Consider the following 57671-nt stretch of genomic DNA (forward strand, 5'->3'; position numbering starts at 1 on the left):
TAAGGAAAATGCCATGAATTTAGGTCTTGACCTAAAAGGAGGTGTTAGTGTTATTCTTCAAGTATCTGTAAAGGACATCTTAAAAGGTCTTGCTAACTATAGTAAGGATCCAGTTTTTAATAAAGCACTAGACGATGCTTCAGAACTTCAGAAGAACAGCCAGAATGATTTTGTGGAAGACTTTTTCATAGCGTTTGATGCTATTAAAGGTGACACGAAATTAGCATCTCCAAATATTTTCTACACTCGTGCTTTAAACGGTGAAATAGAAGGCTCTATGACTGATGATGATGTGAAGCCTATTATCAGACGTAAAATTGATGAATCAATCGTTTCAGCTTTCGAAGTATTGCGTAAGCGTATTGATGAGTTTGGTGTTACATCACCAAGTATCCAACGTTTAGGTAGTTCAGGACGTATTTTGGTTGAATTGCCAGGTGTTAAAGACAAAGAACGTGCTATTAAGTTATTACAAAGCACCGCTCAATTGGAGTTTTGGGATGTTTACAAACGTGATTTGTTTGGTCCGTTTTTAGTTGAAGCCAACAACTTGCTAAAAGATATGGAAGCTCCAAAGGTTGATTTAGAAACCGAGGCTACAGATCAAGAAGCTGAAGAGGCTACTGAAGATGATGCTATTGCTGACTTATTAGGGTCAGATCCAGATTCAACAGCAGTTGAAGTAAATCCGTTAAGAGATTTGTTATTTCAGTCACCTAACCCTGCAGTTTTAGCGGTTGTTAATATTAAGGACAAAGACAAAGTCACGGAGTATTTGAACATGCCGCAAGTAAGAGCTTTGCTGCCTGCTGAACAACGTAATGTAAAATTTGTGTTTGGGAAACCAGCAAAGGATAGTGAAGTAGTTGATTTATATGCTTTAATTGGAAACCGAGACAATGTGCCACCTTTAAGTGGTGCAGTGGTAACTGATGCACGTCAAGATTATGATGCAGTTGGAAAACCAACGGTTTCTATGCAAATGAATGCTAAAGGTGCGAAGATTTGGGAGGAAATGACAGGTCGTGCCTATAATCAGGGAACTCAAATTGCCATTGCTTTAGATAATGTGGTGTATTCAGCACCTGGTGTAACCACCGGACCTATTTCAGGCGGAAACTCATCTATTTCTGGAAATTTCACTTTAAATGAAGCAACCGATTTAGCCAACGTATTACGTGCCGGTAAATTACCAGCTTCTGCTGATATTATTCAAGGTGAAGTAGTTGGCCCATCATTGGGACAGGAAGCTATTGATAGTGGTAAAATGTCGTTTTTAATTGCATTAGGCTTGGTATTGGTTTGGATGTTCCTTTACTACGGTAAGGCTGGTTTATTTGCAGATATTGCCATGTTGTTTAATATCTTATTGATTTTTGGCGTGTTGTCAGGCCTTGGAGCAGTATTGACATTGCCAGGTATTGCGGGTATTGTTCTAACCATTGGTATGTCGGTGGATGCTAACGTACTAATCTTTGAGCGTATTCGAGAGGAATTAGCAAAAGGAAAAGGTATGAAGGAATCTATTGCCGATGGTTTCAGTAATGCACTTTCTTCAATTTTAGATGCCAATATCACGACAGGTTTAACGGCATTGATATTATTTATCTTCGGTACAGGACCAATCAAAGGTTTTGCTACAACGTTATTAATAGGTATTGGTACATCTTTATTTACGGCAATTTTCATTACGCGTTTATTGGTTGATTGGTATACCGAAAGAGGTGGAAGCCTTGACTTCAGTACAGCAATAACTAAAAACCTATTTAGAAATATTAACATTAATTTCTTGAAGAAGCGCAAAGCGGCTTATATTATTTCTGGTGCTTTAATTTTAGTTAGTTTAGGGTCATTATTTACTAATGGTTTAGATCAGGGTGTCGACTTTGTTGGAGGTCGTACGTATCAAGTGCGTTTTGATCAAGACGTAAGTGCCAATGAAATATCATCTGTATTAACTGATGCATTTGGAAGTGCTGAAGCCAAAACATTTGGTAATGCTAATCAATTGAAGATTACAACCAAATACAAAGTGAATGAAACGGATAATGCTGTAGATGAAGAAATTAGAAATGCATTATATAACGGTTTGCAACCATACTTAAATGGTATTTCGTATGACGACTTTATAAAAGATGACGCTCATAAAACAGTTGGTCTGATGAAGTATTATAAGGTGAGTCCTACGATTGCTGATGATATCAAACAGGCATCATTCTGGGCTATTTTAGGGTCATTGATTGTTGTGTTCTTATATATCTTATTCAGATTTAAAAGATGGCAATTCTCACTGGGTGCGGTTGCCGCTGTTTTCCATGATGTTTTGATTGTTTTAGGTGTATTCTCATTGACTTACAAGTACATGCCTTTTAGTATGGAAATTGATCAAGCATTTATTGCAGCTATATTAACGGTCATTGGTTACTCGTTAAACGATACGGTTGTTGTATTTGATAGAATTCGTGAATTCTTCAATGAGCATTCAAGTTGGCCGTTTAACAAAGTTATTAATGTGTCTTTGAGTAGTACGTTAAGTAGAACATTGAATACGTCTTTAACTACGTTAGTGGTATTGTTGGCAATCTTCATTTTTGGAGGTGATTCCATAAGAGGGTTCATGTTTGCATTGATTGTTGGTGTGGTAGTAGGTACCTACTCATCATTATTCATAGCAACACCTTTAATGTATGATTCAGTTAAAAAAGGAGATGCAAAAGAAGCTCTTAAAAATAAAGTAAAAGAAGAGGATTTGGATGAGGCTAAAGCGTAACTCCTAATTCTGATAAAACAAAAAAAGCCTTTTTGAATCTTCAAAAAGGCTTTTTTGTTAAATTCAGTTTTAGATTATTGTTTGGTATAAGTTATTTTATCGCCAACTTGTAGATTCCATTGTTTTACCAATCCAGCATTGACTTCCAACACGTATTTCGCTGGGGCATTTGAAGGCAGGGAATTTTCGTTTAGGGGTTGGGCATTTTCCTGAAAACTAACCATGGTTTTTTTATCATCTATATAGATAATATCCAACGGGAAACGTGTGTTTTTCATATAAAATGAACGTGACCTGGAATCTTCAAATATAAATAGCATCCCATGATTTTGGTTCATTGAATCCCGATACATTAAGCCTGTTTGTGTTTCAAACTCATTATCAGCAATCTCGATATCCAGAGTTTGAATTAAGGAATCATTAGAAGCTTTAAATATTTGTAACTCACCTTCTTTTTTAAAAGTAACTTTCTTTTGGGATACTGCTTTCGGTTCATCCTTGCATGAAGTAAAAGATGTTAAAAGGATAATACTTAAAGAGAGTATGGTTATTCTAAAATATTGCCTGATCATAACAATTATTGAGCAGATTTTGGTTTAAAAAGAAACATAAAATAAAGCCCAATTAAAATAAACGGAATACTTAACATCTGGCCTGTGTTTAAACCTAACATAGTAATATATTCGTCGCCTTGAGGTTCTTTGACAAACTCCACAAAAAACCGAATGGTCCAAAGCATTACTAAGAACAGACCAAACAAAAATCCAGCTTGTTCTGATTTTTTAGTTTTATCGTAAACGTACCATAAAATTAGAAAAACAAAAATGTAGCAAAATGATTCATATAATTGGGCAGGATGCCTGTAGGGTACGGCCTCTAAATAATTTTGAAATTGCGGGTTGTTTGCGATGGCATTATAAGCCTCTTGTGGACTTTGAATCCCTGTTAGCTGCATGGCCTCGTTCTTCGTGTATTCTTCTTGAATAAAACGCACTCCTAAAGATGAATCAGTAACCTTACCAATGATTTCAGAGTTAATAAAGTTTCCTATTCTTATAAAAACAGCACCTGAAGCCACCGAAATGACAACACGGTCTAGTATCCACATCAAGGATTTATACTTGTATTTACGTCTGTATAAGTACATACCGATTATGATGCCAATTGCAGCACCATGACTGGCAAGTCCTTGAAATCCAGTGAATTCAAAGCCGCCCTTAAATTTAAATGGGAGAAAAATACTGAAGAAGTCTTCTGATATCAATTCAGATTGATAAAATAACACGTGTCCCAAACGTGCCCCAAGCATGGTTGCTAAAACAGTATAGATGAAAAGCGGATCCAAATATTCTAAATTCACCTTTTCTTTAGTAAAAATGCGCTTCATGATATACCATCCTAGAAGAAAGGCAACAATCCACATCATGCTGTAGAAATGTAATTTAAAATTTCCAACAATATCTATACCTGTTATAGGATTCCAATCAAATTTCAGTAAATACATAGGTTTTTAATTGATGTAGTAAATATAAATAATTGAAAACGGATACGAAAGCAATGAAATGAAAGACATGATATTTTAAGGAACTGGGTCATATCCTGAACCACCCCAAGGATGACAACTAAAAATCCTTTTTATGGCTAATTTGCCACCTTTCCATAAACCATATTTCTCCAAGGCTTCCTTTGAATAGTGGGAACAAGTAGGCTGATATCTACAAGTAGCAGGTGTCAGAGGAGATATAAAAATTTGATAGACTTTTATTAGAAATAGTAGAGGTGCAATGAGTATTTTTTTCATGACTAATTAGTCGAAAAAGTGGTACCATCCCTACTGTCGTTTAATTGAATGCCAGCTTCAGCCAATTCGTCCCGGATTTTATCTGATAAAGCAAAATCTTTATTGGCGCGGGCTTCTTGCCTCATTTGAATTAGAATTTCAACAGCTCCGGAAAGCTTGTCCGAATCCGTATTGGATTTTGTAGCATTTTCCAAACCTAAAATATCAAACACAAATGCATGCATAGCATCTTTTAAAACAACCAGATCACTCTGTGATACGCTTGCCGATCCATCATTAATCTGATTTATATATTTTACCGCTTCAAACAAGTTTGCTATGACAATAGGCGTATTGAAATCATCATTCATGGCGTCATAACATTTTTGTTTCCATTCGGATATATTAAAACTAGATTTTTCGCTAGTCTTCAAAACGTCCAGTAAATTGATGGCATCCATTAGTCTGAAAAATCCTTTTTCACTAGCCAATAAACCATCATTGGTGAAATCTAATACACTTCTGTAGTGTGCTTGCAACATGAAAAAACGAGCCACACTAGGAGAATAAGCTTTGGTAATATGTGGGTTGTCTCCTGTGAAAATTTCATTAGGTAAAATGTAATTCCCGGTTGACTTCGCCATTTTTTTACCGTTCATAATCAGCATATTGGCATGCATCCAATAGTTGACAGGAGCGATATTATTGGTTGCTTCTGCTTGAGCAATTTCACACTCATGATGCGGAAATTTTAAATCCATACCACCACCGTGAATATCAAAATGCTCGCCTAAATATTTAGTGCTCATAGCGGTACATTCCAAGTGCCATCCCGGAAAACCATCGCTCCATGGAGACGGCCAACGCATGATATGTTGTGGTTCGGCTTTTTTCCATAGTGCAAAATCCTGGGGATTTTTTTTGTCACTTTGACCATCTAAAACCCTAGTATTATGGATGAGATCTTCAACATTACGCTTGCTTAAGATACCATAAGGTTTGGTTTCATTATATTTTAAAACGTCAAAATACACGGACCCATTTACAACGTATGCCAATCCATTATCAATAATTTCCCTGATAATTTCTATTTGTTCAATAATATGACCAGTAGCAGTTGGTTCTATACTAGGTGGTAAAAAATTGAATTTGTTTAAGATATTGTGAAAGTCCACAGTGTAACGCTGAACAACCTCCATGGGTTCGATTTCCTCCAAGCGCGCTTTTTTAGCAATACGATCTTCTCCAACATCGGCATCATTCTCCAAATGACCAGCATCTGTAATATTTCTGACATAGCGAACTTTATAACCCAGATGCTTAAAATAGCGAAATATCATATCAAAAGACATGAAGGTTCTAACGTTGCCCAAATGGACATTGCTATATACAGTAGGCCCACAGACATACATGCCAATGTGCCCATCATTAATGGGATTGAATATTTCTTTTTCGCCGCTTAAAGTATTGTAAACTTTTATTTGCTGTTGGTCAAATAATTGCATGGAATTTGGTTAGGTTTAATTAGAACGAAGTGTCAAGTTTTATATAGTCAAGAAATTCTCTGCGGGTGGCCTTTTCTTTGAATTTACCACCAAATTCAGATGTGACTGTACTGCTTTCAGTATCTCTAATACCCCTGGAATTCACGCACAAATGCTTGGCGTCAATAACACAGGCAACATCTTCTGTTCCCAGAACTTCTTGCAGTTCTTTAACTATTTGAATGGTCAATCGTTCCTGTACTTGAGGTCGCTTGGCATAATAATCAACAATACGATTCATTTTGGATAAACCAACAACGGTACCGTTGGAAATATAAGCTACATGTGCTTTTCCAACAATAGGTAATAAGTGGTGCTCGCAGGTTGAATAGACCGTGATATTTTTTTCCACCAACATTTCACCATACTTATATTTGTTTTCAAAGGTTGAAGCGCTTGGTTTTTTGGCTGGATCCAGTCCGCCAAAAAGCTCCTTCACAAACATCTTGGCTACTCTGTTTGGAGTCCCTTTTAGACTGTCATCTGTCAAATCAAGGCCTAAAGTTTCCATAATGCGCCTAACATCATCTTTGATAATTTCAATTTTCTCATCTTGATTCAGTTTAAAGGCATCTTTGCGTAATGGTGTGTTGGCAGATGTGCCTATATGGTCATTGCCCAAAGCATCAAAATCTTCTAAATCAGTATTAAATTTCATGTAATAGAAATATAAGGGTTTTAATCTGCAAAGATAAGCATTTCCATTTTTTCAAAATGGGTTATTAACAAACAATTAATTTCACCGAATTTTTAAGGGCTTTTTTCTATTTTTTTCTTATTTTTCCCCACTTATAGTTATATTGCTAAAATTATAGTTTTCGCACCCTGTCTATCTATTAAAAAAATTAAAATACCCTCTTTCAATGAAAAAGTTAATTACGTTAATTTTAATTGTTATTGCCCATTCTGTCTATGCTCAAGGGCCGGGCTGTCCAAATGTGCAAGCTGGACCAAATCAGGTCATAGACTGTGATGATGCTGCCTGTGTTGATTTAACAGCTACTTACCTGGAAACTGGTGAGACCACTAGCTATGCTGTTTCTTCAATTCCTTTCAACCCACCATCAAATTTTAATGGATTAGCAAATCCACTTTTTGTTAATATAGATGATATTTGGAGTGGTGTTGTTAATTTACCTTTCGAATTTTGCTTTTTCAATAATAATTACAACCAATTAATTGTTGGAGCTAATGGGGGCATAAGTTTTGATGTAAGCAATGCCAATACTTTTAATGGATGGGCTTTCAGTCAGACTATACCAAATAATACAAACGCGACATTGGCAGATGTGAATATCTTTGGTGCTGTTCACGATATAGATCCAGCTGCCAGTAATGGAACTCATGAAATTGGGTGGGAAGTAAAAGGTACAGCACCTTGTAGAACCTTTGTGGTCAGTTATTTTAATGTAGCGCATTTTTCATGTAATAATTTAAAAACATTTCAACAGATAGTGTTGTATGAAGGGACCAACACGATTGAAGTATATATTCTTGATAAGCCAACTTGTTTTTCATGGAATAATGGTAATGCGGTTATCGGTATTCAAAATCCAGCAGGAACGGTAGCCTATACGCCACCAGGACGAAATACAGGAAACTGGACTGCGAGTATTGAAGCTTGGCGCTTTACACCAAATGGCACACCGAATTATGAAGTATCATGGTATGATGGTAGTGGTAATTTTGTAGACAATACAGACACTATCACAGTATGCCCTGATGCTGATGAAACCTATACAGTTGAGGTAGAATATACAAACTGTGATGGTACTACTTTTACCGATTCAGATACGGTATCCGTAACGGTTAGCAGTGGAGGAGGCGATGCCAGTTTCACGATGACCCCAACTTGTGATGGAGCAACAGCGACCATTACTGGGGACTCTGGCGGAACCTTTACGTTGAATCCAGATCCGGGTGATGGCACAATGGTTGATGCTTCGGGAACGGTAACAGGAGGAACACCTGGGAATTCTTACACAGTTCAATATGAAATAGGAGGCTCTTGCCCTGCAGTTGAAACCCAAACTTTTGAGGTTCTTACTGCAGCGGACGCCAGTTTTACCATGACAGCGACCTGTGATGGTGGTACGGCAACCATAGACGGAGATGCAGGCGGAACCTTTACGTTGAATCCAGATCCGGGCGATGGCACAATGGTTGATGCTTCGGGAACGGTAACAGGAGGAACACCAGGTACTACCTATACAGTTCAATATGAAATAGGAGGTAGCTGTGGTGATTTGACCACGGAAACAGTAACGGTATTACCGGCAGACGATCCGAGTTTTACGATGACAGCGACCTGTGATGGCGGAACAGCTACGGTTACGGGAACAGCAGGTGGAACGTTTACATTGAACCCAGACCCAGGAGACGGCACAACCGTTAATGGTACGGGAACGGTAACAGGAGGAACACCAGGGGTAACTTATACAGTAGAATACACGACCAACGGTACCTGTCCAGACAGCAGTACACAAACAGTAACGGTATTGCCGGCAGATGACCCAAGTTTTACGATGACAGCGACCTGTGATGGCGGAACAGCTACGGTTACGGGAACAGCAGGTGGAACGTTTACATTGAACCCAGACCCAGGAGACGGCACAACCGTTAATGGTACGGGAACGGTAACAGGAGGAACATCAGGGGTAACCTATACAGTAGAATACACAACCAACGGTACCTGTCCAGACAGCAGTACACAAACAGTAACGGTATTACCGGCAGACGATCCGAGTTTTACGATGACAGCGACCTGTGATGGCGGAACAGCTACGGTTACGGGAACAGCAGGTGGAACGTTTACATTGAACCCAGACCCAGGAGACGGCACAACCGTTAATGGTACGGGAACGGTAACAGGAGGAACACCAGGGGTAACCTATACAGTAGAATACACGACCAACGGTACCTGTCCAGACAGCAGTACACAAACAGTAACGGTATTACCGGCAGACGATCCGAGTTTTACGATGACAGCGACCTGTGATGGCGGAACAGCTACGGTTACGGGAACAGCAGGTGGAACGTTTACATTGAACCCAGACCCAGGAGACGGCACAATGGTTGATGCTTCGGGAACGGTAACAGGAGGAACACCAGGGGTAACTTATACAGTAGAATACACGACCAACGGTACCTGCCCAGACAGCAGTACACAAACAGTAACGGTATTAACAGAAGGTAATGCCAGTTTCACGATGACCCCAACTTGTGATGGAGCAACAGCGACCATTACTGGGGACTCTGGCGGAACCTTTACGTTGAATCCAGATCCGGGTGATGGCACAATGGTTGATGCTTCGGGAACGGTAACAGGAGGAACACCTGGGAATTCTTACACAGTTCAATATGAAATAGGAGGCTCTTGCCCTGCAGTTGAAACCCAAACTTTTGAGGTTCTTACTGCAGCGGACGCCAGTTTTACCATGACAGCGACCTGTGATGGTGGTACGGCAACCATAGACGGAGATGCAGGCGGAACCTTTACGTTGAATCCAGATCCGGGCGATGGCACAATGGTTGATGCTTCGGGAACGGTAACAGGAGGAACACCAGGTACTACCTATACAGTTCAATATGAAATAGGAGGTAGCTGTGGTGATTTGACCACGGAAACAGTAACGGTATTGCCGGCAGACGATCCGAGTTTTACGATGACAGCGACCTGTGATGGCGGAACAGCTACGGTTACGGGAACAGCAGGTGGAACGTTTACATTGAACCCAGACCCAGGAGACGGCACAATGGTTGATGCTTCGGGAACGGTAACAGGAGGAACACCAGGGGTAACCTATACAGTAGAATACACGACCAACGGTACCTGTCCAGACAGCAGTACACAAACAGTAACGGTATTACCGGCAGACGATCCAAGCTTTACGATGACAGCGACCTGTGATGGCGGAACAGCTACGGTTACGGGAACAGCAGGTGGAACGTTTACATTGAACCCAGACCCAGGAGACGGCACAACCGTTAATGGTACGGGAACGGTAACAGGAGGAACACCAGGGGTAACCTATACAGTAGAATACACGACCAACGGTACCTGTCCAGACAGCAGTACACAAACAGTAACGGTATTACCGGCAGACGATCCGAGTTTTACGATGATAGCGACCTGTGATGGCGGAACAGCTACGGTTACGGGAACAGCAGGTGGAACGTTTACATTGAACCCAGACCCAGGAGACGGCACAATGGTTGATGCTTCGGGAACGGTAACAGGAGGAACACCAGGGGTAACCTATACAGTAGAATACACGACCAACGGTACCTGTCCAGACAGCAGTACACAAACAGTAACGGTATTACCGGCAGACGATCCGAGTTTTACGATGACAGCGACCTGTGATGGCGGAACAGCTACGGTTACGGGAACAGCAGGTGGAACGTTTACATTGAACCCAGACCCAGGAGACGGCACAATGGTTGATGCTTCGGGAACGGTAACAGGAGGAACACCAGGGGTAACCTATACAGTAGAATACACGACCAACGGTACCTGTCCAGACAGCAGTACACAAACAGTAACGGTATTACCGGCTGATGATCCAAGCTTTACAATGACAGCGACCTGTGATGGTGGTATCGCAACTATAACAGGGGATTTAGGTGGTACGTTTACGTTAAATCCTAATCCAGGCGATGGTACTACTATTACTTCAGATACTGGTATAGTAACTGGTGGTACGGGCGGAGTGACTTATACGGTACAGTATACAACTGCCGGTAGTTGCCCGGAGAGCACAACTCAAGATGTGACTGTTCTAACAGAAGCAAATACAAGTTTTACAATGACCGCGACCTGTGATGGTGGTATTGCAACTATAACAGGTGATTTAGGTGGAACATTTACATTGAACCCAGACCCAGGTGCACCAGTATCGATAAACCCGACCACAGGTGAACTAACTGGTGGTACACCAGGAGTGACTTACACAGTTCAATACGAAATTACTGGAGCTTGCAGTGGTAGTTCGACACAAGACGTTACAGTATTACCACTTCCTACAATTGTTGATCCGACACCTTTGGTGGTCTGTGACGATGATGTTACGGATGGGATGACCGAAATGGATTTAACCATTAAAAATGATGAAATAACGGCTAATAATGCAGACTATATTGTGACCTATCACAATAGTATGGTTGCGGCTCAAAATGGTTCTCCTGAAGTATCTCCTTCTGATGATGCCTACATTGGAACTGATGGGGAAATAGTATATATTAGAGTTGAAGATTCAAATACAGGATGTTTCACTACAACAACTATGGTTTTAAATGTAACCAATGGACCAGATGTAGATCCTTTGACTCCACTGACTTACTGTGATCCTGATAATGATAATTTAGGTGATTTTGATTTATCTATTGCGAGAGATGAAATTCTTGCTAACGATGCTACGTTAGATGTGTCTTTCCATTTAACGCTTCAAAATGCACAAGATGATGTGAATCCGCAGGGAGATACCCTGTCCAATGTGGCTGGACAAATAATTTATGTGCGGGTCGATTATGGAGATAATGACGATTGTCCAACAATAGTAGAATTACAATTGATCGTTGAGCCTACTCCGGAAATGCCTTCTTCTATAGATCCTTATGTGATATGTGATGATGACTTTGATGGAACAGCCTCTTTTGATTTGACAACTATGGATGATATTATTTATGGTTCTCAAAATCAGGCAGATTTCACACTAACGTATCACGAAACATTAGCTGATGCTGAAGCAACTCCAGGGTTGAATCCTATTATGGAGCCACAATTATCAGATTATGTATCTGGAAATACGACTATTTATGTCAGGCTAGAAGGATTAAATGGTTGTATAAAGGTTGGGCAATTTGATCTGATTGTGAATCCATTGCCAGTTATACCTGCTGAAGCAGAAGATGGCATTTTCGCCATATGTGATGATTCTAACGATAATGATGGCTATGCCATTTTTGATCTAACATCTCAAAATGATGCATATACTGGAGGGGATGTTACTTTGAATGTTGATTATTTTGAAACAATGGCTGATATTCCTAGTAATCCAATTTCTAATTATGAGTCTTATCAAAATACATCTATAGGTGGATTGCCTCATAACCCTCAAACAATTTTTGTAACTGTTACAGAAACAACAAGTGGTGGAAATTGTTCGTCTATGACTACCTTGACATTAGTTGTCAATACGTTACCAACTCCTAATGATGTTTTACCTGATATGATTACTTGTGATGACATTACCCCAGGTGATTTACAGGAAGAGTTTGATTTGACTGAAAATGAAGGATTGATGTTGAATGATTTTGATGAAACGGTTACTTACCACGAATCTATGGCAGATGCTGAATCGGGTGAGAACTCTATTACAAATGAAATGGCTTACACTAATATTGCAACACCTCAAACTATTTACGTGCGAGTTACGAATACAGGTGATCCCAATAATGCATCTGATAATGGCACGGGATGTTATACAATTATAACATTTGATTTGATTGTAAATCCAATTCCGATGTTTACGCCAGATGATTTATATACTATTTGTGTGAACACGAATGGTACTGAAGTTGTTGGTGCTCCTACAATTGACACAGGATTAAGTGCAACTGACTATACTTTTGAATGGGAAAATCCAAATGGGGTAATAGTTAGTTTAGATCCAAGTTATACTGCTGTCGAGGCAGGGACTCATATTGTAACCATTACTGATGTTGATACACAATGTTTTAATGTGATACCTGTTGTTGTGGAAGAAAGTTCGCCACCAGTTGTTGATGCAACAGTTATCTCGGAAGCTTTTGCAGATGATAATGCTATCCAAGTTGTTGCTTCAGGTAATGGGGCAGCTTCCTTTGAGTTCAGTATTGATAATGGACCATGGGTAAGCAATGATTCTAATAACAATACCTATATCTTTACGAATGTTTCTCCTGGAGAACATGTTATTCAAGTAAGGGATATTTACGGTTGTGGTATTGGAAGTGATATTGTTTTAGTGATGGATTATCCGCTTTTCTTCACACCTAATAATGATGGAGACAATGATACTTGGCAAATTTCAGGGATTAGTTCTCAAATGGATGCCAAGATTTATATCTTTGATAGATATGGTAAATTATTAAAACAATTAAGCCCGTCTAGTCCAGGTTGGGATGGTACTTTAAATGGTTATCCATTACCATCTACTGATTACTGGTTTACCGTCGATTATAGAGAACCAGCTGATGATGCGATGAAGCAATTCCAGGCACATTTTACTTTAAAAAGGTAAATGTGTTTTAAAATAGAAAAAGAGCGGAACAATATTGTTCCGCTCTTTTTTTTATATATAAAAACTATTAATTTTTTACATACTAAAACTTAATGTGAAAGTAAGATTAGAATTTTTAGCATCTATATTTGGAGCATCTGTTAATCCGACATTATATAAAGAAGGTTGATTTGACTGGCTGGTTTGATCGAATGTTACATCCAGCTTGATTACATTTCCAAAATTATAACCAAGACCTACAGAATAACCAGACAAATCTCCCACGGTCATTCCATTTTTATAAGGACTTTCTTCAAAACGATAACCGCCTCTTAAACTTAATCGGTTGATTTTAGCCTCACCTCCTAATCTATATGTTGAAGCAGTTGTCAAACTATTACTTATAATGTTATTTTGCTGATTAAAGTACCTGTCTGAAGTGGGTCTGAATTTACTATTGCTATAATCTTTTAAAGAGTAATCAAAACTGATCAATCCATATTTTCCGAATACATAAGCTAAACTGCCTGTTATTCTTCCAGGTGTTTGTAGCCTATAGGTAGGATATACATTTATAACTCTGGGATCAATGTTAACCGAAGTGTTTGTTCCGTTATCATCAACCAATGTTCTGAGGCTTTGTGAGGTTTCTTCAGAAATATTATACCAAGTTGGTGAATTAAAAGCAAATCCAGCTCTAAATTGTTCGGTTATTTTAATTATAGTGCCTAATTGAAATGAGAATCCAGAACCAACGGTGAATAAGTTATTTCCAAATCTTACTTGGCTGACAAGAGAATTTTCATTGTCATTACTTTCAAATAAATAAGTTGATCGTTCAAAATTGATAAAATGTGAATTAAGGTTCAACCCCAAATATACCCGCTCACCAAACTGTGTAGCAGCATTCACTGTAAATTTTCCATTATAACCAGTTGAAGCGTAGCTGTAATCTTGAAAATAGCTGCCTGGTGCAATATTTGAAGTATAAGTCGTATTGTCATCTGTGTTATTAACGGGTTCTAGGATATAGGATTCATAACCTAGAAAGGCTTGTTGATTTCCATAACCATAAAGACTACCTATTTCGGAATAGGCTTGAAAATAACTTTCATTCGGTAATGCAGAAATTTCATCCAATCTCAAACCGTTGGCATAATTTAAAAAATAACTATCAATAGAATTATTCGGATTGGTTCCAATAGCATACCAATTGTTGTCATAATCTTGAATTTTATCGTAAGCCACACTTATTGCAAATTTTTTCCATGGAGAATTTGCATTTCTGTTATTAAAAATAAATGCAGCCCCTGTTTGATTTAAGTCAATAGTTGAATTTTTTGAACTAGCTAAACCGTTATAGTATTGGGTTTCATTTTTAGTCTGTAAATTTGACAACGAAAGCGAAATATGACTAGAGTTGAAGACAGCCGATCCTGCAGGATTAATACTAACAGCACTCATATCGCCTCCCAAAGCACCAAATGCACCACTTAATCCCCTAAATCTGGCTGTGCCTTGAATGTTGTCTTCCGAATATCGTAACGCATCAGTAATATCTTGAGCGTTGGCAATAGTCGCAGTGAATGCGATTATAGCCAGCAAAAGTGTTTTTTTCATATAATTTTTTTTAAGATTTAGAAACCACCTCTTCTTCCGCCGCCGCCAGAACTTCTTCCACCACCCATTGATGAACTGCCTCTTGAAGGAGAGGAATAACTTCTACTAGGGCTCGAAGAATTATTATAGCTTCTAGTCGGTTGTTGATTTGTTCTTACTCTTGGCGTACTGTTAGAACGGCTTCTAGTTGGTTTTGTTGTTTGGGTTCTTGGTCTTCCTGTTGAATTAATAGTAGAATTCGAGTTTGGTCTTGTTGAAGTCCGGACTCTTGGTCTCCCAGATGAATTATAATCACTTCTTGGTCTCCCAGAACTGTAATCAGTGGAGCTGCGTCTACCAGTGTTATAGCGTCCTAAGTAATTATTGGAGTTCAAGCCATATCGACTGCTAGCTCTGCCCATGTAAACACTACCTCGTCTGCCACTAGTATATGATATACTGTTTCTGTAGTAATAAGGACTGTAATAACCGGCGCCATAATAAGGTGGGTAATAGGCCCATCCATAACCAGGATAGCCCCAACCAGCATTCCAGCCCCAGCCATAATAAGGGTATCCCCATCCCCATCCAGCATTCCAACCCCAGCCATAATACGGATATCCCCATCCCCAGCCAGTGTTCCAACCCCAGCCAGCATTCCATCCCCAGCCGTAATTAAAACCTCCTGAATAGACATTTATTGAAACATCAGTGTTTTCTTGCCCCCAGCCTGCATATTGATTGTATTCTACTTGGGTAGAATCTGACTCTTCTCTGTAGTCACTTGTATAGTCATCTACATCTGTAAACACCTCATCTTGCGTGTAAATATCATATTCGTCTGCTTTTTCTTTGAAATAATTCTTGTAGTAGGTATTGCTCGCATTTGGGTTGTCATAAACAACCACAGCGTCTTGATTATCAACAGGGATCTGGGTTGATCCATATATTCCATCATTGTCAGGTACATTCTGATAAGTACCACATGATGTTAATGCAAGTAGCGCACTTATTATCAGTATTGAAGTTTTCGAAAAAAAGTAATTTTTAATAGGCATAACTAGCAATTTTAATTGTTGGACATTTCAAAAATAGTTAGTTTTGCTGAACTATTTTTATATTTAACATAGTCACAATATTTATGCCAAAACCTTGTATATGAGCAAAAAACTTACTAGTAGAGCAGATGATTATTCAAAATGGTACAACGAGTTAGTTGTTAAGGCTGACATGGCGGAGAATTCTGCTGTTCGTGGCTGTATGGTCATCAAGCCTTATGGATTTGCGATTTGGGAGAAAATTCAAGCAGAATTAGATAGGATGTTTAAAGAAACTGGGCATCAAAATGCTTATTTTCCACTGTTTGTTCCTAAAAGTTTGTTTGAGGCTGAAGAGAAAAATGCTGAAGGTTTTGCTAAAGAATGTGCTATTGTAACGCATTATCGACTTCAAAATGACCCTGATAATAAAGGGAAATTGCGTGTTGATCCCGAAGCAAAATTAGAGGAGGAACTTGTGGTCAGGCCAACCAGTGAAGCTATAATTTGGAATACTTATAAAGGGTGGATTCAATCGTACCGAGACTTACCAATACTGGTGAATCAATGGGCAAATGTTGTGCGATGGGAAATGCGAACAAGGTTGTTTTTGAGAACGGCAGAATTTTTATGGCAAGAAGGGCATACGGCACATGCTACAGAAACTGAAGCGATTAAAGAGGCTGAATTGATGAATAATGTTTATGCTACTTTTGTAGAGAACTTTATGGCAATACCTGTTATTAAAGGAATTAAAACAGAAAGCGAACGTTTTGCAGGAGCTGTAGAAACCTATTGTATTGAAGCTTTAATGCAAGATGGAAAGGCCCTTCAGGCTGGTACCTCACATTTTTTAGGACAGAATTTTGCAAAAGCTTTTGATGTAAAGTTTGCCAATAAAGAAGGTAAGCAGGATTATGTTTGGGCAACTTCCTGGGGTGTGTCTACAAGATTAATGGGTGCTTTGATTATGACTCATAGTGATGATAACGGTTTGGTTTTACCTCCAAGTTTAGCACCTAACCAAGTTGTTATTGTGCCTATTTATAAATCTGAAGAGCAGTTAGAAGCCATTTCTAAATTGGTAAATATCATCGTGGATGAATTACGCTCTAATGGTATTTCTGTTAAGTATGATGATCGTGATACGTTACGTCCTGGTGCTAAATTTGCGCAACATGAATTGCAAGGGGTACCATTAAGGATAGCTATTGGTCCAAAAGATTTGGAAAATGGCACCGTTGAATTGGCCAGGAGAGATACATTGACCAAAGAGGTTATAGCTGTCGACAATTTACCATCAAAAGTAGTTGCGTTGATGGACGAAATTCAAAACTCCTTATACTCAAAAGCACTTCAATTTAGAGATAATCATATCACTGAAGTTGATGATTTTGATACTTTCAAGCAAGTCCTGGAGTCAAAAGGAGGTTTTATTTCAGCTCATTGGGATGGTTCAGAAGAGACAGAATTGAAGATAAAAGAGTTGACTAAAGCGACTATTCGATGTATTCCAATGGATTCAAAAGAAGAGAAGGGTGCTTGCGTTTATTCGGGTAACCCTTCAAAACAGCGTGTTTTATTTGCAAAAGCGTACTAAATTATTTTTTTTCAAAAAAAGATTATTAAGTTATTGCAACATTTAAAAATAGTTGTATTTTTGCATCCGCAATGGAAACATTGAGAGTTATTTGAAAAGTATTGCAAGTGTAAGTTTTTAAATTTATATTTGCGCACTTAAAACCAAATGGCCCGTTCGTCTATCGGCTAGGACGCCAGGTTTTCATCCTGGTAAGAGGGGTTCGATTCCCCTACGGGCTACAATTTTAATAATAAAAGAACAAATGGCAAATCATAAGTCAGCGTTAAAGAGAATTAGAAGTAACGAAGCGAAACGCTTAAGAAACAGATATAAGCACAAAACAACTCGTAATGCAATCAAAAAATTGCGTGACATGAGTGATAAGAAAGAGGCTGAAGAATTATTGGTTTCTGTATCTTCTATGATTGATAAATTAGCAAAAAAGAACATTATTCACAATAACAAAGCTGCTAACCTGAAGTCTGGTTTAGCCAAGCACGTGGCGTCTTTGTAAAAAGTGAAATTAGATAAAGTTTAAAGCTCTTCCATAACGAAGGGCTTTTTTTATGAAATAATTTTAAATAGTTTTTAATAAAAAATGCCTTGAAAATTTTCAAGGCATTTATATTTATATGATAAATGAAATTTATTTAACCATTCATGGAAATTAAGAACTCTTCGTTATTTCTTGTTTGTTTCACACGATCATTTATAAATTCCATGGCCTCCACAGGATTCATGTCGGCCAGATATTTTCTCATAACCCACATACGCTGAATCGTATTCTCATCAAGTAATAAATCATCACGACGCGTACTTGAAGATGTCAAATCGATAGCAGGGAAAATACGACGATTGGATATCTTTCTGTCCAATTGAAGTTCCATATTTCCAGTTCCTTTAAATTCTTCAAAAATAACTTCATCCATTTTTGAGCCAGTTTCAGTAAGTGCTGTAGCAATTATGGTTAAAGAACCACCATTTTCTATATTACGTGCAGCACCAAAGAAACGTTTTGGTTTGTGTAGGGCATTAGCGTCAACACCACCACTTAATATTTTTCCTGAAGCGGGTTGAACCGTGTTGTAGGCTCTGGCCAAACGTGTTATGGAATCCAAAAGAATAACCACATCATGACCGCACTCAACCAATCGTTTTGCTTTTTCTAAAACAATATCCGCAATTTTAACATGCTCATGTGCTTCTTTATCAAAGGTTGAAGAAATAACTTCCCCTCTTACGTTACGTTGCATGTCAGTAACTTCTTCAGGTCTTTCATCAATGAGTAAAATCATTAAATAGACTTCTGGATGATTGGCGGCAATAGCGTTAGCTACGTCCTTAAGTAACATGGTTTTACCAGTTTTTGGTTGCGACACAATCATACCACGTTGCCCTTTTCCAATAGGAGAAAACAAATCCATAATTCGAGTAGATATGGTACTTTGCTTTTCAGCGATATTAAATTTCTCTTTTGGGAATAGGGGTGTTAGGTGTTCAAAAGCCACACGGTCTCTAACGACTTCAGGCTTTTGGCCATTTATTTTGTTAACCTTAATAAGCGGGAAATACTTTTCACCTTCTTTAGGCGGTCTTACATTTCCTAAAACAGTATCACCCTTTTTCAGTCCGAACAAACGAATTTGCGATTGCGATACATAAATATCATCTGGTGATGATAAGTAATTGTAATCTGATGATCTTAAAAAACCATAGCCATCTTGCATGATATCCAAGACGCCTTCACTTTCTATTATGGCGTCAAACTCAAAATCGGGTTCGCGATAACGGTTTCTGTTATCCTTGTTGCCATTGTTATTATTGTTCGAATTCCCTTTATTATTATCTCTCTTTTGACGATTACTATCTTTTTTCTTATCGTCTTGAGGGTTATTTTTTTCTGATTCTTTTTTATGATTGGAGTCTGGCTTCTGATTGTTTGCATTATCAGAAGATTTCTCATTGGAATCCGTTTTTTTATTGGGATTATTTTGTTGGTTTTGAATGCGTTGTCTAGGGCGTTTTTGAGCAGGTTTTGTATTTGTTTTTTCATTAGTCTTATCAGAAGAATCATCAGTGCTAACAACCTCTTTCACGGCTTTTGGATTAGCAGCTTGATGGTCTAGAATTTGATAAACTAAATCTAATTTTTTTAATGAACGGTATTTAGATACCTTTAATTTTTGAGCTATTTCCTGTAGTTCAGGAAGTTTCATTTCTTTTAATTGAGCTATTTCAAACATTGATACAATAAAATGTTTTGTTAAATAATTTAAGTTGAATAATTCCGAAGAAAAATTGATCTTATGTTTTTTGAAGAATTAATAACTTACAACTGTGAGAGTTGCGAATTATTACTGCAATTATACAACTTTATTTTAATTTTTTAAGTTAATTTTAAAAAAGAAACCATTATTTTTGTGCCCGTTATTAACGAAAATTAATGATTCAAAGAATTCAAACACTTTATTTGTTATTGGCTACAGTTGTTTCAGCTGGACTGATTTTTGTTTTTGAATTATGGACGAATCAGGATGGTGTTAAAGTCTTTGCACAAGATGCTAGTTGTGTTTTTGCGGGATTCTTATTGTCAGCAGTATTATCGTTAATAACCATTTTTAGATTTAAAAACAGAAAGTCACAATTTATGTTGGGACGACTGAATATCATATTAAACTTTATTTTACTAGGATTTTTTGTGTATCAATCTCTAAATTTATCTGGAGAAACGGTTGTTTCTGAGAAAGGTATTGGGATTTTTCTTCCTATTGTTTCTATCGTGTTTTTGGCATTAGCCAATAAAGCCATTAAAAAGGACGAAGATCTCGTAAAATCTGTAGATAGATTACGATAAACCTATCATCTTAGTATATTAGTGCGTGAGCCCAGGGTGAAGATCTTGGGCTTTTTTTATCTCTTGAATTCAATAACTTCAAGGTTTTCAATTTTTCTACCATCAATGGTAAAGCGTAGCATTGTTCTGACTTTATGAAAACCGTGTTTGCCAATAGCTCCCGGATTCATATGTAGTAAATTTAGTTTTTTATCAGGCATGGCTTTTAGGATGTGTGAATGACCTGTTATGAACAATTGTGGCGGATTCTCTTTAATTTGCTCTCTAATTCTAGGATTATACCTGCTTGGATATCCGCCAATATGAGTAATCCAAACATCAACTTCCTCACAAAAAAACCGATTATCTAATGGAAATTCCAATCGTGCTTCTTTATCATCAATGTTGCCGTAAACAGCACGTAAGGGTTTTAAAGCTTTAATTGAATCAGTTACTTCTAAGTCACCAATGTCTCCAGCATGCCATACTTCATCAGCTTGCTTAACATATTTTAAAACAGCTTCATCAATATAACTATGCGTGTCTGAAAGTAGCAGGATTTTTTTCATTAAGAAAACATTGTGGTTTAAAAGCAGGTATTTCTAATTATCTTTGTAGATTCAAAAACAAAAGTAGTACATTCTTGAGATATTTTATTGAACTTTCATATCATGGTAAAGTATATCATGGCTGGCAAAATCAGCCTAATGCTATTTCTGTTCAAGAAGTAGTGGAAAAAGCATTGAGTACGTTACTTGGTGAAAAAACAGATATTGTAGCAGCTGGTAGGACGGACGCAGGTGTTCATGCGTTGCAGATGTTTGTTCATTTTGATATAGATTTAAGTTTCAATACTGAAGATTTAACTTATAAGCTAAATGCGTTTTTACCACAAGATATTGCAGTTCATGATATTTTTGAAGTCAAACCAGAGGCTCATGCGCGATTTGACGCTATGAGCAGAACTTATTTGTACCGATTAGCTCTAAAGAAAAATGCTTTTAATTTTGACTATGCCTACTTAATGAAAAAACCACTTCAGTTGCATTTAATGAATGAAGCTGCTAAAGTTTTATTGGGTCATCAAGATTTTCAATGCTTTTCAAAGACTCATACGGACGTGAAAACTTATTTTTGTGATATTATGCATGCTGAATGGAAACAAATTGATGATGAGTTGCATTTTACCATAAAGGCTGACCGGTTTTTAAGAAATATGGTTCGTGCTATTGTTGGAACTTTAATTAATGTGGGACTTGGAAAGATAACTATTGATGATTTACAAACTATCATTCAATCTAAAGATAGAAGTGAAGCAGGATATTCTGTTCCGGCACATGGCTTATATTTGATAAATATTGATTACCCAGAAAGTATTAAGCATGACAGATAAAAAACAAAATCAATTATTGGACACTAAACTGTTCAAAAAGTTATTACAGTTTGTCAAACCGTATAAATTGGTTTTTGTGTGGGTTTTAGTAGCGGTTATTTTGCTAGCTCTTTTGGGGGCTGCAAGACCTTATATTTTGCAACAAGCTATAGATAATAACATAGCTAAAAAAGAACTAGATGGCTTTTTGACCTATATTTTACTCATGGGAGCTATGCTGCTTGCAGAGGTAATTTTTCAGTTGCTTTTTATTTATTATGCCGGATGGTTGGGGCAAACAGTTGTTAAGGATATTCGTGTAAAACTCTTTGATCACATGCTCAGTTTTAAAATGAAATATTTCAATAATTCATCGGTAGGTGTATTAATAACAAGGGCTGTGACCGATATGGAACGTATTGCTGATATTTTTGGAGAGGGCCTTTTTATGATATTCCGAGATTTGTTGACTATGTTGGTAGTCTCAAGTGTGATGATGTGGATGAATTGGGAATTGAGTATAATTGTTTTTCTCATGCTGCCACTTGTTTTATATGCTACAAGATTATTTCAAAAGTATATGAAAAAGGCTTTTGAGGAAGTAAGAACCGAAGTTTCCAATTTGAACTCGTTTGTACAAGAACGTGTGACTGGAATGAAAATCCTTCAGCTTTTTACACGGGAAAATACGGAATACAGAAAGTTTAAAGAAATTAATGAGCGTCATAAACAAGGCTGGCTCAAAACAGTTTGGTACAACTCTATTTTCTTTCCAATAGCAGAATTATCATCGTCTATAACTATTGGTCTTGTTGCTTGGTATGGTGGGTTGAATACGGTTATCGGTGAAACGGCCTCTTTAGGTGATTTGACGGCTTTTATCATGATGATTCCGATGTTGTTTCGACCATTGAGACAAATAGCAGATAAGTTTAATACGCTGCAGATGGGTATGGTGGCTGCCAATAGAGTATTTAAAGTATTGGAAACTACTTCTCAAATTGATGATACGGGAACGATGGTAGCATCACATTTTAAGGGTCATATTGCCTTTCAGAATGTTCATTTTAGCTATGTTCCAGATGAGGAGGTTCTTAAGGGAATCAATTTGGAAATAGAACCAGGCAAAACGATAGCCATTGTTGGAGCAACGGGAGCTGGCAAATCGACTATAATCAATTTGTTGAATCGATTTTATGATATTCAAAGTGGTTCAATTTTGATTGATAATACCAATATCAAAGATATGACCTTAAAATCATTACGCAGTCAGATAGCCGTTGTATTGCAGGATGTGTTTTTATTTGCCGATACCATTTTAAATAATATTACGCTTAATGATAAATCAATCAGCGAATCTGAAGTTATTCAGGCTGCGAAAGCCATTGGTATCCATGACTTCATCATGAGTTTGCCAAATGGTTATCATTATAACGTTAAAGAACGCGGAGTGATGTTATCTTCTGGACAAAGGCAGTTGATTTCATTTTTAAGAGCCTATGTCACTAACCCAAGTATATTGGTATTGGATGAAGCAACATCATCGGTTGATTCCCATTCTGAACAACTTATTCAAAACGCTACTGATAAAATAACCAAAGATAGAACATCCATCATCATAGCACATAGATTGGCAACCATCAAAAAAGCAGATAAAATTGTTGTCATGGATGCGGGACAAATTGTTGAAGAAGGCTCCCATGATGAGCTTCTCAAAAAACCTGAAGGGTATTACAAAAATTTATACGAAGTTCAGTTTCTAAAAGAAGAGGTTGCTTAATTTACCATATTTTGAGATTCTGCCATTCGCTTTAAAATATCCATGTTTCCTGTAAGATATAATATGGCTACAGCTGCTATAATACTTAATACGTAAAGTATTGAAACAATAATCAAAAATATGAGTGTTTTGATTAAAATACCTTTCATAGACAGCTTATAGAGTTTTTTTAAACAGTAAGTTGTGTAGATAAACATAAAAGGTAATAAGAGCATAGAAATGGAGCCAAAGGTTAAACCCAAAACGGCACCTGTAATAGAAATAATCACACTAACAATAGTCGTCTGTGAATAGATATACATAAAAATCGTCAGCAGCTCGGTATAGTTATAGGTTTTATTTCTGAAGAATGTTAATTTACATATAATGGCATATATAGGTATGTTGACCATCATGGCAATAGCCTGATATTCCTGGGTTAAATCTAAGATATATTGCATCATCTCTTCTCCACCTGGAGTGCCATATGACCCAAAGTTGAACAGTTCTGGATAGAACTTTTTAAAAATAAATACTTGTAGTCCGGCCAGTGTTACCGAAATTGCAAAATAACTGATAACATTGACGTAGCGTTTTCTTACTCCAGAAATATAGCCACCGATTACATCGTCTGGTTTGGTAAAAAGCCCAATAAATGTTTGAAGAAATTTATTATCGTAATTCAAAAACTGCTCGCTGAAGTGTTCAAATAGATTTCTTAAGGTTAATCTATTACGGATTATTCGGCCTCCACAGGCACTACAAAAATCATCTGATTCTTGAATTTCAGTTTGACAATTCTTGCATTGCATACTAGGTCAAGTCTTTTTGAATCATATTAATGAGATCAGCAGTATCCTTAAACATGATAAATTCTCCATCCTTAAAATAGGAAATCTGTCCTGTTTCTTCACTGACCACTAAAGCCAAAGCATCTGTTTTTTCAGTAATACCAACCGCTGCGCGATGCCGTAATCCAAACCGTTGTGGCAGTGTTTTTTCATTATTTACTGGTAAAATAACACGGGTTGCCTTGACAATATTATTTTCAATTATGATGGCTCCGTCATGTAAGGGACTATTCTTGAAAAAAATACTTTCGATGATAGGTTGCGTGACTTTTATATTCATTTCGTCACCGGTTGTTGTCAAGAAATCAAGGTTATTATTGTGTTCAAACACAATCAATGCCCCAGTTTTAGACGTTCCCATTTTGGTACAGGCATTTACAATGGCAGCAATGTCTGTTTCAGTTTCTGCTTCTGTTTTAAGAAATTTTAATTGCTTGAAGAGTTTGCCACGTTTGCTAAAATTAGTAGAACCAACCATCAATAAAAACTTTCTGATTTCTTGCTGAAAGACCACAATTAAAGCAATCAGGCCAACACTCATAAAACCTCCCAAAATTTTACTTAACATTTTCATTTGGAGTGTTTCCGTAATGAGATAGATAAAATAGATAATAACTATTCCTATAAATATGTTGATTGCTACCGTGCCTTTTACCAATTTGTAAACATAGTATAGAAGAAGAGCCACCAAAATGACATCAATGATATCGACTACGGTAAATTTTAAAAGGTCATCAAAAATTTCCAAAGGCTATCGGTTTTGGTAAATTTAACAAAATAAGCTTAATAAATGAATTCATTATTGTTTATAAGAATGTTCGAGCCTTTCAATGCATTTGATTTTAATTTGACTGTAATATATTGTTGAAATGATAATGATTTTTCAAAGTTTAATATGACATCAATTTGTTGCGAGTGAAAACTTGGTGTGTCATTCGTATAATCAATTAAGTCTTCAATAATATTATCAAAATAATCTGATTGCATATCAGAAGAGAAATTAATAATTACATGATCTTTGGGTGATTTTTCGGAAAAGCCTTCAGCGCTTGAGTCTATATGATAAACCACATCAGTAAACTCAATAAAACCTAGATTGTTAATACTCAAATCATGGCAGGTAAAATAGTTTTTAGCATTTTCATTTTTATGCATGCCATCGCCATGACGTTTTTCTTGCAAATACTGCAAATGGGGGAGAATTTGTTTTAAAGTTAAACGCTTGTCAATATTTACCAACCAATTGGTTGTTCCTATCATATTTTTTCTGTTAAACTCAATGCTATCTGTTTCTTTATCAAAAAACATATAAATGGGTGAAACATCATGGATTTCCGTAATTGTGGCATTCTCAATCTCTGGCAACTGCACAATTTTGTCTGATCCACATGAGAGTAAGGATAACAATATCAGTACATAGAATAAGTACTTCATAGTTTTAATGACTTAATTGATTAAGTAAAGTGATACATTCAAAAGCTTCCTTAACATCATGAACTCGAAGGATATTAGCCTGTTTTTGTAAAGCAATCGTATTTAGAATGCTCGTGCCATTTAGCGCTTGGTCGGCTGATGAATCCAAAAGCTTATAAATCATAGATTTTCTGGACAGACCAACTAGAATGGGTCTGTCAAGATGGGTGAAGAGTTCGAGATGATTGAGTAGTTCATAATTTTGTTCCATTGTTTTCGCAAAACCGAAACCTGGATCAATAATAGTATCAATAATTCCAGCTTTTCGCGTTTCAGAAAGTCTTTCTGAAAAGTAAAAAGTGATATCCTCGATTAAATTATTGTACTGGGTTTGCTGCATCATGTTTTGAGGGTTTCCGCGCATGTGCATCATGATATAAGGAACTCGTAGTTGTGCAACTGTCGCAATCATTTTATCATCCAATATTCCAGATGAAATATCATTAACCATGGCAGCGCCAGATTCAACAGCTTCTTTAGCAACGGCACTTCTGAAAGTGTCTATGGATATGATGATGTCAGGAAATTCCTTAACCAAAAGTTCAACTATGGGCAACGCTCTTTTTAATTCTTCTGATTCCGTCACTTCAGCAGCATTGGGTCTGGAACTGTATGCACCAATGTCAATAAACGTGGCACCTTCTTTTAGCATCACATAGACTTGTGATAAAAATTCGCTATCATTTTTGTATTTGCCACCATCATAAAATGAATCAGGTGTGATATTGAGTATACCCATGACTTTGGGTGCTGATAGGTCTATGAGTTTGCCTTTGCAATTTATGGTCATTAATACCGTATTTATGGTTGTTTGTTTATCTATTGAAAACTTTAAACCTGAAACTTTGAACTTTAAATTTATTTATGCGAAATTTACACAAAATTCAACGTAATTCATGCAAGAAACCTCAAAACAATACGATGCCGTAATTGAAACCTGTAGAAATTTATTTATCAAGAAAATGTCAGATTACGGAAGTGCATGGCGCATTTTACGATTACCATCTTTAACCGATCAAATCTTTATTAAAGCACAACGTATTAGAGGCTTACAACAAAATGATGTGAGAAAAGTTGACGAAGATGAAGTGAGTGAATTCATTGGTATTATTAACTATTGTATCATGGCATTGGTTCAGTTGGAGTTAGGTGTCGTTGAGCAACCAGATTTATCTACAGATGAAGCTATCAAGTATTACGATGAGAAAATATCACTTACCAAACAATTAATGATGGACAAGAATCATGATTACGGTGAAGCTTGGCGTGATATGCGCGTGAGTTCACTGACTGACTTAATTTTGCAAAAGTTATTGCGTGTGAAACAAATAGAAGACAATAAAGGCAAAACTCTAGTAAGTGAAGGCATTGATGCCAATTATCAAGATATGATTAATTATGCAGTTTTTGCTATGATTCATTTAAATGAAAAATAATATTATGAAGTATATCGTACAAATATGTAGAATTCTTGTTGGTGTTTTATTCATTATTTCTGGGCTTATCAAACTAAATGATCCGCTGGGGTTTTCTTATAAACTTCAGGAATACTTTAGTGCCGATGTTTTAAATATGCCATTTTTAGAACCCTACGCATTAATGATTTCCATTTTTGTAGTGGTTTTTGAAGTGGTTTTGGGCGTTTTTCTGTTAATAGGATATAAACCAAAATTTACTATTTGGAGTTTGTTGGGGATGATTGTGTTTTTTACATTCTTAACATTCTATTCGGCATATTTTGATAAGGTTAAAGATTGCGGTTGCTTTGGCGATGCGCTTAAATTGACGCCTTGGGAAAGTTTTACCAAAGATGTTATTCTGCTCGTCCTAATTTTAGTCATATTCTTTGGAATTAAATATATCAAACCAATTTTCAGCTCATTGGGTGTTACCGTTATTGCATTGATAAGTTTTATTGGAAGTTTATGGTTCGGGTATCATGTATTGATGCATTTGCCAGCCAAGGATTTTAGAGCTTATAAAGTTGGAGCAAACATTCAGGAAGGTATGATTATTCCCGAAGATGCTCCTAAACCAGTTATTGAGTATTATTGGAAATTCAATGTAAATGGTGAAGAGAAAGTGATTACAACCGATGGAACCTATCCAACAGTTGATGGTGAATTTATTGGTGTGGATACTAAAATAATTGATGAGGGTTATGATCCGCCTGTTAAGGACTTTTCGATAGAAACGGATACTGAAGATTTAACGGATAAGTTTTTGAATGAAGACAAATTGATTATGATTATCATGTATAATTTGGCAACAGCTGAACCCGATGGTGTTGCCAAGCTTAAGTCATTTTCTGAAAAAGCAATGAAAAAAGGTTATACAGTTATTGGTTTGAGCGCATCTGGAACAGATGAGAAATTACAATTTAAAGCCGATCATAAATTAGCATTCGATTTTTATTTATGCGATGAAAAAGCTTTGAAAACAGTCGTTCGAGCTAGTCCTGGAATTGTGAAACTCAATAAAGGGACGGTTATGCAAAAAGCACATTGGAATGATATTGATGATATAGATTTGTAGTTATTTGATAAGCTATTTCCTAAATAAACTATTTTATTCTTTACTCACATTATTTGGAGTAATCACGGTTATTTTTTTGTTATTTAATGTATTGCCAGGTGATCCAGCAAAAATGATGTTGGGTCAAAACCAATCTGCGGAACAAGTTGAAGCTGTGCGTAAAAAATACGGTTTTGATAAGCCAAAAATCACGCAATATTTTTATTATTTGAATGACCTATCACCTGTATCATTTCATAATAGAGATTCGGAATCTTATACCTATTTGAGAAAAAGTAAGTACACGGGTTCAAAATTAGTGACGATTGGTCAAACGGACATTGCATTAAAATTCCCTTATTTGCGCGAGTCGTTTACTAAGCAAGGAAAAAAAGTATCTGAAGTCATTGGGGAAACACTACCCAATACGTTTGTACTTGCTGTATCTGCAATCCTCATTGCGATTACGCTCGGAATTATTTTTGGTATAATATCGGCCATTTACAAGGACACCTGGTTAGATAAATGCATTCAAATAGTTAGTACGGTTGGTATGAGTGTGCCGTCATTTTTTAGTGCTATTTTATTTGCTTGGGTGTTTGGGTTTTTACTGCATGAATTCACCAATCTGGAAATGACTGGAAGTCTCTATGAATTGGACGATTATGGGGAATCGATGCACATTAAATGGAAGAATTTGATTTTACCAGCCATAGTTCTAGGAATAAGACCGTTAGCTGTTGTGATACAATTAATGCGAAATTCCTTGTTGGAAGTTATGAATCAAGATTATATCCGAACGGCCAGAGCCAAGGGCTTAAGTGAATTCCAAATAATCAAATCGCATGCAATAAAAAACGCTATGAATCCTGTTGTTACGGCTATTTCCGGTTGGTTTGCATCCATGTTGGCAGGCGCTGTATTTGTTGAATATATTTTTGGGTGGAATGGCCTTGGTAAAGAAATTGTTAATGCACTCAATATGCTAGATCTACCCGTTATAATGGGTGCAGTTCTCATCATTGCCATTATATTTATAATTATCAATATTTTTGTTGATATTATTTATACTTGGCTGGATCCAAAGGTTAAATTGGTTTAACAATCAAAATTTACAGATGATTAAAAAACTGACTTTCATTGTTATTTCATTTTTATTTATAAGCTGTCAGGCACAAGAACTGCCTACTGTTTTTTCGGAAGAGGCCCTAAACGACCAATTTATTAACATAGATGGCCAAAGCTTAAAATTCAAAGAAATTTTAGAAACACATAGCGGGCAAACCATTTTTGTGGATGTTTGGGCATCTTGGTGTCGTGACTGTATAGAAGGATTGCCGCACTTGAAAGCTTTGCAAAAAAGACATAAAAACGTTACGTTTCTTTTCTTATCTTTAGATAAAGATGTTTCCAGATGGAAAAAAGGCATTGAGAAGCATAAAATAAATGGTGAGCATTATTTTATGCAATCTGGTTGGGATGGTGTGTTTGGAGAGTTTTTGGATTTGGATTGGATTCCAAGATATATGGTGATTGACAAAAATGAAAATATTAAGGTTTTTAAGGCAATAAAAACAACCGACGATAATTTATTAAAAGTATTACAATGAGAAGACAAATAGTAGCCGGTAATTGGAAAATGAATTATGGATTAATTCAAACGGAGACACTAATTTCAGAATTAAAACAGCAGAAAAAAACATCACATGCCGAGGTTATGATTGCACCTGCATTTACAAATTTATGGCATGCTTTTGAGGCCACCAGACAATTTCCTATAGAGGTTGCTGCACAAAACATGCATTTTTCTGAAAATGGTGCTTATACCGGAGAGGTAAGCGCTGGTATGTTGAACAGTATTGGTATAAAAACGGTTATTTTAGGACATAGTGAACGACGTGCTTATTTTAATGAAACCGACGAAGCCCTTGCGAAAAAAGTGGATACGGCATTACAGCATAAAATGCAGATTATTTTTTGTTTTGGTGAGGAACTTTCCGATAGAAAATCTGACAATCATGAACATATTGTAGCAAAACAAATTAATAATGCATTATTTCATTTAAAAGCTACTGATTTTGAGAAAATCATTTTAGCGTATGAGCCAGTGTGGGCTATAGGAACAGGCGAGACTGCAACACCAGAACAAGCACAGAGTATGCATGCGTTTATAAGAAAAACTTTAGCAGATAAATACGGTCAAGATTTGGCAGAATCTGTCTCTATACTTTATGGAGGTAGTGTGAAACCCAACAATGCTAAAGAAATTTTTTCAAAGCCGGATGTGGACGGTGGCTTAATAGGCGGTGCATCTTTAAACACCGAAGACTTTTTTGCCATTGTAAACGCTTTTTAGTTCGTTATTGAATGTCTAATACAACTTACATCGGATACGATTTTCAAGTAGTTCCTTTACAACCAGGAGTCGAAATCCTAATCGCAGAGTTGGGCTTTGCTGGTTTTGAAAGTTTCGTGGAAACAGAAACAGGCGTTACAGCATATATTCAGAAACCGGAATGGCATGAACACATTCTGGATTCGATACAGATACTGCATTCAGGTGAATTTGAAATTACCTATGAGTTTCAAGAGATAGAACAGGTCAATTGGAATGAGGAGTGGGAACGTAATTTTACGCCTATTGAAGTTGATAATCAAGTAACCGTTCGTGCGCCTTTTCATGTAAAACCAGATACCCAATATGACATAGTCATTGAGCCCAAAATGAGTTTCGGAACGGGACATCACGAAACGACTCATATGATGATTCAGCATATTTTAAAAAATGATTTTGAAAATAAGTCCGTATTGGACATGGGTTGTGGGACTGGTGTGTTGGCTATTTTGACTGAAATGAAAGGTGCTGCAAACATTCATGCCATTGATATTGATAATTGGTGTTACCTCAATAGTCTAGAAAATGTTGAGCGGAATAATTGCAAGCATATTTCAGTATTTGAAGGCGATGCCAGTATGTTGGATGGTAAACATTATGATGTCATTATTGCAAATATTAACCGTAATATTTTATTGAACGATTTGAGTGCTTATGTACCTTGTCTTAACACATCAGGCATGTTATTTTTGAGTGGATTTTACAAAGATGATATTCCAATAATTGTAGATACATGTAATAATTTAGGTTTAACTCACGTTGAAACTATTGAGAAAAATCATTGGGTTGCCCTAAAATTCATAAATTAGTTTAAAAATTACCATGAGTACGCAAGAAAAAACTTTAGAGGATGTTTCTTTGAAAGAAGATGTTCTAAAGCAAAATGAAATTATTCTATATAATGATGATGTCAATACATTTGATCATGTTATTGAAACGTTGATGTATGCCTGCGACCATACTCCAGAACAAGCAGAACAGTGTTCCATTATTGTACATTATAAAGGAAAATGCACTGTAAAAACAGGCGTGTATGATGATCTAAAGCCGCGTTGCTCTATGTTACTGGAAGCTGGTTTAAGTGCGGAAATTATCTGACACAAAAAAACGCCCAAATTTACTTGAGCGTTTCTTCCATCACTATTAACTAGTTTAACCAAAAACTAAACGTCTTTACCTTTTAACATTTTGTTCCAATATAGATATGGTAAGCCATATTTTTTCAACATCCATAAGCGCCAATGTTCTTTTGAACTGTCAAAAATCAACATTTGCTTTAATTTTGGATCTGGCGTGAAATTACTATCATAATCAAATTCAGCTAAAACCATTTTGCCATAACCTGTAACCAATGGACATGAAGAATAGCCGTTGTAATTATGATTGCTGGCAGCTTCATTGGCCATTAAATGTAATAGATTTTCAACCACTACAGGGGCTTGCTTTCTAATGGCTGCTCCCGTTTTGGCTGTAGGTAATGCGGCAACATCTCCAATTCCAAAAATATTAGTGTATTTATTATGTTGAAGCGAATGATGATCGACATCCAACCAACCAGCATCATTGACTAAAACAGAATTCTTAACAAATTTAGGCGCTGTTTGTGGTGGCGCTAAATGTAACATATCAAATGGCATTTCAATAATGGTATCACCGCTCATTTTTTCACCTAATTCATTATCTTCAATGATCACACATTTGTTTTCTTCTGGAGCTGCATTTCTAAAATAGACTATCTTCTTATCAGAATCTATTTTAAAAGGCGCATAGAACGGTTTAAAATGTATGCCATAATTATGAATGACATTCATCAATGTTTCCCTGATAGGCTTGACACCAAAAATAACACTACCAGGTGTAGCAAATATGACATTACTTTTATTCTGAAGACCATTCTTTTTAAAATAGTCAGCCGCTAAATAGGCTATTTTTTGAGGTGCTCCACCACATTTTATAGGTGTGGTAGGTTGAGTGAATATAGCATTTCCTCCCTTGAAGTTTTTTATGACTTCCCATGTGTGTTCTGGGTCGGTATAGTTGCTGCAAACAACTCCTTTTTCTAGCGCTTCGGGTAGCCCTTCAATTAATTCTGGTGCCATAACGAGTCCTGGAGCAACGACTAGATAATCGTAGCTAATGTCTCCATTCGATTCGGTTTGAACAATATTACCTTCGGGATTGAAACCAGTTGCAAAATCTTTAATCCATGTGACACCATTAGGCATAACATCTCGCATGGGTTTGGCGGTTTTCTTGAAATCAAAAGTTCCCGCGCCAACCAATGTCCATGCTGGTTGATAATAATGGGTGTCTGCAGGCTCTATGATGGCAACGTCTAACTGACTGTTAGTTTTTAGTAGCTTGGCCGCAACCATAATGCCTGCTGTTCCGCCACCAATTATTAATATTTTATGATGTTTGCTCATAATGTAATGTTTTGATTAACTTTCTAAAAATAAAAGACTTGCGTTTGTAATTCAGTAACAAATGTTACAAAGACCCAAAACCCATGATTATTATTGCTTTCTTCAAGTAGACGTTAGCTCTTGATTTATAGGTGCTTAAAATTAAAAAGCGACCAAATAGAATTTGATCGCTTTAAAACACTAACCATCATAACATAGTTGTAGGACAGACATAGTCCGATTTTTCAATGTTAGTATTTTTCATCTCATTAAAACCACCAGAAACATCTACAAAATCATCCCAACCGCGTTGTTTTAAAATGGAGGCAGCTATCATACTTCTATAACCACCAGCACAGTGTATTACAAAAAACTTGTCTTTCGGGAATGTAGATAAATGTTGATTTATTTCATTTAGCGGCACATTTATGGCATCTATAACATGTTCTGAATCAAATTCGCTTTTCTTTCTGACATCAATAACAAGTGGGTTTTCAGAATACATTTCCTCGAATTCCTTCGGAGAAATTCTAGATACAGTATCAACTTCCTTATGGCTTTCTGGCCAAGATTCAAATCCATTTTTTAAATAACCAATCGTATTGTCATACCCAACACGGCTTAATCTGGTAATAGCTTCTTCTTCTTTATCTGGATAGGTTATGAGGAGTATTTGTTGTTTGACATCTGGAATCATTTCGCCAACCCATTGAGCAAAATTGCCTTCTAAACCAATATTAATACTATTTGGTATGAAGCCTTTTGCAAAATCATCGGCATTTCGAGTATCCAGCATGAGAGCTTCGGTTTCATTGGCAAGTAATTCAAATTCTTCTGGGCTCAATGCCTTTGTGGCGCGATCCATGATCGTGTTTAAACTTTCATACCCTTGAATATTCATAAGTACATTTTGCGGAAAATAACCAGGAGGTGTTGTTAAGCCTGTCAGTAATTCTTTAATAAACTCATCCTTACTCATATCAGGTCTTAAAGCGTAATTGGTCTTCTTTTGGTTACCCAAAGTATCGGTAGTTTCCTTACTCATCATTTTTCCACAGGCAGAACCAGCGCCATGATTCGGGTAAACAATTAAATCATCACTTAACGGCATTATTTTATTACGAAGTGAATCATACAAATGGGCTGCTAATTTTTCTTCTGTTAGATCGGCAATGACATGTTGTGCTAAATCTGGTCTACCAACATCGCCAATAAATAAGGTGTCACCTGTAATGATGCCATATTCCTTATTATTTTCATCAATTAGGAGATACGTAGTGCTTTCCATGGTGTGGCCAGGTGTATGAATGACCTTCACTTTATAATTGCCAACATGGAATATTTGACCGTCTTCAGCTACGATAGCATTATAGTTAGGTTTTGCCGTTGGACCAAAAACGATTTGTGCACCAGTCTTCTTTTTCAAATCTAAATGACCACTAACAAAATCGGCATGAAAATGGGTTTCAAAGACGTACTTAATTTTGGCGTTGTCATTTGTGGCTCTGTCGATGTAAGGTTGTACTTCTCTTAAAGGATCAAAAATGGCTGCTTCACCATTATTTTCAATATAATATGCTGCATGTGCGATGCATCCTGTATAAATCTGTTCTATTTTCATGTTATATTAGTTTTTCGTTTGGATAAACTTACTACATGAAAAAATGATTTTCAGTTACTTATGTTACATAACTGATATTGAAAATAATTCTATTAAATGTATATGAATGGAAAATGAAGAAAGTCTAAAATAAAAAACGCAACTAATATTTATTAATTGCGTTTGTTTTCGTGACCACGGCAGGATTGTTTCACAAGAAGCTAAAGTCTGACAAAGCTCCGCTTTGAAAACAATTCAAACAAAAAAACGCTCAAGTAAACTTGGCGTTTTTTTTAATCGAATTATTTATTCGTGACCACGGCAGGATTCAAACCTGCAACCTCTTGAGCCGTAATCAAGTGCGCTATTCAGTTGCGCCACGTGGCCGATTTTGTGGGTGCAAATATATTCCTTTTTTAGATAAACTGCCAAATAAAATTTAAATTAATCCAGAGCATTTTTGGTGACATACAATTTCCAAGCAAAAATAGCCATTTGTAATTTCGTGGCTTTACTCAAATCTAAACGTTGTTTGGTATAACTTGGTAATACAGCTTTGTTGACCTTGGCTAGAAATTTGAAAAATTGTTTTTTCATAGTTTGAACTTCAATGCAAATATAAGAGCAATTACATAAATGCTAGAATGTTAAAAATAATGATTTATTAAAGTCCAGAACAAAATATTGGCATACAGTTGATTACATTTGCCTAAATTCTCCTTAAATGAAATATGTTTTTAGTGCTGTTATGCTATTTTTTTCATTACAGCTATCGTTTGGTCAAATAGTCATTAACGAATTGGATTGTGATACGCCAGGTGTTGATGACAAGGAATTTTTAGAATTGAAATCGGATACGCCCAATTTTGCATTGGACGGCTATGTCGTTGTCTTTTTTAACGGGTCAGATTCTGGAGCCGATTCTAGTTATATGACTATTGATTTGGATGGTTATCAAACAGATGTCAACGGTTTATTACTTATTGGAAGTAATACGGTAGAACCATTTCCACAATTGCTTATCGGTGAGAATGTGATTCAGAATGGAGCGGATGCCGTAGCCATTTATCAGGGAAGCGATATTGATTTTCCTGAAGGTACTTTGGCAACACAAACGAACCTGATTGATGCTTTGGTTTATGATACCACTGATGCAGATGATATTGAATTGATGGCCTTGTTGGGTGTTGCCGAACAGATAAATGAAGGTTCAAGCAACAATACCAATTCCATTCAACGAAATAATGATGGTTCATACACCGTTGCCTCGCCAACGCCCAGAGCTTTAAATGACGGTAGTGGCGTGCAGTTTAATCCAATAACCATTTCCACATCACAATCACAATATAATGAAGGCGATATATTTGATATTGTTTTTACAGCCCAAGATAATGTGACTGCCGATTATGAATTCACTATTAGTTTAGTTAATGACGGATTCGATATGACTGATTTTTCAGGAGAAACAACATTAACTATTTTAAATGGTCAAAATTCGGTTTCTACAACTATTACCATAATTAATGATGATGTGGATGAAGGTGATGAAGAAATTGTCATAAGCTTTTTTGATTTGGAATTGCCTTACATAGCCATGAATAACGATGTGGTGGTGAGAGCGGTAGACGATGATTATATCATTGCTAATTTTGGGACACCTATTAATCCAACTTATGGAGTAGTGGAAAGCATGCAACCAGTTGGTTATTATGACAGTTTGGATGGTTTGGCTGATATAGATTTGAGGCAAGCATTGCAAGAAATTATTGCCAATCCTGCTGTTGTGAGAGCGCAAACCTATGCTGATTGTGTGGACATTTTAAAACAAGCCGACCAGAATCCTGAAAATAGTAATCAAGTATGGTTGGTATATTTAGAACAAGGTCGTGCTAAATTAGATTTTCAAACAACATCAAATAATGTAGGAACCTGGAATAGGGAACATACCTTTCCACGTTCGCGCGCTGGATATGATAGTATTGAGGGAGATGAAATCGCTGATGGTATTGATGTGTACTGGGAAACAAAGGCGGATTCATTGCGTCATGGCAATTCAGATGCTCATGCTATAAGAGCTGTCGATGGTCCAGAAAATAGTAGTCGTGGTAATCAGTTCTATGGAGAATATAATGGTCCTGTTGGAACTTTGGGCGGCTTTAAGGGTGATGTGGCTCGTGGGGTATTCTATTTGGCTGTGCGATACAATAGTTTGGAAATTGTCAACGGTTTTCCTGATGGCATGGTTGGCCAATTTGGTGATTTAGCTACCTTATTGGATTGGCATAGAAACGATCCGCCAGATGATTTTGAAATGAACCGAAATAACATAATCTATAATTGGCAATTTAACCGAAACCCCTTTATTGATCAGCCTGATTTAATAGAGTACATCTGGGGCAATATGGTAGGAGAGACCTGGGAGCAACCTTTAAGTGTTGACGAAAACCAATTGAATAATATTCAAATATTCCCCAACCCAAGTTCTGGGACGTTTAAGGCGAATGGATTGCAAAGTGGATTTAGAGCTCAACTCTTTACTTTAGATGGAAAGTTAATTGGCAATCAGATTGCGGATAGTAATCTGGTATCCTTTGATGTTGAAACAGGAATCTATATCCTAAAATTATCCGACAACAGAAATTCTGTGATCAAAAAGATTATTATTCAATAAATTTAGCTATTTGAGCTGCTCTTTGTAAAGCTTAAAGACGGTTTCAGCTAATTCAGCACGTGGGCTATTTTTAAAAGTGTTGAAGTCTAATTTTAAGCCCAAAACCTCATTTATTTTGCTGATTAAGTCTTCTGTCACTAATTCATCAGGGTCGGCATTCCAAGAAGTGATAATACTGTTCAAAGCCAATATTTGAAAGCCTTTAAATCCAACTTGATTGACATTGATGTCCTTAAAATAGATTAAAACGGCGCCATAATCCAATAAGTGTATTTGTAATGCCCCAATTGGGATTTCTTGAATGGGTTTTTGGTATTTCAAGCACAAATGTGCCGCCAAACCAGCGGTTTCACCAAATGCCATCCATGTGGGTTCCATGCGCAATGCAGAGAATCCTAAATGTGTTCCCGATATCGGAACGGGAGATATGAGATTAGTGATATTTTTAGGGACTATGACACCAAAAGGAATTGTAAAAGGCTTGGTTTCATAACTTAAAAACCCTTCTAAATGCGCTCTGTCTTCTTCCCGTTTTCGGATACCATGTGAATCTATGCTGTAATGGCCAGAGCTTATGCTGGTTTTATGAATGGGAGGCCTGCTACTTTCATTTATTGGCAAAGCGTCATGTGCTGTGTAAAAATAAAGACCTTTCATGCGTCTGCCTTCTCGAACATAAACTTGTCTTGGAAAAAAACCATTATCTTGGTATTCAAACTTGTCCAATCCCCATTGTGCCGTTTTTTTCTTAAACCAATGAGGCAGTTCATCATCGTTTTGCGCAAAATACAAGAGCCCTAAAGTGTACTCTTTTAAACGCTCGGCAAAGGCATCACGCCAAATCCAATCGGAACTAGGCCATTTCCAGTTTTCTTCTGGTAGGTCCGTTGACAGAAAAGCTAGATGCTGATTATTGGCATCCGACTTATCATTGGGAAGCGTGATCATGTTCACCAATTTGTGGATGCCTTCTTTATTTCCAGGAACATGTGGTTTAAAATGCAGTTCTTCTTTGAATTCTTCAAGTTTGTGATTGCCTGATTCTATATAGTTGTGATATTCATAGGAGGCATTTCGACCCGTTTCCACATCATTGATTAAAGACGTGTATTCGTTTCGATCATAATTTTTTGGTTTTTCAATTTTAACAAAAGCACCCTGGTTTGTAGTAAGGCACAATCTGTAATTATAAGCTTGTATGGCTTTGTCTCCTTTGTAAGTTGATCCTTCTCCTGCTGGACCATTCCAGTATTTGTAGACTTTACCCCCAAATGGTTCATTGAATTCAGATTTGGATTCTCTTCCAATAGCATAAGGCACGCCAGCTGCAGCAATTAAATCACCTTCGTATGTGGCGTCAATAAAAACACGCCCTTTAATTCTTTTTTTGGTATTGGTATGTCTGTCCGTAATCCAAATACTGCTAATCTTGGAACGGGTTTTTGAAACATTTTTAGGCAAAGCATCAAATTGATGATAAGTTAGGGCTGTTATTTTTGGATGATTAGCTATCATATTCATTAATACTTGCTCGGCAACTGATGGCTCAAAATGGTAACCATCATCACAATCTTGATACTGGGATGAATTTTCACCATAGTTTTTTTTATAATATTCTTTTACTTGATCAATGAATGTTTTAAAAAGACCACCTACAGCACCTCTGGTGTCTAAATCAGTAGCGCCTAATCCATTGGCTGGAAGTCCACCTAAATGTTTAGATCGTTCAATGATGATACTGCTTTTACCTTCACGGTCTCCTGCAATTGCAGCCATAATGCCTGCAGGTGTTCCCCCAATAATGACAATGTCGTAGACTTTTGAATGGTCCTCCGTATTTTGGCCCAAAGTTGAGAATGAAGCCCAGAAGGCCAGTAAGGAAATAAATAGATACTTGTTAAGTGATGAACCCATAGGAATTGGTTAGTGTTTTATAAAATTACGCAAATTCTCACAAAAAAAGCCTTTCCAGTGGAAAGGCTCTTATTAAATTTATAGAACAATACTATCATTTAGTCTTAATAATAATGGCTCCGTCTTTAGCTTTATCACCATATTTCTTTGTGGCACTATCGCCTTTAAGAACATTCACACTTTTAATCGTGTCTGAATCTAATTTATCCAAATCTTTTTGTGTAATTTCTTTGCCATCCAATAGAATATATGGTTTTTCGTTGTCATCAGTTGAAAAGAAAAAATGGTTGCCATTATCTTTTTTTAAGAATTTGTATTCTACTTTTCCATCATCATCACTTACCCACGTTGATGTTCCTGGCTTTGCTTCAAAGAACCCGTTATTTGATCCAGAAGATCTAACGCGTTGCGTTGAATGAGGGAATTTTTTCAATGCATAAACATTGTTATCAGATTTCAACTCAATAATTTCATCTTCACCATCTTCATTGGTAATAGTGACTACGCGCTTACCATTGTTTGAGTTACTGTTTTTAATGACATAGGCTTTTCCGCTTCTAATAATGACTTCGCTATCATCATCGTGATCATCATTACTGCGGAATTCATACTCAACATGATGATTGTTTTCACAATCTTCATCACAATCATGTGCTCGTAAGGAATAGGTGACCCCATTGTTTCTGGCTTCAAATCTTGCTCTGGCTCTATCCCGAGCCATAAAAGATCGTTCTCTGGCTCTAGCAGATCTGTCTCTAATTTCGTGACTTCTTAATGTATAGGCACTTGATCGATGTATGTTTGCATTTCCAATGGAAATATTATCACTATCAGCATCAAATGAAATGTTTATGGGGTTAATGGGATCGTCACCGTTTAAGTTGTAATTAGCTTCGGAATCATCCGAACTGGCATCAATTTTAATAGCAGTTATTTCACCTGAATCATTTCGTTTAACACCTTTAAATTTAACTTTTAAACCTTCTTTTTCTAATTGGGCTTTAGCTAAATTTAAATCAGCTTCAGTAAAGTCTTTTGTAATGGTAACGGTAATTTTATTGGGAAAACTTACTAGACTGGGTTCTGAAAAGGTTGTTTTACCGTTTAAAATGATAGCACCATCTTTACCAGTCTTGCCAAAACGTCTGGTAGCTTCAGGTTTGTTTAAAACCTCAATACTACCCTTGGTTGTGAATTTGTTACCAGGAAGGTCTTCTTTTTTGTAGGTTTTGCCTCCAATCACATATAGCGGATTTTTACCAAGGTTTTGGTCTTTTTGTTCTGCTTTGTCTTTAGGTTCTTCATTGTCAAACTTGGCAAGCGTTTTGTCTTGTGCTAAAGTGATTTCTTGTTTGGCTATGTGAGTATTGGAATCTTCTTCTAAAATGTTCAGAGTAATATCTTCTTGTTTAGGGTCAAAAGAAATTTTAAACGGAGCAATAACGTTGGAGTCAGAATTTGAAACACGCATACGTTTGGTGAAATCGCTACCATCTTTGTATTTGGTATTTAATGTTAATGCTTTCAAGCTATTATCTGAATTGCGTTCAATATCTGAAAATTTTACTTGAACCGTTTTATTCTTAAAATAGTTTGTTATCATTTCCAAGTCAGCATCTGAACTTGTTGAAGTGATCATGAAATCCTTTTGAATTATGGGAAGCACTTCATTTTCTTTGGCAATGTAAACTTCCTTGGTGTTGAAGCTCATCAGGAAGATAGCCAGTACCGGAATTATTAATGCATATTTCCAAGCATTCAGTTTGTTTGATTTTGATTTGTGTAACATAATTATTCGTTTTTTGATTAATGAATTGTAAAAATTATTGGTTATAGCCAGATGTTGATGAGGCACGCTGGCTTTTAATAGGAGCTTTTGATAACTTTCTTTGCAGTCTGAAATAGTTTGGGCTTTCTGATCGGCAATGAATTCCAGGTTTTGCTGAAGTTCCTTTTTGTAAAGCCATATTAACGGATTGAACCAAAATATGACACAGCAAATTTGTGCCAGTAAATTGTCTATGGTATGATGTTCTTTGGCATGGATTTTTTCATGGTTAATTATGTAATTGATTTCTTGTTTTTTAAACTGTTTAGGATTGTAAACAATCCAATTAAAAAATGAAAATGGTGCAATTTTTTCTAAGACTTCAATAAGTGAATATCGACCGATACGGACTTTAGAATTAGATTTAATTAGTTTATGTAATGACAATAGTTCAATAGTTAATTTTCCTGCAAAAAAGATAATACCCGATGCATATATTATACTTGCTATTTCTAACCAATCAACAGATACCTTTTGACTTTGCGGATTTGAAATCACTTCAGTAAAATATACTGGCGTGCTACTGACTACTGGAGTATATTCAATATATATGGGTATCACAGCACTAGGTAGAAAGGCTGCCGTTAGTAAACCTATTAATAAGTACCATCTGCTGGATTCAAAAAATGTTTCTCGTTCTAAAAACAAACGGTAACTAATGTAAAACAATGCAATTATGGCTGATGATTTTAGTAAGTAATCCATATTAGTTGTTTTTTTCTATGATGGCAATAATTTCCTTAAGTTCATCCAAGCTAATCTTTTCTTCCTTGGCAAAAAACGATACCACGTTTTTATAGGAATTGTTAAAATAGTTTTCAATAGCCGTATTCATATACTTCTCTTTATAAACCTCCTTACTTATGATCGGGTAATATTGGTGCGTCTTACCATAAGCGTTATAACTAACATATCCTTTTTCCTCCAGGTTTCTAATTATTGTTGAAAGGGTATTATAATGGGGTTTATCTGTTTTTATCTCGGCCAATACATCTTTTACAAAAGCTTTTTCAAGCTTCCATAATATGTGCATGATTTCTTCTTCCTTATTTGTGAGTTTTTGCATGGTATGTAAATTTGTTTTCAAACATATAACTATTTTTATAGTTATACAACTAACTATATAGTTATTTAACGAAATTTTTAGTTTTTATTGTAAAATGAAATGAAATAGTATCTTCGCAAAAAATAGTTTTTATGAGTTTTGTTTGGGTGTTTTTAGGCCTTGTCTTATTGGTTGTGGGTGGTGAGTTTTTGGTACGTTCGTCTGTGGCATTGTCCTTTAAATTTAATATTTCAAAACTTGTAATCGGTATGACCGTTGTATCATTTGCTACCTCTGTTCCAGAACTTTTAGTGAGTTTACAAGCCGCATTAGATGGTTCGCCTGATATTGCATTAGGTAACGTCATCGGATCCAATATTGCCAATATTGGTTTAGTGTTGGGTGTTACTGCGTTTATTTCACCATTGGCCATTAGTAAGGATTTCTATAAGTTGAATTGGCCTATGATGATGCTATTGTCCATTGCTTTATATTTTATTTTGAAAAGTGGTTTGGTCATAAACTTTGGAGAGGGTTTGGCGTTAATTTTCTCACTAATCATTTTCTTGTATATCTTGATAAGAAGATCCATGAAGGAAGGTGTTGAAGCTTCCGAGGAAATAGATGAAGCTTTACAGACTACTTCCAATTTTAAAATTATCGCTTGGTTAATTATTGGTGGACTGGCTTTATATTATGGTAGTGAATGGTTGGTTGATGGTGCTAAGGAAGTAGCACTTTCATTTGGTGTGAGTGAGCGTGTTATATCAGTGACAATGGTCGCCATTGGTACAAGCGTTCCAGAATTGGCGGCATCGGTCATTGCTGCATTGAAGAAGGAGAAGGCAATCTCCTTGGGGAATTTAATTGGTTCCAATATATTTAATATAGCTTCGGTTTTAGGTCTAACGGCTATGATACATCCTATTGCTGTTAAAAATCCCAACATATTGAGTCAGGACATTTTTTGGATGTTGGGCTTCGCAGTTATACTATTGCCTCTGGCTTTTTTGCCCAAACGCTTTTCTCTAGGAAGGTGGAAGGGTATGTTAATATTGACTGCTTATATTGTTTTTATCTATTTGGCTTTTGCTGGCGATAAATTATAGGGTTGTAAATTCAGTTATTGACATTTGTTGATATTTAACCCTAAAATAACAGGGGTGTAATTCATTATATCATCAAAAAATTATATTTTTGCCCTTTCAAACGAAACCTAAATATAATTTTATGTCAACTTTAAGATTTCATGCTATCAAAGAATCGTATACTAGAAAACCGGTTCATATTGAAGAAAACGAACGTCGTTCAACTATTTTCGGATCTAACGTCTTCAACGAAGACACTATGCGTCAATATTTGACTAAAGAAGCATTCAATAGCGTTATGGACGCTGTTCAAAATGGATCAAAAATCGATCGTGTTGTCGCCGATCACATATCGACAGGAATGAAGGAATGGGCCATCTCAAAAGGTGCCACTCACTACACGCATTGGTTTCAACCTTTAACCGGAGCAACTGCTGAAAAACATGATGCATTTTTTGAGCCTATTGGTCATGGGCGAGCTATCGAAAAGTTTGGTGGCGGTCAGTTAGTACAACAAGAGCCCGACGCTTCAAGTTTCCCAAATGGAGGTATTAGAAATACCTTTGAAGCACGTGGCTATACAGCATGGGATCCAACATCGCCTGCGTTTATTTTTGGTACAACACTTTGTATTCCTACAGTTTTTGTGGCCTATACAGGTGAAGCCTTGGATTTTAAAACGCCATTATTAAGAGCATTACAGGCAGTTGATACGGCCGCAGTAAATGTTTGTAAATATTTTGACAAAAATGTAAAAAAGGTTAATGCATCTTTAGGTTGGGAGCAAGAATATTTCTTAATTGATAGTTCGTTAGTTGCTTCAAGACCTGATATTGTACTTACGGGACGAACGCTTCTTGGGCACTCTCCAGCCAAAGGACAGCAGTTGGATGACCATTACTTCGGAACGATTCCAAACCGAGCAATGGCTTATATGAGAGATTTGGAAAATGAATGCATGCTTTTAGGTATTCCCGTAAAAACAAGACACAATGAAGTAGCGCCAAATCAGTTTGAGCTAGCACCCGTGTATGACGAAGCAAATTTAGCTGTGGACCATAACTCATTACTGATGGATGTTATGGATAAAGTTGCCGAAAGACATGATTTTAAAGTGTTGTTTCATGAAAAACCATTTGCTGGAGTCAATGGCTCAGGAAAGCACAATAACTGGAGTTTAGGAACGGATACAGGAGTTAATTTATTGGGGCCTGGTAAGACACCAATGAGTAACTTGCAATTTTTGACATTTTTCATTAATACCATTAAAGCTGTTCACGATAATGAGGAATTATTACGTGCTGCCATTGCATCGGCAAGTAACGACCATCGTTTGGGAGCCAATGAAGCGCCACCGGCAATCATTTCAGTGTTTATTGGTGAACAATTGACCAACGTGCTTAATGAATTGCAAAATGTTACAAATGGTAAATTATCTCCAGAGGAGAAAACCGATTTAAAGCTAAATGTAGTAGGCAAAATCCCTGAAATACTTTTGGATAATACTGATAGAAATAGAACATCACCGTTTGCTTTCACAGGAAATAAATTTGAATTTAGAGCTGTTGGCTCCAAGGCCAATTGTGCTAATGCGATGACAGTTTTGAATACCATTATGGCCAAGCAACTTATGGAATTTAAAGATGAAGTGGATGCACTCGTAGACAAAAAAGGCCTTAAAAAGGATGAGGCTATATTTAATGTGTTAAGAGAATATATCAAAAAGTCAAGCAATATTTTATTTGAGGGTAATGGATATGGCGAAGAATGGGAAAAAGAGGCTGAAAAACGTGGTTTAAGTAACAACAAGACAACTCCTGAAGCACTTAAGGCTAAAGTTTCAAAAAAAGCTATCCAGTTATTTGAGGAGTTAGGGGTTATGAATAAGGTGGAGTCTGAAGCGCGTTATGAAATTGAAATGGAAGAATATGTTATGCGTATTCAAATTGAAGGACGTGTGTTGGGTGATATTGCGAGAAATCACATTGTACCAACCGCAGTGCGTTACCAAAACATTTTAATTAAAAATGTCAAGGGCTTAAAAGAAATATATGGTACTGGCTTTAAAAAGTTGGCTCAAGAGCAATTGAATTTGATTGAAGAGATTTCAGGTCATATAGCTTCCATAAATTCAAATGTTACTAAAATGACTAATGAGCGTAAGAAAGCTAATGGAATTGAAAATATTGACAAGAAAGCAGATGCTTATTGCTTCAAGGTCAAGCCTCTCTTTGATGACATAAGATACCATTGTGACAAATTGGAACTCTTGGTTGACGATGAATTATGGCCATTAACTAAATACAGAGAGCTATTGTTTACCAAATAAACAATAACAAGAGAATTGATATAAAAAGCCCTGTTTTTCAGGGCTTTCTTGTTTTTAATTGTCGTTAATCTGATAATTTTAGTATGTCAACGAAAAAGGACTACCTATTAAGTGATGATTTTGAATTATTAGTATTTTTGTATTGCTATTAATCATTATTTAAGTTAACATGAAAAGGCTCATAATAAGTGTGCTTATGCTTATGGCTGCAACCCTCATCTTTTCACAAGCAAACGATACTCATGAAGATGATACTTCTTCTCAAGAAATCGTAAAGCAAGAAGGTGATAATTCTGTTTTAGGATAGAGCATACTTTAAAAAGGAAACTTAATTCTCTCCATAACAATCACGGCATCATGCTGTGATTTTTTTGTTTAAAATCTTTTTTAGAATATTAATTGATATGTTTGGTTTTGTTATATTGCAACATTATAACTAAACTATTGATTAACAACCAAATGAATCGTTCGCCGTTTCGTGCTACTTATCTTGTTCTATTAATCGGTTTTATGAGTGTGCTGGGGATTAACAAAATACTAGCTCAAGAAAATCAATCTGCAACACTTCCAAAAACAGATTTCTATGATTATAGAGGAACCAATACTATTGATATAGGCATCGGGACATCGGTTATGAATGGTGATTTAGTAGATCCGTTATTTGAGATTTATACTCACTTTGGTTATAAACGGTATATCATACCTTATGTGAATGTCAACATTGGGTACCATAAATTTAATTTGGCCTACAAGGATGTTTTTAATGAAGGCTTCATGTCTTTCGATTTAAATTTAGAATTACTTCCCTTTCCACACGAGCGCATATCTCCGTTTGCCTATGTTGGAGGCGGTATCAATGCTGCTAATTATTTCACACAGGTAGATTCCAAAATCCAAGGTGGAGTTGGAATAGAGTATATTGCTTATGAAGGAGTTGGTTTAAAATTATACACTGATTACAATATGGTATCCAGTGATGAATTGGAAGGAAAGGTGTATGGAAAGGCTGATGATGTCTATTGGCGAATTGCCTTTGGCATAAACTTTTATTTTGGTGGTCAGAAAAAGAAAGAAAAAATTCTTAAAAACATTCCAACAGTTATTAAATCAAATCCAATTACGACCAATTAAATAGATTACAATTCTTATTTTTGCAACTCAATTAGTTTCCATGAGCCAAGAAGTAAGTAAACGTTATGCCCAAAGAGGTGTTTCGGCATCTAAAGAAGATGTGCATAATGCCATAAAAAACATTGACAAAGGTTTATTCCCAAAAGCTTTCTGTAAAATAGTTCCTGATTATTTAACTAATGATGATAACTATTGTTTGATTATGCATGCCGATGGTGCTGGTACTAAATCATCCCTGGCTTATATGTATTGGAAAGAAACCGGAGATTTGTCAGTTTGGAAAGGTATTGCTCAAGATGCCCTTATAATGAATATTGATGACTTACTATGCGTTGGAGCGACTGATAACATCATGCTGTCTTCTACCATTGGCAGAAACAAGAACTTAATTCCAGGAGAAGTCATTTCTGCAATTATTAATGGGACCGAAGAGTTGATTCAAGAGCTTAAAAATTTTGGTGTTACTATTCATTCTACTGGAGGAGAAACAGCAGATGTTGGTGATTTGGTAAGAACGATCATTGTAGATTCTACTGTAACAGCAAGAATGAAGCGTTCAAATGTTATTGACAATGCTAATATCAAAGATGGTGATGTGATTGTTGGTTTGGAATCTTTTGGACAAGCAACATACGAAAAAGAGTATAACGGCGGCATGGGAAGCAATGGTTTAACATCTGCTAGACATGATGTATTCCATAAATATTTGGCTGAAAGATACCCTGAAAGTTATGATGCCTCTGTTCCAAATGAATTGGTGTATTCTGGAAATATGCAATTAACAGACAAGGTTGAAAACGCACCCATTGATGCGGGTAAGTTGGTATTGTCTCCCACTAGAACCTATGCGCCAATAATTAAAGCAATTTTGGGTAAATATCATAGTGATACGGTTCATGGTATGGTTCACTGTAGTGGTGGTGCACAAACTAAAATCCTCCATTTTATTGAGGATTTACATATCATAAAGGACAATATGTTTCAGGTGCCTCCGTTATTTAAACTTATTCAAGAACAGTCTAAAACATCTTGGAAAGAAATGTATCAAGTATTTAACTGTGGTCATCGAATGGAATTGTATGTTGCTCAAGAAATAGCTGATGATATTGTTGAAATATCTCAATCTTTTAATGTGGCTGCAAAAATTATTGGTCGCGTTGAAAAATCTTCTAAAAAGAAGTTAACCATACGCAGCGAATTTGGTGAATTTATCTACTAGTTTAAGTCTCCTGTTTTATATTATTGATTATTAGCATGAAAAAAGTATTTGTCGTATTGGTATTGATTTATTCTCAAGGTGTATTTGCCCAACCAAATACATTGTTCTTTAAAAAAGAGACAAAAATTGATGAACCTATTTGGACACAAACAAATCGCGCAGGTGTTGATATAAACGAAGTCGCGTTTGTAAATTGGAATTCCGGTGGAACCAATTCAATTTCGGCCTTATTTGCTTTTACAAGTATTCTTAAATATGAGTTTAGACATTTTCTTTGGGATAATAATTTTTCAGCACGATATGGTGTTAACGGTCAGCAAGATCAAGAATTAAGAAAAACAGATGATGTCTTTGAGATGCGATCGAGTTTGGGTTACCGCAAAAACAAGTTAACAAATTGGTATTATTCAGCACGCTTTAGTTTTAAATCGCAATTTTCAAATGGCTATGCTTATCCTAATACTTCAAATCCAATTTCAAGATTTATGGCACCTGGATATCTTTTTTTAGGAGGAGGAGCTGAATATGGGAAAAATATAGAAAAACTATCCACTTATTTTTCACCATTGACATTAAAGGCAACTTTTGTTCTTGATGAAGATCTGTCGAACGCTGGCTCTTTTGGGGTCATGCCAGCTGAATATGATAGTGAGGGTAATATAATCAAACAAGGCGAGCGTGTACGCAAGGAATTAGGGATGCTTCTGACTAGCGCTTATGAGACAACCTTATTTGAGAATATTTCAATTAAAAACTTTGTAAGTTTCTATACGGATTATATTAATGATTTTGGGAATGTTGATGTCGATTGGGAGGTTATTTTTGATTTTAAAGTTAATAGTTATGTCAAGGCAACTCTGGGATCGCATTTAAAATATGACAATGACGTTAAAATGCTGGTGGAGGTGCAAAATCCTGAAACAGCTGAAACCGAATTCGTTGAAGAAGGTGCCAGTGTTCAATGGAAGCAAATGCTTGGTGTGGGTGTGGTTGTTGATTTTTAATTAAAACCCTAAAATTGATTGACATATCTGTAATCTTCCAATTCGCTCATTTTGTTAATCAGTTTAGTACAGCCGTTTTTAATGAGATAAATGGCGTCTGAAACGTCTGTGACATCTTTATAACGGTGGTCAGTTAAAATCACGATTTTATCATGCTTTTGATGATTAATAAAAGCTTTTATCTTTTCAATATATAGTGGAGCAACTCCATTGAAGGGCTCGTCCAATAAAATAATGTCAGCAGTTTTGTTCAAAATCAAATAGATTTCTACAATTCGTCTTTCGCCACCGGATAGTTTGTTGAAACGCTGAAGCTTATATTTTTCAAACAGTGGAAATTCTTCGATAAAAGTATCCCAATTCACCTTAAAAAGCTTAAAAGCAGTAGCTATCTTCATTCTATTGGGTATAAAATCGTGTTGTGATAAAAAGGCAATTCTATTATTGAGATATAAAGGCTCAAGGATGGGTTTATTGTCAATTCGAATGAGTTTATACTTTGGTTCAAGTGACCCAAAAATAATATTGAGCAAGCAACTTTTTCCACATCCATTATGTCCCAGAATACCCGTTATACTTCCTGTTTCAGCCTTTAGATATATGCCGTTTAGGACGGATTTCTTTTTGTAATTTAGTTCAACATTGTCAATTTCCAATATCATATAAACTCACTAATTAGTAAAGTGAAAACCAGTGTTATAAAGATATCGATTAAAAAAATACTGGCGAAAAGTTTAAAAGTTGAAATTCCTAAATTTTTATAAAAAATGAGTTTCTGTTTTGCCTTGGTTTCAGTCACAAGATACCATAGAAAAATTGTTAGTAGTAATTTTGAAATAATGATAGGCGGTATAAACGGGCTGAAAATCAATAAAACAATATTGATTGCTAAAGACCATAGAAAATATGGTCTGTAAAAAAGTAGTATAGCCTCAAAGCGTTGCATGTTCAATGAAAACGAAAAAAATCAGGGTTTATTTTTTTGATTTTTTGATCTGAGATAAAAAAACAATCAATTCATAAATTATCGTATTTTTGCCACACAATTTAAGAAAGTAGATGTTAGAAAAACTTCAAATAATAAAGCAGCGTTTTGATGAAGTCAGCGATTTGATTATTCAACCAGATATCATTTCCGATCAGAAGCGTTATGTTGAATTGAATAAGGAATACAAGGATTTGCGTGTTCTTATGGATAAGCGTGATGCCTATATTGAATTGACAGATAATTTAAAGGAGGCGGAAGAAATTTTAGCTGATGGTAGCGATGCAGAAATGGTGGAAATGGCCAAAATGCAATATGAAGAAGCCAAAGAGGGTATACCAAAGTTAGAAGAGGAGATTCGATTTTTATTAATTCCAAAGGATCCAGAAGATTCTAAAAATGCCGTAGTAGAATTACGTGCAGGTACAGGTGGTGATGAAGCCAGTATTTTTGCAGGTGACCTATTTAGAATGTACTCAAAGTACTGTGAGAGTAAAGGCTGGAAGGTTGATACTGTTGATTTTAGTGAAGGGACTAATGGCGGGTTTAAAGAAATTCAATTCGAAGTAACTGGGGAAGACGTATATGGAACTTTAAAATTTGAAGCCGGTGTACATCGTGTACAACGGGTACCTCAAACGGAAACTCAAGGCCGTGTTCATACCAGTGCAGCGACTTGTATGGTATTTCCTGAAGCGGAGGAATTTGATATTGAAATAGACCCAAAAGATGTGCGTATTGATTATTTCTGTTCATCAGGACCTGGAGGTCAATCTGTTAATACCACTTATTCTGCTGTGCGTTTAACGCATATTCCAACAGGATTGGTAGCACAATGTCAGGATCAAAAATCGCAACACAAAAACAAGGAAAAGGCATTTAAGGTATTGCGTTCCAGGTTGTACGATTTGGAGTTGGCTAAAAAACAAGAAGAGGATGCTGCCAAGCGCGGTAGTATGGTTTCTTCGGGTGATAGAAGTGCCAAAATTAGAACTTATAATTACCCACAAGGTCGTGTGACTGATCATAGAATCGGATTGACACTATATGATTTGCAAAATATTGTGAATGGTGACCTTCAAAAAATAATTGATGAATTAATGCTTGCTGAAAACACTGAAAAGTTAAAGGCGAGCGACGAACATATTTAATTTAAGGCCTCTTTTTGAGGCTTTTTTTATAACATGACAACACAACAACTAACTGATCAAATCAAAAAAAAGAAATCATTTCTTTGTATTGGCCTTGATGTCGATTTGACTAAAATTCCGCAGCATCTTCTAAAGGAAGAAGATCCTATTTTTGCCTTCAACAAAGCTATAATAGACGCTACTCATCATTTATGTGTGGCTTATAAGCCAAACACCGCTTTTTATGAAGCTTATGGCATTAAAGGTTGGAAGGCTTTAGAGAAAACCATAAATTACTTAAATACCAATTATCCTGAAATTTTTACAATTGCTGATGCCAAGCGAGGAGACATAGGTAATACCAGTAGTATGTATGCTCAAGCATTTTTTGAGGATTTAGGTTTTGATAGTGTGACAGTGGCCCCTTATATGGGTAAAGATTCCGTTGAACCTTTTTTGACATTTGAAAATAAGCATACCATTTTACTGGCATTAACTTCCAATCAGGGAGCCTTTGATTTTCAAACTAAATCATTGGAAGGTAAAGAATTGTATAAGCAGGTTTTAGAAACTTCAAAAACCTGGAAGAACGCCAATAATTTAATGTACGTAGTTGGTGCTACAAAAGCTGAATTTTTACAAGAAATCAGACAAATAATTCCAGATAGTTTCTTATTGGTTCCAGGTGTTGGAGCTCAAGGAGGAAGCTTACAAGACGTTTGCAAGTATGGAATGAATGAGCAGGTTGGTTTGTTGATCAATTCATCCAGAGGGATTATTTACGCGTCAAATCAAGAAGACTTTGCTCAAGCAGCTGCAGCAAAGGCCCTAGAACTGCAACGAGATATGGAAACTATTTTAAAATAGTTTCAAAATGCAAGTCAAAGACCAACTTCAGAGAACTGTCCGTTTAGATAAAACGCCAAAACGTATTGTGTCTTTGGTACCCAGTCAAACAGAGTTGCTCTGTTATTTAGGTTTGGAAGATTTAATAGTTGGTGTTACAAAATTCTGTGTACACCCAAAAAATCTTTTGAAGGATAAAACCATAGTAGGGGGTACCAAGCAAGTTCATGTTGATAAAATTCAAGACTTACAGCCAGACATCATATTATGTAATAAAGAGGAAAACACAATACAAATTGTCAATGCATTGGAAGCGATTGCACCTGTCCATATTAGCGATATCAATGCTATTGAAGATTGTCTGGAATTAATTACTATCTATGGCCAAATATTTGCCGTTGAAGAGAAGGCGAGTAGCCTAATTGATAGTATTAAGAATGCGCAATCCAATTTTGAATTATCTACAAAGTCACAACCCAAGCCTATTGTTTCATATTTTATATGGAAAGACCCATGGATGGTAGTTGGAAAGGATACGTTTATAAATCACATGTTGGAATTGAATGGTTTTGAAAATTATTTTCAAAATCAATCACGATATCCTGAAGTATCTTTAGACAAGAAATATCCAGATATTGGTTTTGTCTTTCTTTCCAGTGAACCATATCCATTTAAGGAAGCACATTATTCACAAATTCAACCCTATTTTCCCAATGCGAAAATCATAATAGTTGATGGCGAGATGTTTTCCTGGTATGGAAGTAGATTATTGCAATCTTTTGATTACTTCAAAAAACTTCATTTGGATGTTTTAAAATAAAAACTCTAGTGGGTAGGTTGAATGGAATCTCTATCAAAGTAACTTAAACGATTTAATTCGTCCAATAATTTTAAAGCTTGGTATTCCGAAATATCACTTTCAGCAGAATCTGTTTGCCTTAAATTATAAGCATTCTCAATTAATTGCTTATAACGTTGTAAAAGTCTTTTACGATGGTTGGATATTTCAGACAAACTTTTCATCGAAGTTCTTATAGAAGAATAAATATATTTAAAATATTGTAATTCAGCAAATTAAAAATCAAAAAAATAACAAAAAAAATCGGCCTTGAAAAAGCACCGATTTTTTTAACTAACTAACTCTTACTCGTCCTGATTATGTGGAAGTAAATACTTTAATGAGAACACTGCAAATTTGATGATTTATTTGAAATCTAATGTTATGTTAATATTAGTAATATATTAAGATTCATTTAATAAATTGAATTTTTAAATTTTTGAAAATCATGAGATTATTTGTGTCTTTTTTAATTTGTTTAGTTACCTTATCGATACAAGCACAAGGAAATACTTGTAACTGCTGTAGTGAAAAATATTCTGAATTTGATTTTTGGATCGGTGAGTGGACTGTTATCAATCCGGATGGTTCCCAGGCAGGAACCAATACCATTACGAAAAGTCAAAATAATTGTTTGTTACAGGAAAATTGGAAAAGTGCCAATGGAAAAGTTACAGGAACAAGTAATAACTTTTATAATTATAAAACAGGCCAGTGGGAACAAATCTGGGTTGATAATTTAGGTGGTAGTTTACATCTCAAAGGGAACCGTGAAGGTGATAAGATGATTATGAGAACAGATGATGAAATCAACAAAAAAGGAGATACCATTTACCATAGAGTTACTTGGACCTTGAATAAAGACGGTTCGGTGCATCAGTTTTGGGAGACCATAACCAATAACAAAGATATTACCGTAGCTTTTGACGGTTTATACCGAAAGAAAGTTAATTAGTATTAATCCTGTAACGCAAATACTTTACGCAATAAATCAGTTGTTCTTGATGATATTTTAGTGCGAATTTCTTGTTCTTCAACGGCAATCATTTTGTAAACACCTTTTAAGGCTTCACCTGTAACGTAATCAGTTAGATCAGGATTGACATCTGCCGTGAAAGGGATAGCGTTGTATTTGCTGATCAAATTTTCCCAAATAGCATCAGCGCCAACCTTACTGAATGATTCATTAATTACAGGGTGAAATTTGTTGTAGAGACTCGTTTGTGTCCGATTCTCTAAATAAGAAGTGGCAGCTCTATTATCACCTAATAAAATATTTTTAGCATCATTGAATGTAATGCCTTTTACAGCATCTACAAAAATAGGGGTGGCCTCTCCAACAGCATCTTCAGCCGCTCTGTTTAATACCTTAAGGCCTTCATCAGCCAAATTGCCTAAACCTATATCACGAAGCACTTTGTCCACTTTCTGAAGTTCTTCAGGAAGTAAAATTTTGACCAATTCATTTTTAAAATAGCCATCTTTTAAAGAGAGCTTGCTGACTTGTTTGTCAATTCCTTGGTCCAAAGCTTCACGTAGACCAGAAGCAATTTCGGCATTGCTTATTCCAGTCGTGTTCTCTGGTAACTGATTGACAACTTCCTGCAGTTCAGCACAAGCGGTTAGATTTAAAATAAGTACAAAGGCTAACAATTTACGTATCATAGTATTGGGTTTATTATCTTTAACAAAGATAAAAGTAATCTTATGAAACCTATTCAATTATTATGCCTAATTATTTTTATGTTATTAGTTGGCTGTGATAAAAAAACAATACAAAATGTTGAAGAACCTTATGAAACTTCAAAGCAGTATATTACCGTATTAGGTATTGCTCAAGATGCTGGTTATCCGCAAATAGGATGTGAAAAAAAATGTTGTGCGCCTTTTTATAGAGGTTTGGAGGATAGGAAGCTAGTTTCTTGTTTAGGTTTAGTAGATTTAGATAAGAAAGGTAAGTGGCTATTTGATGCCACTCCAGATATAACCGAACAAGTTCAAACTTTAAAAGAAAAGCATTTAAATAATGATAAATTAATTGATGGTGTTTTTTTGACGCATGCACACATTGGGCATTACACGGGTTTGATGTATTTTGGAAGAGAAGCCATTGGTGCGAATAGAATTCCTGTTTATGCTATGCCAAGAATGAAATTGTATCTTGAAAATAATGGTCCGTGGAGCCAACTAATAACATTGGATAATATTGATATAAAAGCCTTGCAAAGTGATTCTACAATCGTTTTAAATGCCAACTTAAAAGTCACGCCCTTATTGGTGCCACATCGCGATGAATATTCTGAAACAGTAGGTTATAAAATTGAAGGGAAAAATAAATCGGCTTTATTCATACCAGATATTGATAAGTGGAAAGTATGGAGCCGTAATATCATCGATGAGGTCAAAAAAGTGGACTATGCTTTTTTAGATGCCTCTTTCTTTGCTGATGGCGAATTGGAGCGTGATATGAGTAAAATTCCGCATCCGTTTACCACTGAAACAACATCTTTGTTTGAAAGCGAATCGCTAGAAACTAAAAACAAGATTCATTTTATACATTTCAATCATACCAATCCAGCTATAAAAGAGACTCATCCGTTGAAGGATAGTCTTCAGAATCTAGGTTTTCGCTTTCCAAAAGAAGGCAGTCTTTTTGAGCTTTAGACTGTTAGATAATTATTAAAAACAGGAATATTTTTTTGAATATTTCGTAATTTTGCCGCACTAAAAAATCAGATTCATAATTCATGAAACAAGTAGCACCCTATAAACCAAAGCATAAAGTTAGAATAGTCACCGCAGCCTCATTATTTGATGGGCATGATGCCTCAATTAATATCATGAGACGTATCATTCAGGCAACTGGTGTTGAGGTCATTCATTTAGGACATGATCGCAGTGTTGAGGAAGTGGTCAATACAGCTATTCAAGAAGATGCCAATGCTATTTGTTTAACGTCTTACCAAGGAGGTCATAACGAATACTTTAAGTATATGCATGATTTGTTGGCAGAACGTGGTGCAGGGCATATTAAAATTTTTGGCGGCGGCGGCGGTGTGATCCTACCTTCTGAAATTAAGGAACTCATGGATTATGGTATTGACCGTATTTATTCTCCAGATGATGGTCGTGAAATGGGTTTACAGGGTATGATTAATGATTTGGTTGAAAAATCTGATTTTGCCATTGGTGACTCATTAAATGGGGAAGTAGATAGTTTAGAAAAGAAAAACCCAAAAGCTATTGCAAGAGTGATTTCTTCAGCGGAAAATTTTCCTGAAGTCGCTAAAGATTCATTAGAGAAAATACATAACAAAAATAAAACTTCTAAAACACCAGTATTAGGAATAACGGGAACTGGTGGTGCAGGTAAGTCGTCCTTGGTTGATGAATTAGTACGCCGATTTTTAATAGATTTTCCAGAAAAAACCGTTGGGTTAATTTCAGTAGACCCCTCAAAAAGGAAAACAGGAGGTGCTTTATTAGGCGATAGAATTCGCATGAATGCCATTAATTCACCACGAGTTTATATGCGAAGTTTGGCAACCAGACAATCCAATCTGGCATTATCTAAATATGTACATGAAGCGGTTGAGGTACTTAAGGCTGCTGAATACGATTTAATCATTTTGGAAACATCGGGTATCGGTCAATCGGATACGGAAATTATTGAACATTCTGATGTGTCGCTATATGTTATGACACCTGAATTTGGTGCGGCAACCCAATTGGAGAAAATCGATATGCTTGATTTTGCGGATTTGGTAGCCATTAACAAATTTGACAAACGTGGGTCATTAGATGCCTTACGCGATGTCAAGAAACAATACATGCGTAATAATAATCTTTGGGACATCCCACAAGAGGAATTACCAGTTTATGGAACAATAGCCTCTCAATTTAATGATCCAGGGATGAATACCCTATATAAAGCTGTGATGGATAAATTGGTGGAAAAAACAGAAACCGATTTAAAATCCACTTTTCATATTTCAAACGAAATGAGCGAAAAGATTTTTGTTATTCCACCTTCTAGAACGCGTTATTTATCTGAAATTGCAGAAAACAATCGGGCCTATGACAAAACAGCTAATGAACAGGTTGATGTTGCTCAAAAATTATATGGCATTTATAAAACTATAGAGTCTGTTTTAGGAAAGACACCTAAATTAGATAAAGCAGGGGTTGATTCAAAATCTGTTGAATCTAATAAGCAGCCAGATTTTGTAAAGTTATTGGTTGGCGAGTTTGATCGTGTTAAATTAAATTTAGACCCTTACAACTGGGAAGTTATTTTAGGTTGGGATGACAAAGTCAATAAATACAAAAACCCAGTCTATTCCTTTAAAGTTCGTGATAAGGAAATTAAAATAGAAACCCATACGGAGTCACTGTCACATTTGCAAATACCTAAAGTGGCACTACCAAAGTATCAGGCCTGGGGTGATATTTTAAGATGGACATTACAAGAAAATGTTCCTGGCGAATTTCCATTTACTTCAGGATTATATCCTTTTAAGCGTACAGGAGAAGATCCGGCACGTATGTTTGCTGGTGAAGGTGGACCCGAACGTACAAACAAGCGCTTTCATTATGTGAGCCAAGGTATGCCAGCCAAGCGTTTATCGACAGCATTTGATAGTGTGACTTTGTATGGTAATGATCCTGATTTACGCCCGGATATTTATGGTAAAATAGGTAATGCTGGTGTGAGTATTTGTTGTTTAGATGACGCCAAGAAATTGTACTCTGGTTTTAATCTAGCAGATGTTATGACTTCTGTGAGTATGACCATTAATGGTCCAGCTCCAATGTTATTAGGATTCTTTATGAATGCGGCCATTGATCAACAATGTGAGATTTATAT

The 57671-nt window shown here is 36.1% G+C and carries 49 protein-coding genes and 2 tRNA genes (2 of these 51 cut by a window edge); 28 read left to right on the forward strand and 23 right to left on the reverse strand.

Annotated elements, in window-relative coordinates; translation table 11 throughout:
- Positions 1 to 2770, forward strand: partial view of a protein translocase subunit SecDF gene (secDF, locus tag ACKXGU_RS12235; protein ID WP_463465572.1) — the 3' portion only. It extends 212 nt beyond the left edge of the window; 2770 of the gene's 2982 nt are visible here — the last part of the coding sequence; the start codon falls outside the window, past its left edge; its stop codon occupies positions 2768 to 2770.
- 74 nt (positions 2771 to 2844) lie between these two features.
- On the opposite strand, the gene ACKXGU_RS12240 is transcribed toward secDF, so the two are convergent.
- The 5 genes from ACKXGU_RS12240 to folE all read right to left on the reverse strand — a co-directional run bounded on the left by ACKXGU_RS12240 (position 2845) and on the right by folE (position 6752).
- Positions 2845 to 3342, reverse strand: coding sequence for a DUF192 domain-containing protein (locus ACKXGU_RS12240; RefSeq protein WP_463465573.1), 498 nt, complete (start codon positions 3340 to 3342; stop codon positions 2845 to 2847).
- Positions 3343 to 3347: 5 nt separating this feature from the next.
- Positions 3348 to 4274 (reverse strand): prolipoprotein diacylglyceryl transferase, encoded by a 927-nt coding sequence (gene lgt / locus ACKXGU_RS12245; RefSeq protein ID WP_463465574.1) that lies wholly within the window; start codon positions 4272 to 4274, stop codon positions 3348 to 3350.
- A gap of 75 nt (positions 4275 to 4349) precedes the next feature.
- The gene (gene yidD / locus ACKXGU_RS12250; protein ID WP_463465575.1) at positions 4350 to 4571 is read right to left on the reverse strand and encodes a membrane protein insertion efficiency factor YidD; all 222 of its coding nucleotides are present in this window, start codon (positions 4569 to 4571) and stop codon (positions 4350 to 4352) included.
- A gap of 2 nt (positions 4572 to 4573) precedes the next feature.
- On the reverse strand, positions 4574 to 6055 hold the full coding sequence (gene cysS, locus ACKXGU_RS12255; protein ID WP_463465576.1) for a cysteine--tRNA ligase: 1482 nt from the start codon (positions 6053 to 6055) through the stop codon (positions 4574 to 4576).
- 19 nt (positions 6056 to 6074) lie between these two features.
- On the reverse strand, positions 6075 to 6752 hold the full coding sequence (folE, locus tag ACKXGU_RS12260; protein WP_463465577.1) for a GTP cyclohydrolase I FolE: 678 nt from the start codon (positions 6750 to 6752) through the stop codon (positions 6075 to 6077).
- Positions 6753 to 6957: 205 nt separating this feature from the next.
- Between folE and ACKXGU_RS12265 the strand changes: the two genes are divergently transcribed.
- Positions 6958 to 13377, forward strand: a complete 6420-nt coding sequence (locus ACKXGU_RS12265) for a T9SS type B sorting domain-containing protein (protein WP_463465578.1) — start codon at positions 6958 to 6960, stop codon at positions 13375 to 13377.
- 75 nt (positions 13378 to 13452) lie between these two features.
- On the opposite strand, the gene ACKXGU_RS12270 is transcribed toward ACKXGU_RS12265, so the two are convergent.
- Positions 13453 to 14976, reverse strand: coding sequence for an OmpP1/FadL family transporter (locus ACKXGU_RS12270; RefSeq protein WP_463465579.1), 1524 nt, complete (start codon positions 14974 to 14976; stop codon positions 13453 to 13455).
- Positions 14977 to 14993: 17 nt separating this feature from the next.
- Positions 14994 to 16013, reverse strand: coding sequence for a hypothetical protein (locus tag ACKXGU_RS12275; RefSeq protein WP_463465580.1), 1020 nt, complete (start codon positions 16011 to 16013; stop codon positions 14994 to 14996).
- Between the two features lie 100 nt (positions 16014 to 16113).
- On the opposite strand from ACKXGU_RS12275, the gene proS reads away from it, so the two are divergent.
- From proS to rpsT, 3 genes are all read left to right on the forward strand, one after another.
- The gene (gene proS, locus ACKXGU_RS12280; protein WP_463465581.1) at positions 16114 to 17592 is read left to right on the forward strand and encodes a proline--tRNA ligase; all 1479 of its coding nucleotides are present in this window, start codon (positions 16114 to 16116) and stop codon (positions 17590 to 17592) included.
- A 149-nt stretch (positions 17593 to 17741) separates the two neighbouring features.
- A tRNA-Glu gene (locus tag ACKXGU_RS12285) sits at positions 17742 to 17813 on the forward strand.
- Positions 17814 to 17836: 23 nt separating this feature from the next.
- A complete protein-coding gene (gene rpsT, locus ACKXGU_RS12290) occupies positions 17837 to 18088 on the forward strand; it encodes a 30S ribosomal protein S20 (protein WP_103051934.1) in 252 nt (83 codons plus the stop codon).
- A gap of 136 nt (positions 18089 to 18224) precedes the next feature.
- On the opposite strand, the gene rho is transcribed toward rpsT, so the two are convergent.
- Entirely contained in the window at positions 18225 to 19817 is a 1593-nt protein-coding gene (gene rho / locus ACKXGU_RS12295; protein WP_463465582.1) for a transcription termination factor Rho, read from the reverse strand.
- A 200-nt stretch (positions 19818 to 20017) separates the two neighbouring features.
- On the opposite strand from rho, the gene ACKXGU_RS12300 reads away from it, so the two are divergent.
- Complete coding sequence (locus ACKXGU_RS12300) at positions 20018 to 20428, forward strand: DUF4293 domain-containing protein (protein ID WP_463465583.1); 411 nt, start codon at positions 20018 to 20020, stop codon at positions 20426 to 20428.
- A gap of 56 nt (positions 20429 to 20484) precedes the next feature.
- Here the strand turns inward: ACKXGU_RS12300 and ACKXGU_RS12305 are convergent, their stop codons facing one another.
- Entirely contained in the window at positions 20485 to 20976 is a 492-nt protein-coding gene (locus ACKXGU_RS12305; RefSeq protein ID WP_463465584.1) for a metallophosphoesterase family protein, read from the reverse strand.
- Between the two features lie 74 nt (positions 20977 to 21050).
- On the opposite strand from ACKXGU_RS12305, the gene truA reads away from it, so the two are divergent.
- Positions 21051 to 21800, forward strand: a complete 750-nt coding sequence (gene truA / locus ACKXGU_RS12310; RefSeq protein ID WP_463465585.1) for a tRNA pseudouridine(38-40) synthase TruA — start codon at positions 21051 to 21053, stop codon at positions 21798 to 21800.
- A complete protein-coding gene (locus ACKXGU_RS12315; RefSeq protein WP_463465586.1) occupies positions 21790 to 23559 on the forward strand; it encodes an ABC transporter ATP-binding protein in 1770 nt (589 codons plus the stop codon). Before truA ends, ACKXGU_RS12315 begins: the two co-directional genes overlap by 11 nt.
- Here the strand turns inward: ACKXGU_RS12315 and ACKXGU_RS12320 are convergent.
- Genes ACKXGU_RS12320 through folP form a run of 4 tightly spaced genes read right to left on the reverse strand, consistent with a single transcriptional unit; the run spans position 23556 to position 26652 of the window.
- Positions 23556 to 24350, reverse strand: coding sequence for a DUF3667 domain-containing protein (locus ACKXGU_RS12320; RefSeq protein WP_463465587.1), 795 nt, complete (start codon positions 24348 to 24350; stop codon positions 23556 to 23558). The two genes, ACKXGU_RS12315 and ACKXGU_RS12320, sit on opposite strands and share 4 nt — an antisense overlap.
- A 1-nt stretch (position 24351) precedes the next feature.
- The gene (locus ACKXGU_RS12325) at positions 24352 to 25137 is read right to left on the reverse strand and encodes a diadenylate cyclase (RefSeq protein ID WP_103051927.1); all 786 of its coding nucleotides are present in this window, start codon (positions 25135 to 25137) and stop codon (positions 24352 to 24354) included.
- A 35-nt stretch (positions 25138 to 25172) separates the two neighbouring features.
- A complete protein-coding gene (locus ACKXGU_RS12330; protein ID WP_463465588.1) occupies positions 25173 to 25823 on the reverse strand; it encodes a hypothetical protein in 651 nt (216 codons plus the stop codon).
- 4 nt (positions 25824 to 25827) lie between these two features.
- Positions 25828 to 26652: a dihydropteroate synthase gene (gene folP / locus ACKXGU_RS12335; protein ID WP_463465589.1), complete on the reverse strand. Its 825-nt coding sequence runs from the start codon at positions 26650 to 26652 to the stop codon at positions 25828 to 25830.
- A gap of 106 nt (positions 26653 to 26758) precedes the next feature.
- Between folP and ACKXGU_RS12340 the strand changes: the two genes are divergently transcribed.
- From ACKXGU_RS12340 to ACKXGU_RS12370, 7 genes are read left to right on the forward strand one after another with little or no spacing between them, the layout of a single operon-like run.
- Positions 26759 to 27298 (forward strand): DUF1599 domain-containing protein, encoded by a 540-nt coding sequence (locus tag ACKXGU_RS12340; RefSeq protein ID WP_463465590.1) that lies wholly within the window; start codon positions 26759 to 26761, stop codon positions 27296 to 27298.
- A gap of 4 nt (positions 27299 to 27302) precedes the next feature.
- Entirely contained in the window at positions 27303 to 28397 is a 1095-nt protein-coding gene (locus tag ACKXGU_RS12345) for a BT_3928 family protein (RefSeq protein ID WP_463465591.1), read from the forward strand.
- A 4-nt stretch (positions 28398 to 28401) separates the two neighbouring features.
- The gene (locus tag ACKXGU_RS12350) at positions 28402 to 29478 is read left to right on the forward strand and encodes an ABC transporter permease (RefSeq protein ID WP_463465592.1); all 1077 of its coding nucleotides are present in this window, start codon (positions 28402 to 28404) and stop codon (positions 29476 to 29478) included.
- Between the two features lie 16 nt (positions 29479 to 29494).
- Complete coding sequence (locus tag ACKXGU_RS12355; protein WP_463465593.1) at positions 29495 to 29986, forward strand: TlpA family protein disulfide reductase; 492 nt, start codon at positions 29495 to 29497, stop codon at positions 29984 to 29986.
- Positions 29983 to 30732: a triose-phosphate isomerase gene (tpiA, locus tag ACKXGU_RS12360; protein ID WP_463465594.1), complete on the forward strand. Its 750-nt coding sequence runs from the start codon at positions 29983 to 29985 to the stop codon at positions 30730 to 30732. The genes ACKXGU_RS12355 and tpiA overlap by 4 nt, the downstream gene beginning before the upstream one ends.
- Positions 30733 to 30743: 11 nt before the next feature.
- Positions 30744 to 31580, forward strand: coding sequence for a 50S ribosomal protein L11 methyltransferase (gene prmA, locus ACKXGU_RS12365; protein WP_463465595.1), 837 nt, complete (start codon positions 30744 to 30746; stop codon positions 31578 to 31580).
- Between the two features lie 13 nt (positions 31581 to 31593).
- Entirely contained in the window at positions 31594 to 31869 is a 276-nt protein-coding gene (locus tag ACKXGU_RS12370) for an ATP-dependent Clp protease adaptor ClpS (RefSeq protein ID WP_103051919.1), read from the forward strand.
- Between the two features lie 65 nt (positions 31870 to 31934).
- Here the strand turns inward: ACKXGU_RS12370 and ACKXGU_RS12375 are convergent, their stop codons facing one another.
- The 4 genes from ACKXGU_RS12375 to ACKXGU_RS12390 form a co-directional block, all read right to left on the reverse strand.
- Complete coding sequence (locus ACKXGU_RS12375) at positions 31935 to 33197, reverse strand: NAD(P)/FAD-dependent oxidoreductase (RefSeq protein WP_463465596.1); 1263 nt, start codon at positions 33195 to 33197, stop codon at positions 31935 to 31937.
- Positions 33198 to 33384: 187 nt separating this feature from the next.
- Complete coding sequence (locus ACKXGU_RS12380; RefSeq protein ID WP_463465597.1) at positions 33385 to 34797, reverse strand: MBL fold metallo-hydrolase; 1413 nt, start codon at positions 34795 to 34797, stop codon at positions 33385 to 33387.
- A gap of 292 nt (positions 34798 to 35089) precedes the next feature.
- Positions 35090 to 35163, reverse strand: a tRNA-Arg gene (locus tag ACKXGU_RS12385).
- A gap of 57 nt (positions 35164 to 35220) precedes the next feature.
- The gene (locus tag ACKXGU_RS12390) at positions 35221 to 35373 is read right to left on the reverse strand and encodes an SsrA-binding protein (RefSeq protein WP_463465598.1); all 153 of its coding nucleotides are present in this window, start codon (positions 35371 to 35373) and stop codon (positions 35221 to 35223) included.
- A 127-nt stretch (positions 35374 to 35500) separates the two neighbouring features.
- Here ACKXGU_RS12390 and ACKXGU_RS12395 point away from each other — a divergent pair, with 127 nt between their 5' ends.
- A complete protein-coding gene (locus ACKXGU_RS12395; RefSeq protein ID WP_463465599.1) occupies positions 35501 to 37447 on the forward strand; it encodes an endonuclease in 1947 nt (648 codons plus the stop codon).
- Between the two features lie 6 nt (positions 37448 to 37453).
- On the opposite strand, the gene ACKXGU_RS12400 is transcribed toward ACKXGU_RS12395, so the two are convergent.
- From ACKXGU_RS12400 to ACKXGU_RS12410, 3 genes are all read right to left on the reverse strand, one after another.
- On the reverse strand, positions 37454 to 39361 hold the full coding sequence (locus tag ACKXGU_RS12400; RefSeq protein WP_463465600.1) for an FAD-dependent oxidoreductase: 1908 nt from the start codon (positions 39359 to 39361) through the stop codon (positions 37454 to 37456).
- Positions 39362 to 39455: 94 nt separating this feature from the next.
- Positions 39456 to 41894, reverse strand: coding sequence for a M56 family metallopeptidase (locus ACKXGU_RS12405; protein ID WP_463465601.1), 2439 nt, complete (start codon positions 41892 to 41894; stop codon positions 39456 to 39458).
- Between the two features lies 1 nt (position 41895).
- Positions 41896 to 42255 carry a BlaI/MecI/CopY family transcriptional regulator gene (locus ACKXGU_RS12410; protein WP_463465602.1) on the reverse strand — a complete coding sequence of 120 codons (360 nt, stop codon included), beginning with the start codon at positions 42253 to 42255 and terminating at the stop codon, positions 41896 to 41898.
- A 131-nt stretch (positions 42256 to 42386) separates the two neighbouring features.
- Between ACKXGU_RS12410 and ACKXGU_RS12415 the strand changes: the two genes are divergently transcribed.
- The 6 genes from ACKXGU_RS12415 (at position 42387) to ACKXGU_RS12440 (ending at position 49005) form a co-directional block, all read left to right on the forward strand.
- Complete coding sequence (locus tag ACKXGU_RS12415) at positions 42387 to 43343, forward strand: calcium/sodium antiporter (protein WP_463465603.1); 957 nt, start codon at positions 42387 to 42389, stop codon at positions 43341 to 43343.
- A 121-nt stretch (positions 43344 to 43464) separates the two neighbouring features.
- Positions 43465 to 45651 carry a glutamine synthetase III family protein gene (locus ACKXGU_RS12420; RefSeq protein WP_463465604.1) on the forward strand — a complete coding sequence of 729 codons (2187 nt, stop codon included), beginning with the start codon at positions 43465 to 43467 and terminating at the stop codon, positions 45649 to 45651.
- A gap of 169 nt (positions 45652 to 45820) precedes the next feature.
- A complete protein-coding gene (locus ACKXGU_RS12425) occupies positions 45821 to 45958 on the forward strand; it encodes a hypothetical protein (protein WP_463465605.1) in 138 nt (45 codons plus the stop codon).
- Between the two features lie 152 nt (positions 45959 to 46110).
- Positions 46111 to 46782, forward strand: a complete 672-nt coding sequence (locus ACKXGU_RS12430) for a Curli production assembly/transport component CsgG (RefSeq protein WP_463465606.1) — start codon at positions 46111 to 46113, stop codon at positions 46780 to 46782.
- Positions 46783 to 46822: 40 nt separating this feature from the next.
- Positions 46823 to 48001, forward strand: a complete 1179-nt coding sequence (locus ACKXGU_RS12435; protein ID WP_463465607.1) for an AIR synthase related protein — start codon at positions 46823 to 46825, stop codon at positions 47999 to 48001.
- 35 nt (positions 48002 to 48036) lie between these two features.
- Positions 48037 to 49005: a DUF3078 domain-containing protein gene (locus tag ACKXGU_RS12440; protein ID WP_463465608.1), complete on the forward strand. Its 969-nt coding sequence runs from the start codon at positions 48037 to 48039 to the stop codon at positions 49003 to 49005.
- Between the two features lie 8 nt (positions 49006 to 49013).
- Here the strand turns inward: ACKXGU_RS12440 and ACKXGU_RS12445 are convergent, their stop codons facing one another.
- Positions 49014 to 49667: an ATP-binding cassette domain-containing protein gene (locus tag ACKXGU_RS12445; protein WP_463465609.1), complete on the reverse strand. Its 654-nt coding sequence runs from the start codon at positions 49665 to 49667 to the stop codon at positions 49014 to 49016.
- Positions 49668 to 50064: 397 nt separating this feature from the next.
- Here ACKXGU_RS12445 and prfA point away from each other — a divergent pair, with 397 nt between their 5' ends.
- Genes prfA through ACKXGU_RS12460 form a run of 3 tightly spaced genes read left to right on the forward strand, consistent with a single transcriptional unit; the run spans position 50065 to position 52786 of the window.
- The gene (prfA, locus tag ACKXGU_RS12450) at positions 50065 to 51141 is read left to right on the forward strand and encodes a peptide chain release factor 1 (RefSeq protein WP_103051907.1); all 1077 of its coding nucleotides are present in this window, start codon (positions 50065 to 50067) and stop codon (positions 51139 to 51141) included.
- Positions 51142 to 51174: 33 nt separating this feature from the next.
- The gene (gene pyrF, locus ACKXGU_RS12455; RefSeq protein ID WP_463465610.1) at positions 51175 to 51987 is read left to right on the forward strand and encodes an orotidine-5'-phosphate decarboxylase; all 813 of its coding nucleotides are present in this window, start codon (positions 51175 to 51177) and stop codon (positions 51985 to 51987) included.
- A gap of 7 nt (positions 51988 to 51994) precedes the next feature.
- Positions 51995 to 52786 carry an ABC transporter substrate-binding protein gene (locus ACKXGU_RS12460; RefSeq protein ID WP_463465611.1) on the forward strand — a complete coding sequence of 264 codons (792 nt, stop codon included), beginning with the start codon at positions 51995 to 51997 and terminating at the stop codon, positions 52784 to 52786.
- A gap of 5 nt (positions 52787 to 52791) precedes the next feature.
- Here ACKXGU_RS12460 and ACKXGU_RS12465 read toward each other — a convergent pair whose 3' ends face one another.
- Positions 52792 to 52989 (reverse strand): Lacal_2735 family protein, encoded by a 198-nt coding sequence (locus ACKXGU_RS12465; RefSeq protein WP_463465612.1) that lies wholly within the window; start codon positions 52987 to 52989, stop codon positions 52792 to 52794.
- A gap of 263 nt (positions 52990 to 53252) precedes the next feature.
- Between ACKXGU_RS12465 and ACKXGU_RS12470 the strand changes: the two genes are divergently transcribed.
- A complete protein-coding gene (locus ACKXGU_RS12470) occupies positions 53253 to 53759 on the forward strand; it encodes a hypothetical protein (RefSeq protein ID WP_463465613.1) in 507 nt (168 codons plus the stop codon).
- Between the two features lie 2 nt (positions 53760 to 53761).
- Here the strand turns inward: ACKXGU_RS12470 and ACKXGU_RS12475 are convergent, their stop codons facing one another.
- Positions 53762 to 54469: a DUF4197 domain-containing protein gene (locus ACKXGU_RS12475; protein WP_463465614.1), complete on the reverse strand. Its 708-nt coding sequence runs from the start codon at positions 54467 to 54469 to the stop codon at positions 53762 to 53764.
- A 42-nt stretch (positions 54470 to 54511) separates the two neighbouring features.
- Between ACKXGU_RS12475 and ACKXGU_RS12480 the strand changes: the two genes are divergently transcribed.
- The gene (locus ACKXGU_RS12480) at positions 54512 to 55468 is read left to right on the forward strand and encodes an MBL fold metallo-hydrolase (RefSeq protein ID WP_463465615.1); all 957 of its coding nucleotides are present in this window, start codon (positions 54512 to 54514) and stop codon (positions 55466 to 55468) included.
- Between the two features lie 83 nt (positions 55469 to 55551).
- Positions 55552 to 57671, forward strand: the 5' portion of a protein-coding gene (locus ACKXGU_RS12485) for a methylmalonyl-CoA mutase family protein (RefSeq protein ID WP_463465616.1). Its footprint extends 1297 nt past the window's final position; 2120 of the gene's 3417 nt are visible here — the first part of the coding sequence; its start codon is at positions 55552 to 55554; its stop codon lies beyond the right edge, outside the window.

This window comes from Hanstruepera sp. CR43, assembly GCF_055227665.1.

Coding starts and splice junctions, on each gene's coding strand:
- ACKXGU_RS12460 (WP_463465611.1), top strand. CDS start 51,995: ATGCAAGTCAAAGACCAACTTCAGAGAACTGTCCGTTTAGATAAAACG.
- ACKXGU_RS12420 (WP_463465604.1), top strand. CDS start 43,465: ATGTCAACTTTAAGATTTCATGCTATCAAAGAATCGTATACTAGAAAA.
- cysS (WP_463465576.1), bottom strand. CDS start 6,055: ATGCAATTATTTGACCAACAGCAAATAAAAGTTTACAATACTTTAAGC.
- ACKXGU_RS12425 (WP_463465605.1), top strand. CDS start 45,821: ATGAAAAGGCTCATAATAAGTGTGCTTATGCTTATGGCTGCAACCCTC.
- ACKXGU_RS12470 (WP_463465613.1), top strand. CDS start 53,253: ATGAGATTATTTGTGTCTTTTTTAATTTGTTTAGTTACCTTATCGATA.
- ACKXGU_RS12465 (WP_463465612.1), bottom strand. CDS start 52,989: ATGAAAAGTTTGTCTGAAATATCCAACCATCGTAAAAGACTTTTACAA.
- ACKXGU_RS12345 (WP_463465591.1), top strand. CDS start 27,303: ATGAAGTATATCGTACAAATATGTAGAATTCTTGTTGGTGTTTTATTC.
- ACKXGU_RS12445 (WP_463465609.1), bottom strand. CDS start 49,667: ATGATATTGGAAATTGACAATGTTGAACTAAATTACAAAAAGAAATCC.
- ACKXGU_RS12480 (WP_463465615.1), top strand. CDS start 54,512: ATGAAACCTATTCAATTATTATGCCTAATTATTTTTATGTTATTAGTT.
- ACKXGU_RS12395 (WP_463465599.1), top strand. CDS start 35,501: ATGAAATATGTTTTTAGTGCTGTTATGCTATTTTTTTCATTACAGCTA.
- ACKXGU_RS12265 (WP_463465578.1), top strand. CDS start 6,958: ATGAAAAAGTTAATTACGTTAATTTTAATTGTTATTGCCCATTCTGTC.
- rho (WP_463465582.1), bottom strand. CDS start 19,817: ATGTTTGAAATAGCTCAATTAAAAGAAATGAAACTTCCTGAACTACAG.
- proS (WP_463465581.1), top strand. CDS start 16,114: ATGAGCAAAAAACTTACTAGTAGAGCAGATGATTATTCAAAATGGTAC.
- ACKXGU_RS12370 (WP_103051919.1), top strand. CDS start 31,594: ATGAGTACGCAAGAAAAAACTTTAGAGGATGTTTCTTTGAAAGAAGAT.
- lgt (WP_463465574.1), bottom strand. CDS start 4,274: ATGTATTTACTGAAATTTGATTGGAATCCTATAACAGGTATAGATATT.
- ACKXGU_RS12375 (WP_463465596.1), bottom strand. CDS start 33,197: ATGAGCAAACATCATAAAATATTAATAATTGGTGGCGGAACAGCAGGC.
- ACKXGU_RS12315 (WP_463465586.1), top strand. CDS start 21,790: ATGACAGATAAAAAACAAAATCAATTATTGGACACTAAACTGTTCAAA.
- ACKXGU_RS12240 (WP_463465573.1), bottom strand. CDS start 3,342: ATGATCAGGCAATATTTTAGAATAACCATACTCTCTTTAAGTATTATC.
- ACKXGU_RS12435 (WP_463465607.1), top strand. CDS start 46,823: ATGAGCCAAGAAGTAAGTAAACGTTATGCCCAAAGAGGTGTTTCGGCA.
- prmA (WP_463465595.1), top strand. CDS start 30,744: ATGTCTAATACAACTTACATCGGATACGATTTTCAAGTAGTTCCTTTA.
- yidD (WP_463465575.1), bottom strand. CDS start 4,571: ATGAAAAAAATACTCATTGCACCTCTACTATTTCTAATAAAAGTCTAT.
- ACKXGU_RS12390 (WP_463465598.1), bottom strand. CDS start 35,373: ATGAAAAAACAATTTTTCAAATTTCTAGCCAAGGTCAACAAAGCTGTA.
- ACKXGU_RS12380 (WP_463465597.1), bottom strand. CDS start 34,797: ATGAAAATAGAACAGATTTATACAGGATGCATCGCACATGCAGCATAT.
- folE (WP_463465577.1), bottom strand. CDS start 6,752: ATGAAATTTAATACTGATTTAGAAGATTTTGATGCTTTGGGCAATGAC.
- ACKXGU_RS12405 (WP_463465601.1), bottom strand. CDS start 41,894: ATGGATTACTTACTAAAATCATCAGCCATAATTGCATTGTTTTACATT.
- ACKXGU_RS12430 (WP_463465606.1), top strand. CDS start 46,111: ATGAATCGTTCGCCGTTTCGTGCTACTTATCTTGTTCTATTAATCGGT.
- ACKXGU_RS12275 (WP_463465580.1), bottom strand. CDS start 16,013: ATGCCTATTAAAAATTACTTTTTTTCGAAAACTTCAATACTGATAATA.
- ACKXGU_RS12440 (WP_463465608.1), top strand. CDS start 48,037: ATGAAAAAAGTATTTGTCGTATTGGTATTGATTTATTCTCAAGGTGTA.
- pyrF (WP_463465610.1), top strand. CDS start 51,175: ATGACAACACAACAACTAACTGATCAAATCAAAAAAAAGAAATCATTT.
- folP (WP_463465589.1), bottom strand. CDS start 26,652: ATGACCATAAATTGCAAAGGCAAACTCATAGACCTATCAGCACCCAAA.
- ACKXGU_RS12340 (WP_463465590.1), top strand. CDS start 26,759: ATGCAAGAAACCTCAAAACAATACGATGCCGTAATTGAAACCTGTAGA.
- ACKXGU_RS12355 (WP_463465593.1), top strand. CDS start 29,495: ATGATTAAAAAACTGACTTTCATTGTTATTTCATTTTTATTTATAAGC.
- ACKXGU_RS12475 (WP_463465614.1), bottom strand. CDS start 54,469: ATGATACGTAAATTGTTAGCCTTTGTACTTATTTTAAATCTAACCGCT.
- ACKXGU_RS12400 (WP_463465600.1), bottom strand. CDS start 39,361: ATGGGTTCATCACTTAACAAGTATCTATTTATTTCCTTACTGGCCTTC.
- ACKXGU_RS12270 (WP_463465579.1), bottom strand. CDS start 14,976: ATGAAAAAAACACTTTTGCTGGCTATAATCGCATTCACTGCGACTATT.
- ACKXGU_RS12330 (WP_463465588.1), bottom strand. CDS start 25,823: ATGAAGTACTTATTCTATGTACTGATATTGTTATCCTTACTCTCATGT.
- ACKXGU_RS12410 (WP_463465602.1), bottom strand. CDS start 42,255: ATGCAAAAACTCACAAATAAGGAAGAAGAAATCATGCACATATTATGG.
- ACKXGU_RS12305 (WP_463465584.1), bottom strand. CDS start 20,976: ATGAAAAAAATCCTGCTACTTTCAGACACGCATAGTTATATTGATGAA.
- ACKXGU_RS12320 (WP_463465587.1), bottom strand. CDS start 24,350: ATGCAATGCAAGAATTGTCAAACTGAAATTCAAGAATCAGATGATTTT.
- rpsT (WP_103051934.1), top strand. CDS start 17,837: ATGGCAAATCATAAGTCAGCGTTAAAGAGAATTAGAAGTAACGAAGCG.
- ACKXGU_RS12415 (WP_463465603.1), top strand. CDS start 42,387: ATGAGTTTTGTTTGGGTGTTTTTAGGCCTTGTCTTATTGGTTGTGGGT.
- prfA (WP_103051907.1), top strand. CDS start 50,065: ATGTTAGAAAAACTTCAAATAATAAAGCAGCGTTTTGATGAAGTCAGC.
- tpiA (WP_463465594.1), top strand. CDS start 29,983: ATGAGAAGACAAATAGTAGCCGGTAATTGGAAAATGAATTATGGATTA.
- ACKXGU_RS12300 (WP_463465583.1), top strand. CDS start 20,018: ATGATTCAAAGAATTCAAACACTTTATTTGTTATTGGCTACAGTTGTT.